The 57671-nt window shown below is 45.7% G+C and carries 48 protein-coding genes (2 of these 48 cut by a window edge); 16 read left to right on the top strand and 32 right to left on the bottom strand.

The window, feature by feature from the left end; all coding sequences use genetic code 11:
• The 4 genes from B5Z18_RS22490 to B5Z18_RS22475 form a co-directional block, all read left to right on the top strand.
• Positions 1-894 carry the 3' portion of a glycosyltransferase family 4 protein gene (locus B5Z18_RS22490; protein WP_079471735.1) on the top strand. 153 nt of this gene lie to the left of the window's left edge, so 894 of the gene's 1047 nt are visible here — the last part of the coding sequence; its start codon lies off the left edge, out of view; it ends in the stop codon at positions 892-894.
• A gap of 48 nt (positions 895-942) precedes the next feature.
• A complete protein-coding gene (gene meaB / locus B5Z18_RS22485) occupies positions 943-1845 on the top strand; it encodes a methylmalonyl Co-A mutase-associated GTPase MeaB (protein WP_079471734.1) in 903 nt (300 codons plus the stop codon).
• A gap of 6 nt (positions 1846-1851) precedes the next feature.
• Positions 1852-2517: a DNA alkylation repair protein gene (locus tag B5Z18_RS22480; RefSeq protein WP_079471733.1), complete on the top strand. Its 666-nt coding sequence runs from the start codon at positions 1852-1854 to the stop codon at positions 2515-2517.
• Between the two features lie 155 nt (positions 2518-2672).
• Entirely contained in the window at positions 2673-2999 is a 327-nt protein-coding gene (locus B5Z18_RS22475) for a DMT family transporter (RefSeq protein ID WP_079471732.1), read from the top strand.
• A 20-nt stretch (positions 3000-3019) separates the two neighbouring features.
• On the opposite strand, the gene B5Z18_RS22470 is transcribed toward B5Z18_RS22475, so the two are convergent.
• The gene (locus tag B5Z18_RS22470; protein WP_079471731.1) at positions 3020-4276 is read right to left on the bottom strand and encodes a chloride channel protein; all 1257 of its coding nucleotides are present in this window, start codon (positions 4274-4276) and stop codon (positions 3020-3022) included.
• A gap of 196 nt (positions 4277-4472) precedes the next feature.
• Here B5Z18_RS22470 and B5Z18_RS22465 point away from each other — a divergent pair, with 196 nt between their 5' ends.
• From B5Z18_RS22465 to B5Z18_RS22455, 3 genes are all read left to right on the top strand, one after another.
• Entirely contained in the window at positions 4473-5039 is a 567-nt protein-coding gene (locus tag B5Z18_RS22465) for a protoglobin domain-containing protein (protein ID WP_159454391.1), read from the top strand.
• 34 nt (positions 5040-5073) lie between these two features.
• The gene (locus B5Z18_RS22460; RefSeq protein ID WP_079471729.1) at positions 5074-5334 is read left to right on the top strand and encodes a DUF2024 family protein; all 261 of its coding nucleotides are present in this window, start codon (positions 5074-5076) and stop codon (positions 5332-5334) included.
• A gap of 99 nt (positions 5335-5433) precedes the next feature.
• A complete protein-coding gene (locus B5Z18_RS22455; RefSeq protein WP_079471728.1) occupies positions 5434-6042 on the top strand; it encodes a MarR family winged helix-turn-helix transcriptional regulator in 609 nt (202 codons plus the stop codon).
• 7 nt (positions 6043-6049) lie between these two features.
• On the opposite strand, the gene B5Z18_RS22450 is transcribed toward B5Z18_RS22455, so the two are convergent.
• From B5Z18_RS22450 to B5Z18_RS22375, 16 genes are all read right to left on the bottom strand, one after another.
• Positions 6050-6523, bottom strand: a complete 474-nt coding sequence (locus B5Z18_RS22450) for a GNAT family N-acetyltransferase (protein WP_079471727.1) — start codon at positions 6521-6523, stop codon at positions 6050-6052.
• A 26-nt stretch (positions 6524-6549) separates the two neighbouring features.
• Positions 6550-6765, bottom strand: coding sequence for a hypothetical protein (locus B5Z18_RS22445; RefSeq protein WP_079471726.1), 216 nt, complete (start codon positions 6763-6765; stop codon positions 6550-6552).
• A 62-nt stretch (positions 6766-6827) separates the two neighbouring features.
• Positions 6828-7400, bottom strand: a complete 573-nt coding sequence (locus B5Z18_RS22440) for a DUF420 domain-containing protein (protein WP_079471725.1) — start codon at positions 7398-7400, stop codon at positions 6828-6830.
• A 78-nt stretch (positions 7401-7478) separates the two neighbouring features.
• Entirely contained in the window at positions 7479-8171 is a 693-nt protein-coding gene (locus B5Z18_RS22435) for an SCO family protein (RefSeq protein ID WP_235015989.1), read from the bottom strand.
• Between the two features lie 53 nt (positions 8172-8224).
• A complete protein-coding gene (locus B5Z18_RS22430) occupies positions 8225-8629 on the bottom strand; it encodes a cytochrome C oxidase subunit IV family protein (protein WP_079471723.1) in 405 nt (134 codons plus the stop codon).
• 82 nt (positions 8630-8711) lie between these two features.
• Positions 8712-9386, bottom strand: a complete 675-nt coding sequence (locus B5Z18_RS22425) for a cytochrome c oxidase subunit 3 (protein WP_079471722.1) — start codon at positions 9384-9386, stop codon at positions 8712-8714.
• Between the two features lie 27 nt (positions 9387-9413).
• Complete coding sequence (locus tag B5Z18_RS22420; protein ID WP_235015988.1) at positions 9414-9971, bottom strand: cytochrome c oxidase subunit 3; 558 nt, start codon at positions 9969-9971, stop codon at positions 9414-9416.
• Positions 9972-9996: 25 nt separating this feature from the next.
• Complete coding sequence (cyoE, locus tag B5Z18_RS22415) at positions 9997-10896, bottom strand: heme o synthase (protein ID WP_079471720.1); 900 nt, start codon at positions 10894-10896, stop codon at positions 9997-9999.
• Between the two features lie 125 nt (positions 10897-11021).
• Positions 11022-12833, bottom strand: a complete 1812-nt coding sequence (locus tag B5Z18_RS22410; protein ID WP_079471719.1) for a cytochrome c oxidase subunit I — start codon at positions 12831-12833, stop codon at positions 11022-11024.
• 112 nt (positions 12834-12945) lie between these two features.
• Positions 12946-13998: a cytochrome c oxidase subunit II gene (locus B5Z18_RS22405; protein ID WP_079471718.1), complete on the bottom strand. Its 1053-nt coding sequence runs from the start codon at positions 13996-13998 to the stop codon at positions 12946-12948.
• A gap of 63 nt (positions 13999-14061) precedes the next feature.
• Complete coding sequence (locus B5Z18_RS22400) at positions 14062-15267, bottom strand: quinol:cytochrome C oxidoreductase (RefSeq protein WP_079471717.1); 1206 nt, start codon at positions 15265-15267, stop codon at positions 14062-14064.
• Between the two features lie 43 nt (positions 15268-15310).
• Entirely contained in the window at positions 15311-15910 is a 600-nt protein-coding gene (locus tag B5Z18_RS22395) for a c-type cytochrome (protein ID WP_079471716.1), read from the bottom strand.
• A gap of 83 nt (positions 15911-15993) precedes the next feature.
• A complete protein-coding gene (locus B5Z18_RS22390) occupies positions 15994-16587 on the bottom strand; it encodes a DUF3341 domain-containing protein (protein ID WP_079471715.1) in 594 nt (197 codons plus the stop codon).
• 48 nt (positions 16588-16635) lie between these two features.
• Positions 16636-18072 carry an NrfD/PsrC family molybdoenzyme membrane anchor subunit gene (gene nrfD / locus B5Z18_RS22385; RefSeq protein ID WP_079471714.1) on the bottom strand — a complete coding sequence of 479 codons (1437 nt, stop codon included), beginning with the start codon at positions 18070-18072 and terminating at the stop codon, positions 16636-16638.
• Positions 18073-18181: 109 nt separating this feature from the next.
• Entirely contained in the window at positions 18182-21250 is a 3069-nt protein-coding gene (locus B5Z18_RS22380; RefSeq protein WP_079471713.1) for a TAT-variant-translocated molybdopterin oxidoreductase, read from the bottom strand.
• Positions 21251-21320: 70 nt separating this feature from the next.
• Positions 21321-22595 (bottom strand): c-type cytochrome, encoded by a 1275-nt coding sequence (locus tag B5Z18_RS22375; protein WP_235015986.1) that lies wholly within the window; start codon positions 22593-22595, stop codon positions 21321-21323.
• 449 nt (positions 22596-23044) lie between these two features.
• Here B5Z18_RS22375 and B5Z18_RS22370 point away from each other — a divergent pair, with 449 nt between their 5' ends.
• From B5Z18_RS22370 to B5Z18_RS22360, 3 genes are read left to right on the top strand one after another with little or no spacing between them, the layout of a single operon-like run.
• Positions 23045-23794 carry a copper resistance protein NlpE N-terminal domain-containing protein gene (locus B5Z18_RS22370; RefSeq protein ID WP_079471712.1) on the top strand — a complete coding sequence of 250 codons (750 nt, stop codon included), beginning with the start codon at positions 23045-23047 and terminating at the stop codon, positions 23792-23794.
• A gap of 56 nt (positions 23795-23850) precedes the next feature.
• Positions 23851-24426, top strand: coding sequence for a phosphoribosylglycinamide formyltransferase (purN, locus tag B5Z18_RS22365; RefSeq protein WP_079471711.1), 576 nt, complete (start codon positions 23851-23853; stop codon positions 24424-24426).
• A 48-nt stretch (positions 24427-24474) separates the two neighbouring features.
• A complete protein-coding gene (locus tag B5Z18_RS22360; protein WP_079471710.1) occupies positions 24475-25143 on the top strand; it encodes a hypothetical protein in 669 nt (222 codons plus the stop codon).
• Between the two features lie 6 nt (positions 25144-25149).
• Here B5Z18_RS22360 and B5Z18_RS22355 read toward each other — a convergent pair whose 3' ends face one another.
• The 3 genes from B5Z18_RS22355 to B5Z18_RS22345 all read right to left on the bottom strand — a co-directional run bounded on the left by B5Z18_RS22355 (position 25150) and on the right by B5Z18_RS22345 (position 29440).
• The gene (locus B5Z18_RS22355; RefSeq protein ID WP_079471709.1) at positions 25150-27615 is read right to left on the bottom strand and encodes a TonB-dependent receptor; all 2466 of its coding nucleotides are present in this window, start codon (positions 27613-27615) and stop codon (positions 25150-25152) included.
• A 134-nt stretch (positions 27616-27749) separates the two neighbouring features.
• Positions 27750-28934 (bottom strand): GTP-binding protein, encoded by a 1185-nt coding sequence (locus B5Z18_RS22350; protein WP_079471708.1) that lies wholly within the window; start codon positions 28932-28934, stop codon positions 27750-27752.
• A gap of 62 nt (positions 28935-28996) precedes the next feature.
• Entirely contained in the window at positions 28997-29440 is a 444-nt protein-coding gene (locus tag B5Z18_RS22345) for a MerC domain-containing protein (RefSeq protein ID WP_079471707.1), read from the bottom strand.
• A 202-nt stretch (positions 29441-29642) separates the two neighbouring features.
• Between B5Z18_RS22345 and B5Z18_RS22340 the strand changes: the two genes are divergently transcribed.
• Entirely contained in the window at positions 29643-30269 is a 627-nt protein-coding gene (locus B5Z18_RS22340; protein ID WP_079471706.1) for an SCO family protein, read from the top strand.
• Between the two features lie 13 nt (positions 30270-30282).
• Positions 30283-30717: a Fur family transcriptional regulator gene (locus tag B5Z18_RS22335; RefSeq protein ID WP_079471705.1), complete on the top strand. Its 435-nt coding sequence runs from the start codon at positions 30283-30285 to the stop codon at positions 30715-30717.
• A gap of 52 nt (positions 30718-30769) precedes the next feature.
• Here the strand turns inward: B5Z18_RS22335 and B5Z18_RS22330 are convergent, their stop codons facing one another.
• The 3 genes from B5Z18_RS22330 to B5Z18_RS22320 form a co-directional block, all read right to left on the bottom strand.
• The gene (locus tag B5Z18_RS22330; protein ID WP_079471704.1) at positions 30770-32491 is read right to left on the bottom strand and encodes a M3 family oligoendopeptidase; all 1722 of its coding nucleotides are present in this window, start codon (positions 32489-32491) and stop codon (positions 30770-30772) included.
• Positions 32492-32698: 207 nt separating this feature from the next.
• Positions 32699-33373, bottom strand: coding sequence for a DUF5606 family protein (locus B5Z18_RS22325; protein WP_079471703.1), 675 nt, complete (start codon positions 33371-33373; stop codon positions 32699-32701).
• A 93-nt stretch (positions 33374-33466) separates the two neighbouring features.
• Positions 33467-35176: a lamin tail domain-containing protein gene (locus tag B5Z18_RS22320; RefSeq protein ID WP_079471702.1), complete on the bottom strand. Its 1710-nt coding sequence runs from the start codon at positions 35174-35176 to the stop codon at positions 33467-33469.
• A 148-nt stretch (positions 35177-35324) separates the two neighbouring features.
• Here B5Z18_RS22320 and B5Z18_RS22315 point away from each other — a divergent pair, with 148 nt between their 5' ends.
• Positions 35325-36314: an aspartate-semialdehyde dehydrogenase gene (locus B5Z18_RS22315; RefSeq protein WP_079471701.1), complete on the top strand. Its 990-nt coding sequence runs from the start codon at positions 35325-35327 to the stop codon at positions 36312-36314.
• Between the two features lie 315 nt (positions 36315-36629).
• The gene (locus tag B5Z18_RS22310) at positions 36630-36881 is read left to right on the top strand and encodes a hypothetical protein (RefSeq protein WP_079471700.1); all 252 of its coding nucleotides are present in this window, start codon (positions 36630-36632) and stop codon (positions 36879-36881) included.
• Between the two features lie 85 nt (positions 36882-36966).
• On the opposite strand, the gene B5Z18_RS22305 is transcribed toward B5Z18_RS22310, so the two are convergent.
• The 4 genes from B5Z18_RS22305 to uvrB all read right to left on the bottom strand — a co-directional run bounded on the left by B5Z18_RS22305 (position 36967) and on the right by uvrB (position 43008).
• Positions 36967-37626, bottom strand: coding sequence for a DUF2461 domain-containing protein (locus B5Z18_RS22305; RefSeq protein WP_079471699.1), 660 nt, complete (start codon positions 37624-37626; stop codon positions 36967-36969).
• 154 nt (positions 37627-37780) lie between these two features.
• Positions 37781-38866, bottom strand: coding sequence for a porin (locus tag B5Z18_RS22300; protein ID WP_079471698.1), 1086 nt, complete (start codon positions 38864-38866; stop codon positions 37781-37783).
• A 286-nt stretch (positions 38867-39152) separates the two neighbouring features.
• Entirely contained in the window at positions 39153-40544 is a 1392-nt protein-coding gene (locus B5Z18_RS22295; protein ID WP_079471697.1) for an ammonium transporter, read from the bottom strand.
• Between the two features lie 409 nt (positions 40545-40953).
• On the bottom strand, positions 40954-43008 hold the full coding sequence (gene uvrB, locus B5Z18_RS22290) for an excinuclease ABC subunit UvrB (protein ID WP_079471696.1): 2055 nt from the start codon (positions 43006-43008) through the stop codon (positions 40954-40956).
• Positions 43009-43113: 105 nt separating this feature from the next.
• Between uvrB and B5Z18_RS22285 the strand changes: the two genes are divergently transcribed.
• On the top strand, positions 43114-43905 hold the full coding sequence (locus B5Z18_RS22285) for a S1/P1 nuclease (protein ID WP_079471695.1): 792 nt from the start codon (positions 43114-43116) through the stop codon (positions 43903-43905).
• 120 nt (positions 43906-44025) lie between these two features.
• Here B5Z18_RS22285 and B5Z18_RS22280 read toward each other — a convergent pair whose 3' ends face one another.
• Both B5Z18_RS22280 and B5Z18_RS22275 read right to left on the bottom strand, forming a co-directional pair.
• Positions 44026-44949, bottom strand: coding sequence for a PfkB family carbohydrate kinase (locus B5Z18_RS22280; RefSeq protein ID WP_079471694.1), 924 nt, complete (start codon positions 44947-44949; stop codon positions 44026-44028).
• A 78-nt stretch (positions 44950-45027) separates the two neighbouring features.
• A complete protein-coding gene (locus B5Z18_RS22275; RefSeq protein ID WP_079471693.1) occupies positions 45028-46443 on the bottom strand; it encodes an MATE family efflux transporter in 1416 nt (471 codons plus the stop codon).
• 449 nt (positions 46444-46892) lie between these two features.
• Between B5Z18_RS22275 and B5Z18_RS22270 the strand changes: the two genes are divergently transcribed.
• Positions 46893-47402 carry a hypothetical protein gene (locus tag B5Z18_RS22270; protein ID WP_079471692.1) on the top strand — a complete coding sequence of 170 codons (510 nt, stop codon included), beginning with the start codon at positions 46893-46895 and terminating at the stop codon, positions 47400-47402.
• A gap of 220 nt (positions 47403-47622) precedes the next feature.
• On the opposite strand, the gene B5Z18_RS32845 is transcribed toward B5Z18_RS22270, so the two are convergent.
• The 3 genes from B5Z18_RS32845 to B5Z18_RS22255 form a co-directional block, all read right to left on the bottom strand.
• Complete coding sequence (locus tag B5Z18_RS32845) at positions 47623-49680, bottom strand: OmpA family protein (protein WP_227024434.1); 2058 nt, start codon at positions 49678-49680, stop codon at positions 47623-47625.
• A 63-nt stretch (positions 49681-49743) separates the two neighbouring features.
• Entirely contained in the window at positions 49744-50751 is a 1008-nt protein-coding gene (locus B5Z18_RS22260; protein ID WP_079471798.1) for a PorP/SprF family type IX secretion system membrane protein, read from the bottom strand.
• 89 nt (positions 50752-50840) lie between these two features.
• Positions 50841-57671 carry the 3' portion of an Ig-like domain-containing protein gene (locus tag B5Z18_RS22255; protein WP_143313658.1) on the bottom strand. Its footprint extends 6159 nt past the window's final position, so only the last 6831 of its 12990 coding nucleotides appear in the window; its start codon lies beyond the right edge, outside the window; the stop codon is at positions 50841-50843.

Genomic DNA, 57671 nt, shown 5'->3' with positions numbered 1-57671 from the left:
TCAAACCACCCACATTACAAACAAAAAGCATGGCATAAACTGTGGATGCCCTATTCAAAAGACATTCAGCTCTGGCATACCACCTACCAGTTATCCGACTATATCCCTGCTTCACCTGATATCAAACGGGTATTAACTATACATGATCTCAATTTCTTATACAAGCCTAATTACAAACATAAAATATCGGGCCAGCTGGCAAAAGTACAGCGGATGATCAACAAAGCCGATCATCTTATTACTATTTCAAATTATGTAAAAGAAGATGTTTTGCAGCATCTTGAAATAGGAGACACCCCCCTGAGCGTTATTTATAATGGCTGTGATGTAAAATCATTCCCATCATTTAATGAACCGCTTTACCGCCCTTCCCGGCCGTTTCTTTTTACAATTGGTACCATCTTACCAAAGAAAAATTTTCATGTCATTCCGCGGTTGTTAAAAGACACTGATTATGAATTGATTATAGCCGGGAATGCGAATACCACCTATCAAAAACAGATCCTGCAGGAAGCAGCCGCCTATGGCGTTCTGGACCGGGTTAAAATCATCGGCCCCATAGATGAAAAAAGCAAATACTGGTATTTCAGTAATTGCGCCGCTTTTGTTTTCCCGTCTATCGCAGAAGGCTTTGGCATTCCTGTAATAGAGGCCATGCACTACGGGAAACCGGTATTTCTTTCAGACAAAACCAGCCTACCCGAAATTGGCGGCGACCTTGCCTATTACTTCGAAAATTTTGACCCTGCCTACATGCAGGATGTTTTCAATAAAGGGATGGCCCATTACGAAGCCACCCAACCAATGGCTGCCCTTAAAAAGCACGCCGACAGCTTCAGATGGGAGGAAATAGGGGAACAATACCTCAATATTTACCGGTCATTGATCGCGTAAACAGGGAATACCGCTTATTTTTGTTCTTTAAATTCTGTAAACAGTAAAATGTACCAGCAGCATATACCCGGACTCTTAAACGGAAATATCAAATCACTGGCCCGTTGCATTTCCCTTGTTGAAAACGAAGCAACAGGATATGAACAGCTGCTGGAACAAATACCTGTGAATGACCATACCAAGGTGGTGGGCATCACCGGTCCACCCGGTGCAGGTAAAAGCACCCTTGTAAATGCACTCATCACTCAATTACTGGAACAGGATAAAAGCGTGGCTATCATAGCCGTGGATCCTTCTTCTCCTTTCAACTTCGGCGCCCTGCTGGGCGACCGGATCAGGATGAGCCAACACTTCAACCACCCGCGCGTGTTTATCCGCTCTATGGCCAGCAGAGGTGCCCTCGGCGGATTAAGCCCTAAAATTATAGAAGTAAGCGACCTGATTAAAGCAGCCGCATTCGACTACCTCTTTATAGAAACCGTAGGCGTGGGCCAAAGTGAAGTGGAAATAGCCGGCGTGGCAGATACAACGGTTGTGGTAGTAGTTCCGGAAGCCGGCGACGAAATACAAACCATGAAAGCCGGGTTAATGGAAATCGCAGATATTTTTATTGTGAACAAAGCAGACCGGGATAATGCAGATGCCTTTGTGAAAAATTTACGGCTGCTTGCGCATAGTAAGCATCGTGGCGACTGGGAAATACCAGTGATCAAATCGGTGGCTACCCAACAGTCAGGCATACACGAAGTTATTGAAGCCATTGAAAAACATCATGCCATCATCTCCCATCAGCAACAAAAACATGTTCTGCTACTGGCAGAAAAAGCCTGGCAACTGATACAGCACAGGCGTATGAAAGATATCTCCAAGCAAATTCTTCAACAGGAAATACAGCAACTGCTGCAACAAAAAACGTTTAACCTTTACCGTTATATCGGCACTAAAAGCTAAGGATACATGCGCTATCTTAACCTGATCACGGATGCATATCTGGTGGCGGCCAATCCGGCCAATGCCGTTGCTATGAAAGCATACATGCGCGACCAGTTTGAATACCTGGGCATTACTGCGCCGGAGCGCCGCCTTATCAACAAAGGATTAAAAGCAGAATATGGATTGCCTGCCATTGGCGAAATGCCGACCCTGGTAAAAGCATTATGGAAAAAACCGGAACGTGAATATCAGTATGCTGCTATAGATTTTATGCAACTGTTAAACAAAGAATGGAGAGCAGAAGATATCCATCTCTTTGAATACATGATTGTTCATAAATCGTGGTGGGACAGCGTGGACGCTATAGTATCATGCCTCGCGGGTCCGTGGCTGAAAAAGTTTCACGAAGCATCGCCGGCTATTACCAACCAATGGGTCAGCAGTGAAAATATGTGGTTGCAACGTGCAGCCATTATACACCAGAACGCATACAAGCAACATACCAACGAGCAGCTGTTATACCATTATGTAAAACAATGCGCCCACTCCAAAGAATTTTTTATCCAGAAAGCCATTGGCTGGGCTTTGCGGGAATATGCTAAAACAAATCCCAACAGTGTACGCAAATTTGTTGATGGCCATACACTCGCACCACTCAGCAGGCGTGAGGCGCTTCGCAGAATTGTTTAGATAATTTTTTGCTACCTTTGCCGCATGCGTTTTACTTCTTTCGGCATATCTATCGCTTACGCAGTGTTTAATTACGGTCTCTGATCCACAGGGAGCGGGCGTTTTATACCCATTCATTTCCAATATTTTTTTCTTACTTTCTAAATTCAGTAATTATGCCTTGGTTATTCCTTGTCATTGGCGGGCTGTTTGAAATAGGCTTTACTATTTCATTAAAGTATTCCGAAAATTTTTCCAGGTTGTGGCCTTCCGTCAGCTTTGCGGTGTGTATCTGTCTGAGCTTTTTCTTTTTGAATAAAGCCATTAATGGCGGTCTTCCTATAGGTACTTCTTATGCAGTATGGACGGGCATTGGCGCTGCCGGTACTGCTATTGCCGGTATGATCTTTTTTAAAGAACCTGCCGCTATGTTGCGTATCTTTTTCCTGATGCTACTAATAGGATCTATTGTAGGGTTGAAGTTTGTTTCGGGACACGAATAAAATAAAAAAGCGCAGAGCGGTTAATCGTTTTGCGCTTTTTTACTTTTGAAGATGGCAATGCCATAAGCCAGTATGCAGGCCAATATTGCAGGAAGAGCCACATTGATATCATGGGTCATTTCCAGCAGTAATATAATAGCCGTTAACACCGCACGGGTTGTACCCGCCAGCATGGCGCCCATGCCCACTATTACCACTACTCCGGCGTTGATCATTAAAGAAGGAAAAGCCATTTGCAGCGGTGCGCCAATCAACAAACCCATAGCGCCTCCTATGACCAGCAATGGAATAATGCCGCTGCCGGTTTTATTGGCGCCCGAAAAGAAAAGCCAGGCGATCCATTTCAGAAAGGCCAGCGCAAAAAGGATGGCTAACGTAACATGTGCCTCCAGCAGGTCACGGATATAACCTTCGCCGGTACCCAGTATCCGCGGGGAAATATAGCCGATGATGCCTGTCAGCAATGCCGCCAGTAAAAGATACCATGTATTGTATTTAGTTAGTTTTCCGAACCATTTCTCAACAAGACGATACAATACTATACTTAGTCTCGCCCATAACCCCACCAGTAAAGCTACTATCATATAACCTGCTACTGCTTTTGCATTCATAGCCGGCAGGGGGGTGAAGCTCAGTACAGGGCTGGTACCACGATACAGATAACTCCCTGCAGCAGCGGTGGCGGCCGCCGCTGCAACCGGTAATATATTGCCAGGCGTCCATTCCGCCAGAAACACTTCCAGGGCAAGGAATACCGCCGCTACCGGCGCGCCAAAGAGACTGCCTAATGTGCTGCACACGCCGGCTGTAAAAAGGATCCGGCATTCGTCGTTTGTACAACGGAATAGTTTACCGATCCAAGCTCCTAAGCCTCCGTTAAATAACATCGCGGCATTTTCTATCCCCAGCGGATTACCGGCGCCAATGGCCACGGTTAATCCCATTGCGCGAAGCAGGGGAGAGGTGTAACGGGCAATGGCAACGAGTAACAGTGCGCCTGCTACCGGAATACCAATGATCCACCATCCCTGTTCTGTATTTTCAATACCGGTGGAAGCAGTGCTCATTTCTCCATAATAAGCCAGTGAAGTAACTGCATGGATGATAACGCTAATGGCCCATGCGGCAACAGTGCCTGCTGCCGCCGCCAGTATGGCTGCAACGGAAAGATACAACGTGCGCGATGCCCGTTTGCCGGGTACATCCGCAGGTATATGTACAGCTGCCGCTACCGGCGGCCAACCGTTTTTTGTTATTGCGTATAGCTTATTAATCATGAAAGGATATTATCAACCAGATTATCAAAGCTATATAGTTCATTGTAGAATCACAAATAATTTTTTAATAATATATTTAATAGCTAACGTATAGGAATATACGTCATTATATTATTGTTTTAGTTAGGTAACCTTATTATATTTGTAATAACCAATCCGTGAAGGAAACCAAAATTTAAACTGTATGAATGACGCTATGCATCAAGGCACAGCTGGCGCTGATAACCCCCAACCCTCACTGGATGCGCAAACACTGGTCAGACTAAAAAGGATGTTGTTGTTTACCCATGAGGACGAGCAATACCTGGTGATGGCAGGAAACATCCTGGCCCCACATACAGAAGACATTCTGACCAGCTGGTATGATACCATTTTAAAGAATAACTATCTCGCTACCTATTTCACCAGGGATGGCGCTCCCGATATGCAATACCTGCTATCGCTCCGCCCGCAATTCCGTAAATGGATAGCTGATTTATGCAGCCGCCAGGAAGGAAATCCGTGGTGGCAGTTTGAAGAACGGATTGCGGCACAGCTGCAACTCAGGCCCGCGGCGGAGCATGATATGGACCCGTTGCCCATGATATACTTACGCTACCTGTCTTCTTTTATATATCCTGTTTCAGAAGCCGGCAGACCCTATTTAAGCAAACACGGGCACTCTGCCGCGGAGGTAGAGCGCATGCAGCAGGCATGGTTCAAAGCAATTAGTTTTAGTGTATTGTTATGGGTATACCCTCAACCCCGACAACTCCCTTTTTAGTATAACCATTTACGTTAGCATCAAAAGTATTCCAATGCAAGTTGCTGTCTTCGACACTTATGTTAAGAAAAAAGATGGAGGATATCTGCATTTCGACATCATAGTTACAAAGGAGACCTCATTTGATGATGTACTGATTTATGGGAATACTTATCTCCAATCCAAAAGGGGGGAGGGGTTAATTGTTTCCCGGAAAGACTGCCGTTTTTGTCATATCACCGAAATTATACCCCGCTGGGAAACCCATATCCGGCAAAAAGGGTATTATATCCATGAATTGGAGGGATGTCACTAAAAAAAGCCGGATTCACGCAGGAATGTCACTAATATGCTATTTCACGCCATATATTTATATTGTACCTTGCCACATTAACTATAAGGACAGCAAGAATATATGGGGAAAGTTTCCACATTCAGCCCTGCACAGCAGGCAGAAAACACACCTAGTAAAGTAGTGGCCTCCCTGGAGCGATTATCAGAAGCCTTCCGCGTATTATTATGGCAGGAAGCAACTCAGTATGGACTTAGTCCCATACAAATCCAGGTACTTACCTTTTTACTGCACTACCCGGAAGAAAAACGTACTGTAACAACATTGGCATCGTACTTCAACATGACCAAAGCCACCATCAGCGATGCAGTAAAATCACTGGAACAGAAGAACTACCTGACGCGTAAGGCAAGCCCTACAGACACCCGCAGCCACACCTTACACCTGGTAAAAGAGGGAAAGGCAGTTGCCAGAAAAGTAGAGCAATTTGCGGATCCTTTACAGGCAACGGTAGCACAACTGCCATTGAAAGATCAGGCCGGACTGCTGGAACAGCTGATGCAGCTGATTTACCAGCTTAATCAACAGGAAATTATTTCCACGCAGCCCATGTGCTTTAACTGTGAGCACCTCAACGAAAAGAAAGGTTATCACTGTAACAAACTGAAGATCTCTTTGAACAACGGTGGCTTAAGAATGGAATGTCCCGTTTTTCAGCTCCGCGAAGAGTAGCTGCTATTTATTGAATACGGGGCAACTGGCAGGTCATTTCATTATCACCGGCCACAAACCCGAACTGTTCATATAATAAACGGCCTTCTTTACTGGTATGTAAGCTCACCTTTCCGGTATTACGCTCTCTGGCTTCGTCGAGGATCTTTTGCATCAACGTTTTTGCAATACCTTTCCGGCGGAAGGCAGGAAGCGTGTATACGTTCAGAATATAGGCCACTTTGCCTTCGAGGTTGTGGTACAGTGGAGGCTGGTTGTAAAAAACGATGCCTGCGCTGGCCACTACCTCGCCTTCTGCGTCAGCAAACCAGTTTACAAAATTATCTTTAGAGAGATGTTCTGTTAAGTAGACCCTGAGCTGATCCTTCAACACGGCATCCTGGGAGTTATCAGACTTAGGGTAAATTTCTTTCAGAAACTGCAGCCGCAAATGCACTAACTGCGGGATATCCGTTATATCCGCCTTTCTGTAGGTAATCATAGTTATTTTGGGTTATACGAAAATTGTCAGGCTTCTTTATTACTTCTCCACCACCGGAAAGCCAGGAAACCAATAATGGCCAGGGGCGTTAAAGCCAGCATCAGAATACCATTGTTCAAACCTTTTGCCGGGCCTTCGCCCAGCTGCTGAGCCGTTTTAGTACACAGGGAACATTGCGCCATTACTGATCCGCTCATCACCGTCAAAAACACTGTCAGTAAAAACAAACCTGTCTTCTTCATAGTATTATTGTTTGATCTCACAAAATTAGGCTATCTGTCTTAAAAAAATCTCCTTAATTCTATCAATGGTAATAAGGGGAAATCATAATATAAACAATCACACCCGTTACCGCTACATAAAACCAGATAGGCCATGTAATACGGGCAATTTTGCGGTGGCGTGGAATATCATTCTGAAATCCGCGTAGCAGCGTGAAAAGCACCAACGGCACTATAATGGCGGCCAGTACAATATGTGTCAGTAACAGGAAGTAGTAAATATAACGGATGCCACCCAGCATCGCTTTTTCGCCGGCATCCAGGATACCGTTATGATCCAGGTCGCCAAAACGGGTTTCTGTAGCCAGTGCATGGTACGTAACATACGAAAGCAGGAACACTGCCGACAAACCCACTGCAATTAAATTGGTGATCTTATGGGCTTTTACATGCCCGTTCTTTATAAAATACAAGCTGGCCAGTAGTAAAACAGCGGTACTGGTATTGAGGATGGCATGGAACAGCGGCAGTATCCTGATATCAAAACCAGGATGCATTTCCGGCTTGGGCAACACAAACAATAACGCAACCAGCGCGGGTATAGCTATCGACACGATGGTAATAGGCGTATTGAGATTTCTGTTCTTGAATTCCATATCCACTAAAATGTAAAAGGTGAATAAAGAAAGGTGAACAACCTTTCCTTATTCACCTTTCCTTTATAATTATTTTTATTACTTCTCTCCGGAGAACAGTTTTTTTAGGAAGGCCGCAAAACCCGGTCGGTGTCTGTCTTTCGCCAGATGCAATATGGCGATATCGCCTGCGCATCTTTTTACATCATTGGAATCAAGACCGTTATAATATCCACGGATATTCCTGTTTTTGTCGATTAATACCAGCTTCTCGGTATGTATAAAGTCGTCCGGACCGCCATCTCCCTGTGTTACAGAAACAAAGAAATCATTTCTGGCGAGATCATAGATCTCCTTTTTACTCCCTGTGAGCAGCCACCAGTTGTCGGGATTGATCTGGTAGTCGTATGCGTACTTACGCAGCTTATCTACCGTATCCCTTTCCGGGTCTACTGAAAAGGAGAGGATCTGCAGCAAAGAATCGTTCTTTACGTAGGCGCTCTGTACCTTTTTCAGGTTTTTTGTTAATGTAGGACAGATACTTGGGCAGGAGGTGAAAAAGAAATCAACCAGTAACACTTTTCCTTCCATGTCTTTCAAACTCACCTTTTCTCCAAGTTGGTTGGTCAGTTTAAAATCCCTGATCTTATGAAAAACGGTATCGTACGAAACTTTACCATTTTCTGAGATCGTATCTACTCTTTCCGGGATGAAGTATCCTGGTACAGGCACCACATTTTTTCCATAGTGATCTACAATGAGATAACCCAAAAGTGGCACCAGTATAGCCAACGACACTCCTAATAAAGCCCTGCGAGAGATGATCCTGATAGTTTATGATGAAATTAATAATGATGTCCTTCTTTTGCAGGAGCCTTTGGCGTTTCAATTGGAGTACCTGGTTTCAGGTCTTTCCGCATGTTTTTCCAGGAATCACCTTCGTACAGGAATGCAATGATAAACCATACAAATAACAGTAACGGAATCAATATGGTAAGGATCAGGTTTTTGATTTCATGACCCAGGTGCATGAATTCAGCAACGATATAGAAGGCTTTCACTACAGTGAGGCCAACGAAGATCGCATTCAGGAATACCCTGCTGGGGAAACCTGTTTCCAGATGTAAAAAGGCCAGACCTACTTCCACCATTGTGATACACAACAGGATCCAGAACGTTCTCCAGATTGTTTTGGTAGATGAATCGACATGTGCAGCTTCATGCCCAGCCTCAGTATGTGTATGCTCCATTACTATTTAAATTAAATAAATTCTAAAAATCAGATTCCAAATAATCAACAACAAACCTTGTACTATTCTGCTTGCCTTTGGCTCAGAGCAGGTAGAAGCAGGTGAATACGAATACCCAAACCAGATCTACAAAGTGCCAGTATAAACCTACTTTTTCTACCATTTCGTAGTGACCTCTGTGCTCATAAGTACCTTTCAGTACGTTGGCCAGGATAACGATATTCAGGATCACACCGGAAGTTACGTGTAAACCGTGGAAACCGGTAATGGTAAAGAAGAAGTTGGTAAAGTTGGTAGATGCCAGTGTACCGTCAACGTTCAGGAAAGGATTACGACCCCACCATGCGCCTTCGTGATACAGATGTGTCCATTCCCATGCCTGACAGCTCAGGAACGCGATACCACCAACGATGGTCCAGAGCATCCATTTGGCCACTGCTTTTTTATCTCTCATGTGACCGGCATGTACCGCCAGTACCATGGTTACAGAACTCATGATGAGAATGAAGGTCATCAAACTCACAAATACCAACGGCAAGTTGGCATGGCCCATGCCAGGGAAGGAGCGGAACACCTCATTCGGATCAGGCCAGGATGGGCTGGAAAACCGGATGGTACCATATGAAATCAACAATGCGCCGAATGTGAACGCATCTGACATCAGGAAGTACCACATCATCAACTTACCATAGCTCACATTAAAGGGAGAATATCCTCCGGCCCACCATTTTTTCTTCGCTGTAACTGCTGTATCCATTGTTTGTTTTATAAAATTTTACAAAGTTTATCTGGCGATACTTAAAAAAATTAACAGGTAAATCCACAGTACGTCCACGAAATGCCAGTATGTTGCGGCTACTTCAATGGGAACTGCGCTATAGGTCCGTACACGGGTTCTGTAAGCCCTGCCAAACATAATGAGCAGTGCTACTACACCACCCAAAACGTGCAGCATGTGCACTCCTACGATAACATAAATAAAAGAAGCGGAAACAGGCCCGTTGAGGGGTAGTCCTACCGACTTCAATTGTGAAAATCCTATCCACTGGCAGGCTGCAAACGCCACACCCAAAAATGCTGTAAGGGTGATCAGTTGCTTGTAACGCTGCATATTCCTTTCCCTGAACTGCTTTAAAGCCAGGTGTATAGTTAAGCTGCTGGTTAAAATTACGGCAGTGGATATCCAGAAAATGTGCGGCAGTTCAAATGCCAGCCAGTTTGCCTGGGATCTTTTAACAATATAAGCACTCGTAAACCCGATAAACATCATGGTAATACTACCCATGGCGATCCATAAGGAATATTTATGCGGATGTATTTTCTTACGTTGTTCTAATGTCATAGTATCCATCACTCCTCTTTTCATTTTACGCTTTGTCCAGCAGTTGTACCAGCTGAACAATTGTCAGATAAATATAAGATCCGAACATGAGCTTTCTTGCTGCAGGAACATCATTCTTTCTGTACAGGTTAATTGCCCTGTAAAGGAAGAAAATACCCGCCAGAATAGCCACTATAGCAGAAATGCTTCCAGTGATCTTCAGGAGGTACGGTGCTACGCCGGCGGGGATCAGCAACAATGTGTACATAGCAGCCTGTATGGCGGTGTACTTGTTGGGCTCTCCGCTGCCCGGCAGCATTTTGAAGCCTGCCCTGGTATAGTCTTTATACGCAATCCAGGCAATTGCCCAGAAATGCGGAAACTGCCACAGGAACTGGATAGCAAACAACGACCAGCCACCTTCGCTCAGGTTGTTGGCGCCGGCTGCCCAACCGATCAGGGGAGGCATGGCACCTGGAACAGCCCCTACCAGTACGGCAAGAGAATTCCATTTTTTCCAGGGTGTGTACACAAACCCGTATAACACCAAAGACACTCCGCTCAATGCAGCACTCAACCAGTTAAAGCAGTACCCCATTACCAGGAGACCCGCAATACCCGTTATCACAGCCAGTGCAATCGCCTCGTTGTCGTGCATACGCCCGGAAGGCAATGGACGAACAGCGGTGCGCGCCATCAGTTTATCTGTATTCTTCTCCCAGATCTGGTTAATGGTATTGGCTGATCCGGAAACCAGCAAACCACCTGCAAATAATAAAAGAACTTTTACTAAGTTAAACTCCACGCCGGGCACCAGCAGGTAACCAACCACAGATGAAAATACCACCATAAAGGTGAGATTAAACTTCATTAGCTGAGAGTAATCTTTCACCTTGCTTGCTACCGCATATGATGACGACAATTTTATGGAGTTTTCTTGCAACATTTTTTTTCTAGCCACATTCCGGGTTTAAGTCCGGAACAAATTTACAAACATCACAGTGAACAAAATCCCGGAAGGAAGATTTTTCATGCGAAAGGTATCTTCCTGCCGGAATTCCGAACTATATTTTAGTGCGCTGATTCATTAGGTCCGATAGGCTCAGTTTGCGGAATGAAATCTCTTCCATCCTTGCTATAGTCATAAGCCCAGCGATATACTTCCGGAATTTCACCAGGCCAGTTACCGTGACCGGCATGGATAGGTGTAGTCCATTCCAGGGTAGTTGCATTCCACGGATTCTGGGTGGTCAGCTTTCTACCTTTGAAAATGCTGTAGAAGAAGTTGAACACAAACAGCAGCTGTACCGCAAATACGAGGATTACCACGATGGTGATGAACTCGTTCAGGCCACCAAACTGTTTGAAGGAAGCCCAGCCGGATACATCATAATACCTTCTTGGCATACCCGCCATACCTTCGTAGTGCATAGGCCAGAAGATCAGGTAAGCGCCGATCATGGTTACCCAGAAGTGGATATAACCAATGGTCTGGTTCATGAAACGGCCATACATTTTAGGGAACCAGTGGTAGATACCGGCAAACATACCAAAGAACGCAGATACACCCATTACAATATGGAAGTGGGCGATCACAAACATGGTATCATGCAGGTGAATATCGATAGAAGAGTTACCTAACCAGATACCTGTTAAACCACCGGAGATGAAAGTGCTCACAAAACCGATAGAGAACAGGGAAGCAGGTGTAAAGTTGATATTACCCTTCCAGATAGTAGTGATCCAGTTAAATACCTTGATGGCAGATGGTACTGCAATCAATAAGGTTAAGAGTACGAAGAATGCACCCAGGAACGGATTCAAACCTGTTACGAACATATGGTGCGCCCAAACCAGGAAGGCCAGGATACAGATAGCGAACAGGGAACCGATCATCGCCAGGTAACCAAAGATAGGCTTGCGGGAACTTACCGCCAGTACTTCAGAAACCATACCCATCGCAGGGAGGATGATGATATATACCTCAGGGTGACCTAAGAACCAGAATAAATGTTGATAGAGAATAGCGCTACCACCTTCATTTGCCAGTGCTTTACCGGCGATAAAGATATCAGACAGGTAGAAGCTGGTACCAGCGTGACGATCCATGAGCAGCAGGATGAAACCTGACAGCAATACAGGGAAAGACAATACGCCCAATACGGCAGTGAAGAAGAATGACCAGATAGTCAAAGGCATTTTGGTCATCGCCATACCTTTGGTACGCATATTCAATAAGGTAGAGATATAGTTCAAACCACCGAGCAGCTGCGAAACAACAAACAGCGCCATGCTGGTTAACCAAAGATCCACACCTATTTTAGAACCGATAGAAGCGTCTCCCAGTGCACTCAGCGGCGGATACATTGTCCAACCTCCGGAAGCAGGGCCTGTTTGAACAAACAGGGAAGCCATCATTACCAGGCTGGCCAAAAAGAAGAACCAGTAGCTCAAACAGTTCATAAAAGGGGAGGCCATATCACGTGCACCTACCTGCAAAGGAATCAGCAGGTTGGAGAAGGTACCGCTCAGGCCGGCCGTTAATACAAAGAATACCAGGATGGTACCGTGCATTGTTACCAATGCATAGTAAGCTTCCGCTGTAATGCGGCCACCTTTAGCCCAATGACCCAGGATACTTTCCAGCCAGGGGAAAGTGGCATCAGGAAAACCAAGTTGCAAACGGAACAGTACAGAGAAGAAAGCACCAATGATAGCCCAAACGATACCAGTAATCAGGAATTGTTTGGCGATCATTTTGTGATCCATGCTGAACACATATTTCGAAATGAAACTGTCTTCATGGTGGTGCTCATGATCATGATGATCATGCGCTCCGTGCATTACCTCCTGTTGACTGTGCAATGTTGCTTCGTTACTCATAATCGGTTCGGTTTATTATAAACTAACGCCCGGGAAGTATCGTCGTTTGTCAGTTTGTCTTTATTGTTTTTAATTGTACTCCGTCAAAAATTCTTCTACGCAAAATTACAGCTTACTGAATATTGGCAGCTACTGCTTTTTGTGTGCTATCTGCTTTCGCTTCGCCGGCAGGCGCAGCCGGAGCTGCAGTGTCAGCGTGTGTCAGGCTATACGTTGATTTCTGGGAAGCTACCCATTTATCATATTCTTCCTGAGTTTCCACAACTATCACGCCCCTCATGGAGTAGTGACCGCTACCACACATCTGATCGCAGGAAATTTCAAATGTAAAGTCCGGGTTACCGGTTTTTTCCTTCATCTGTTTGGTAGTGAACTTAGGAGTAAACCACAGGGTGGTAGGGATACCGGGAACCGCATCCATTTTCATGCGGAAGTGAGGTAAACCCACATCATGGATTACGTCGCGGGAACCGATGATGAACTTTACCGGTTTACCAACTACGAGGTGCAGTTCGGTAGGCATAAAGTCATCCTTGTTCAAAGGATCGTTCCAGTCCAGACCCAGTTCATTACCGGCGGAAGGATCGATGTTTTTAATATCACGACGACCCAGTGCGCCATCCTTACCAGGATAACGGAAGATCCAGTTAAACTGTTTACCGGTTACTTCTACCACAGCAGCGTCTTTTGGCGCTTCTGAAGTGAGCTGGAACCAGTGTTTCAAACCGAAAGCCACCAGTATGGTTAAGGCGATAGCCGGGATAACGGTCCAGATAACTTCCAGTTTATTATTATGCGGAAAGTAAAATGCTTTACGGCCTTCTTTCTCCTGGTACTTAAATGCAAACCAGAATAAAGCAATTTGGGTAATCACGAACACCACACCAGTGATGGCAAGTGTTACATAAATAAGGGTATCAACGCCTTCTCCCTGTTCTGATGCAGATTCGCCCAGGATTTTGCCTTTCAGCAAATCGTTACACCAGTACACTCCTATAAGCCCCAGCACCAGGAATGCAATCAGCAGGAAACCATTTATACGGTTGCTTTGCTCGCGCGCTTTCTTTTCTCCCTTCAATATGGACACATATTCGCTCGCCTTCGCAATCTGGAAGATGACTATGAATATGAGAACAACAACTAAGACTGCTAAAAATCCTGACATTGCTATATGAAATAATTAAGTTATCTAATGCTTTTCTTTTGCCTAATCTCCTTGATCACCCAATCAGGTGTGGTGAATGATACTTTCTTTCAGGTAAGGATGATTCTTCGGAACCAGTGCAGCTTTAGTCAGCTGGTTAGATACCAGGAAGATGATCAGTCCTACGAAACCAAGTCCGAGTCCGAATTCATACCAAGGGAATACCAGGGTTTTAACGGTGCCTGGGTAAACCATTTGCCAGAAATCCAGCCAGTGACCGAAGATGATCACGATAGCGATGAAAACAATGGCAGTATAGTTACGTTTGGTGTCCCTTTTCATCAGAAACAACAACGGAGTAACAAAGTTGATCAGGAGGTTCAGGAAGAAGATTGGTCTCCACTGGCCCCAAACACGCGGCTGGAAGTATTCAGTTTCTTCCGGCATGTTGGCGTACCAGATCAGCATGTACTGGGAGAACCAGAGGTAAGTCCAGAAGATGCTGAATGCAAACATGAATTTACCCAGATCGTGCAGGTGTTCTTCAGTTACATAAGTGAGATAACCGTGTTTTTTCAGATATACTACGAACAGTGCTATCAGCGACAGACCGGATACCCAGGTGCTGGCGAAAGTGTACCAGCTGTACATGGTAGAGAACCAGTGTGCATCGATACTCATTAACCAAACCCATGGCGTGGTAGATCCAACGCTCAGGGTAAATACTACCAGGAAGCCACCGCATACAACGGTATTTCTCCAGAGTAATTTACGGCCTGTTTCAGGACGCAGATCCCATCCATCTTCTTCGATAGACATTCTGCGGAGCTTCAGGGTAAAGAAGATCCAGAGGCCCAGTGTCAGGATAGTTGCTACGGTAAAGAATCCTTTGTTCAGGAAAGCAGATTTCCAGGTCAGGATCTTATCCTCTGCCACATGGTGTGCGTTTACCCAGTGGTAGATATCCTCTTTTCCACCAAAAACAAGGATCATTACAATCACAAATAAAATGGCGGACAAAACGGGAACGGCCATTGAAATAGCTTCAGGTACACGGCGGAAAGCAATCTGCCAGCCACCATGTGCCAGGGTAGTAGCAGCTATAAAGAAGGTGCTCGCCAATGTAATCAGCAAAAAGAAGCTGCTGTTTTGCAACAGACCGGCCCAAAACCGTGTCGCGTTCTCACCTTGAAACGCAATTAATCCGATCAATAACGTCAGCAAGCCCACGCCCATTAACACGAAGCTGGTCTTTTTTAATCTTGCCGGTACTACAAATTGGTCTTTCATTACTGTATATTAAAATACTTGATTGAAATTCAGTTTAACTCATTTATTTAGCTGCAGTGCTATCGTTAGCAGGAGCGGCAGACGGGGCGGCAGCACCTGGCTGTTTACTCTTGATATAAGCAGCAATCTTCCAGCGCTGGTCTCTGTCGAGCTGACTGGCATAACTACCCATCATGTTATAACCATAAGTCATTACATGGAACAGGCGGCCTTCTGTGTAACCGGATTTTGCACCGGCAACCAGGTTGGCAGGAGCTGCAGGATAAGGTCCATCTCCACCTTTGTACAGCGGACCATTACCATCTAATGCAGTACCATGACAGATACCACAGTAGATATTAAATAAACGTTCGCCTTCTTTAAGATCAGACGGCGTAATAGTTAATGGATTTTTCACCAGATTAGCCAGTGCCGTATCTGATTCTTTCAGATGGTATGGCAAAAGTTCTCCTCTTTTTACTGTTCCTTCCACTGGCTTCAGGCCTGACAAACGAGCACTGTAAAATTCATACGCACGGGATTCATACATGTCTGGCATATAAATCCTGCCGGGCTTTCTGTTATGCTCCCCCCTGTTACAGGCTGCCAGGAAAGCTCCAGTTGCCAATGCGGCTACAATCAATATGTTGGAAGTCCTTTTCATCAGAAATTATTTATCTAGCTTTCATTAGTTCTTGCTTGCTCAAATCCTAATGTCGCAACGGTATGTTTTAGCTGTTATTTTAATTAAGCGTTTGCGGTCTGAATCTTACGGAGATAAGGCTCATCATCCTTATCATATCTTCCGAACCACCATCCTGCCTCAGCCTTCTGCTCATTGATATCCTGCGCACCTGCAGCAGCGAGGAAGCTCTTTACTTCTTCTGCATTGGTTTTCTCTGTCAGCTCTATTACCATCACAAACTTATCGTCTGTTTGTCTTGGATGGAAGATGTGTTTCTTCACACCCGGCATTAACTGGCACAGATAACAGAAAGTCATCACCATACCTACCGCCGCAAATAATACGGTCAGCTCAAAGGTGATCGGAATAAAAGCAGGCAGCGGGAAATGTGGTTTACCACCAATGTTCAGCGGCCAGTCTACATTAAATACCCAACTCATGAAGGATAATGCTGTAGTAGTACCAGTGATACCATATATGAAACCGGCTGTGTGCAGACTGGTTTCTCTTAAACCCATTGCATGATCGAGGCCGTGAACAGGAAAAGGAGTGTATACATCGTGCAATTTGTATCCTGCAGTGCGTACTTTCTTTACTGCCGGAAACAACACTGCCTCATCGTCAAACAAGCCTACAACAAATTTTTTAACAGCCATATATTTAAAAATTCAAATTCCAGGTAATTAGTTCTCTTAATTCGTCTTTTAGTGTGCATGTGCCACGTCGTGCGCAAATTTCTCAGCACTCTCTTCTTCGTAAACTTCCATTTTCTCTTTGTAGTTCTCACCGGAAGTTTTCAGGACAGCCTTGATTTCAGCTACCGCAATTACCGGGAAGTATTTAGCAAACAGGAAGAAGCAGGTGAAGAACAAACCGAAAGTACCCATGTAGAAACCTACTTCAGGCCAGGACGGACGATAGTAAGCCCAGCTGGATGGCAGGTAATCGCGGTACAGTGAAGTACAGATGATTACAAAACGCTCAAACCACATACCGATGTTCACAATGATAGACATTACGAAAGTCACCATTACATTTCTTCTCATTTTGCGGAACCAGAACACCTGCGGAGTAATTACGTTACAGGTCATCATGATCCAGTAAGACCAACCCAGCGGACCGGCAGCACGGTATTTGAAGAAAGTGGCGAACTCGTAAGGGTTAGCGCCGTACCATGCCATGAATAACTCAGTCAGGTAAGCACAACCTACTACGGAACCCGTTAACACAATTACCTTGTTCATGGCTTCCATGTGACCCAGGGTAATATATTCTTCGAGATGTAATACTTTACGGGTAATGATCAGCAACGTTTGTACCATCGCAAATCCGGAGAAGATCGCACCCGCTACGAAGTAGGGAGGGAAGATGGTAGTGTGCCAACCGGGAATTACAGAAGTCGCAAAGTCAAAAGATACGATCGTGTGTACAGACAGTACCAGTGGAGTGGATAAACCTGCCAGTACCAGCGACAGCGCTTCATGACGTTGCCAGTGTTTGGTAGAACCGGTCCAGCCAAAAGCAGCTACACCATATAATAACTTGCGTAATTTAGTTTTAGCCCTGTCACGAACGGTAGCGAAATCCGGAAGTAAACCAGAGTACCAGAACAGGAGGGATACGGTAAAGTAAGTAGAGATCGCAAATACGTCCCAGAGAAGCGGAGAGTTAAAGTTAACCCATACCGGACCGCGGGTATTTGGATAAGGCAGAATGAAAAACGCCATCCATACACGACCCATGTGAATGATCGGGAACTGACCGGCGCACATTACCGCGAAGATCGTCATCGCTTCCGCCGCACGGTTCACCCCCGTACGCCAACCCTGGCGGAACAGGAGGAGGATCGCGGAAATCAGGGTACCGGCGTGACCAATACCTACCCACCATACGAAGTTGGTAATGTCCCAACCCCAACCGATGGTTTTATTCAGATTCCATACTCCGACACCGAAATAGATCTGCCAGAACACGGAAAAGGCACCAAAGCCCAACAGTGTCAGGGAGATGAAAAAGCCTACATACCACAGTTTTCCAGGCTTCCCTTCAATGGGACTAATGATATCTTCCGTTACCTGGTGATAATCCTTAACCCCGTCTACCAAAGGTTCTCTCAGTGTGGATTCGTATTTTAAATGCATATTCTATAAGCTTTTAGCTGCTAGCTTCTAGCTACTAGCCCTTGTCTTTTGTTATGATCTCAGATTCTGTTCTTTCTGTCTTTTTCTTAACGATTACCGGTTAAGATCATTACGCGTGGTGCGCTTCTTCCTTGTGAGCAGACTCTTTTTCTGCTTTAGGAGCGGCATCCTTGTTTCTGATCTTCGCCAGGTAGCTGATAGATGGCAGTACGTGTGTTTCTTCCAACACATAGTACATCCTGTCTACCTGCTGCTCGTTACGAATCTTATAGATTTCGCTGTTCTTGTCGTTGATGTTACCAAATACGATCGCATCAGCGCCACAAGCTTGCTGGCAGGCGGTTTTAGCGGCTCCATCTTTCAATGGGTGACCAGCTTTCTTCGCATCCAGTTTCGCTTCCTGTAAACGTTGTACGCAGAAAGAACATTTTTCCATCACACCACGGCTACGAACCACTACATCCGGGTTCAGTACCATGCGGGTCAGGTTATCGTTCATATCAGCCACATCGTACAGGTTGTTTTCAAAGCTGTCAGCACCATTCCAGTCTCTCCAGTTCAGGCGACGTACTTTGTAAGGACAGTTGTTAGCGCAGTAACGGGTACCGATGCAACGGTTGTAAGCCATCTGGTTAATACCTTCAGAGCTGTGGTTGGTTGCTCCAACCGGACAAACGTTTTCGCAAGGTGCGTTATCGCAATGCTGACACAGCATCGGCTGGAACACTACTTCCGGATTTTCTTCATCACCGCTGAAGTAACGGTCGATGCGGATCCAGTGCATTTCATGCGCTTTCGCCACTTCTTCTTTACCTACAACAGAAACGTTGTTCTCTGCCTGGCAGGCAATTGTACAGGCACCGCAACCAAAACAGGTGTTCAGGTCGATAGACATGCCCCATTTGATACCAGGGTAGCTGTAGTTAGGATAGAGGGTAGCATCCTTACGGAAGTCAGGACCAAATTTCTTCAGTTCCAGTCTGTCTTCGTTTACCTCTTTAGGGTTCTTGATGAACTCTTCCAGGGTAGTTTCTTTAACGATCGGACGACCTTCGTAACTATTATGTGTTTGTGTTAAAGCAACAATTTCTTTCTGACCGGTAGCTTCTACAGATGCGTCAGTAGTGAAGTAGTCAAAGTTCTGACCGTTGAAGCTAACAAAAGGATAAACATTTTTACCGATACCGGCAGCAGCTCTTCCTACGTTATTACCACGGCCGTAACCTACTGCGATAGCGATTACTTCAGGGTGCATACCCGGAACAATCAGCAGCGGCAGTTCGATTTCTTTACCGTTGGATTTAACTTTCAGTACTTTCTTCTCTGCATTGATTTCGTAATCATCTCCTAACTGGGTAGAGAAAGTTTTAGCCAGTTTGTTGGAGATACAGGCGTAGTTACCCCAGGTAGAACGGGTAATCGGGTCAGGCATTTCCTGTAACCACGGGTTGTTGGCAGATCTGCCGGTACCGATAGCTACTTTTTCATACAACACCAGTTCCAGTTTACCACCTTTTTTGGCGCTGCTGATTTTGGATGCAGCACCGGCAATATCACCGGCAAATGCAGCACCACCTAATGCAGGCGCAGTAGCTGGTTCAACAATACCATCCTGTAATGCTTTATCCCATGCTTCCTGTCCGCCCAGTTTGCTGATCCACTCATTTTTCAGGTAGTCAGCCCAGGTAGTGGTAGTGTTACCAGACCAGGTGAGGAGCGTATCCTGGATAGCACGTGTTTTAAACAGCGGCAGGATAGTAGGCTGGGCGAAGCTGTAGTAACCTGCTCTTCCTTCAGCATCATTCCATGATTCCAGGAAGTGATGATCAGGAGCTACATATTTACACAGTTCAGTTGTTTCGTCGTTTCTGTCGTTGAAGGATACCGCGATCTTCACTTTCTTCAGACCTTCTGCGAATTTCTGGGATTCGAAGTAGTCGTAAGCTGGGTTAGCGCCATAAACCAGTACAGCACCGATGCTGCCTGCGTTCATATCGCTTACCAGTTTGGTCATATCGCTGTCGATACCCTGACGGTAGTTGGAAGGAGAAGCGAAGTCGATGGTAGTACCATTGGCGCCAACGATGTTGTTGATGGCGTTTACAATGATCTGTACGTTTACATCGTTAGAACCGCTTACTACCAGTGCTTTACCAGCGTTTGCTTTCAGTGATTCTGCCGCTTTCTTGATACCATCTGCTACACGTTTGTCAGCAATAGCCGGAGCGGTTACGCTGCCGCCAACTGCTGCCAGCAGTGCCAGTGCTACTGCACCGGTTTCAGAAGGTTTGTGTGTATATCTTTCGTCCGCATTTGCACCGGTAAGGCTCATATGGCTTTCGAACGCGAAAAGTTTGGACATTTCGGGTTTCTGTGCATTGATCTTACGGGTAGAAGCAAATTGGCGGGCATATTCAACCGGGTTCAGCCAGGTTCCGATAAAGTCTGCTCCTAAACTCACTATCGCTTTGGCATTTTCAAAGTGGTAGGAAGGAACAACTCTTTTACCGTAAGAGGCTTCGTTTGCCTGCAGCATACCTGAGTAGGAAACTGCATCGTATACTACGTGGCGGGAGTTTGGATATTTTGCCAGGAACTCGCCGATCACTTTTTTAGTAGTGGGGCTGAGTAAAGTGGCGCTTAATAAAACAACAGGAGCACCGCCTAATCCGGCCAGTGCTGCACCTATTTGTTTATCCAGTTCTGCCCAGGTTGTTTCCGTACCACCGATAGATGGGAAACGGAGACGGGCAGTATCATACAGGCTTAATACAGCGCCCTGTACTTTGGCGGATGTAGCGCCCTGTGTGATAGCTGATAAAGTATTCCCTTCCAGTTTGATGGGACGACCTTCGCGGGTTTTCACCACAACCGGTACATATTCGCCATCAATGGCATAAGAAGAAGCATAATAATTGGCTACACCCGGGGTGATCTCTTCCGGTTTGTTTACATACGGAATCGCTTTCTTAACCGGTGTTTCACAGCTGGCAGCAATAGCGGCAGCAGCGGTGGTGAACCCCAGATATTTCAGAAAATCCCTGCGGGGGGTAGTAGCATTCAACAGGCCTTCACTCTCGAACGGAAGTTCTTCACTGAATTCGTTCTTCACAATTTCCTGATGCGCATCGGTATTGTGCAACTCCTCCAAGCCTTTCCAATACTTTTTTTGCTCCATGTTATATTAACGAGTTACGTTTATAAATTTTGATATCTTCTGATTAAGAGAAAATCTCTCTAAATCCTTCCTAGTAGTGACATTTTTGACATTCAGTACCACCTACCATCTCAACTGTTACGCTATCGATCTTCTTATCTTTAATATCCTGATGAAGCTTTTCGAAGATGCTGTAATAGTTGTTGTCAGCAAACTGCACTTTGGTAGTACGGTGACAGTTGATACACCATCCCATAGAGAGATCGGAAAACTGATGTACTTCATCCATTTCGGTGATGGCACCGTGGCAGGTTTGACATTGTTGCTGACCGGCAACCACGTGTTGAGAGTGGTTAAAGTAAACGTGGTCAGGCAGGTTGTGGATTTTAGTCCATTCGATTGGTCTGCCTGGCTTGGTATATTTACCAGCTTCAGGATCCCATCCTACGTAATCGTATAATTTTGCAATTTCAGCAGTACCATCTACCTTCTTACCTTCTGCAGTTGTCAGCTCAGGACCGGAGTATTCCTTAATGGCCTTGTGACAGTTCATACAGATATTTTCAGAAGGGATCATTGCGTGTTTACTCTTCTCAGCACCGGCGTGGCAGTACAAACAGTTGATCTGGTTGATACCCGCGTGCACCTTATGGCTGTAGAAGATAGGTTGCTCCGGCATATAGTCTTTCTGGCGACCCAGGCCGATTGCACCCTGAATAGTGAAGTAACCGCCTACCATGAACAGCACCAGGATGATCAGCGCCAGGTAAGCTTTATTTTTGTAGAAAGGAACAGGGTCCGGAGTAGGAACTCCTTCTTTATCACCAGCCAGCTTATTCAGGTTGCTGTTGATCTGCATGAGGATCAGCGCTACTACTGCGAGGATCAGTGTGATGATACCAAACAGTAAACTGTTGTCATTGCCTTTGTCTTCAGCACCTTCAGGGGCTCCCGCTTCAGTAGGTTTAACTCCACCCGGAGTTTTCGCTTGCTCAACTTTTACATAAGCCAGGATGTCGTCAATCTCCTCATTTGATAACTGAGGGAAAGCTGTCATCGCTGTCTTGTTGTACTGATTGAAGAGGTCATTGGCATATTTGTCCCCTGTAGCCAGTACAGAAGCAGAGTTGTGGATCCACTGGTGCAATAATTTCTTATCGGGCCAGCGATCTTCTACCCCCGCTAATGCAGGACCTGTCAGCTTCTTATGGACATTATGGCAGGAAGCGCAGTTTGTTTGGAATAATGCTTTACCCTTCGCTGGATCCGCTGCCTTAACAGAAGAAAACGGAATTACTATACTAGCGCATAGAATAAGCACACTCACAAAATGCTTGCGCAAAAGAATGGAAACACGACGATACACAGCCTATATAGTTTAGATTTGACCTAAAGTTTCTTAAAAGTGCCAGCAAAAATAAGACAGAATGTTGACAATTTACCAACAATTAAAAAAAATTATTGTCTTATAGAATGCTGTTTTCAACCTCTTTTTTGAGCAACGATTGAGCTGGAAGTCTTTCTGCTGGCCTATTTAAACGCTTCACCTATTATTTCCTTTCAAAACTTATTATTTTGATTGAAAGTTTAATTCCTCTGTGGGCGCACGTCTACATCATAACGTGGGGCAAGGTTTGCGGGGATATAATTATAATATATGCAGATGAAAATCAAATAGTGGTCCCCTATATCCTTTAACACACAATATAATATATTATCTGTCAGCGCAGTTAATTTCTGTGAGAGTTGTTATTTTTACCTTAATAACCTGCCGGCGGACCAGAATGTTCAATCTGCCATCAAAAAATCGCTCCCATGAAAAATAGTATCATACTCCCCGTTTTGCTTACCGCCTTCACGGCCTGTAACAATAATACCGCCACCACCCAAAACGATAGCACCTCACAACATACCACGCCGGGTACAGCTACCCCCACCGTTATCACCGGCACCTTCCAGGGTACCCTTCCGTGCGCCGACTGCCCCGGTATGGACTACCAGATCAGTTTGTTTGATGATCATACCTTTCATGAACTGGTGGCCTACCAGGGAAGAGGACAGGGGATAGCCTCCGTGGAAACCGGCACCTGGAAACAAACCTCCGACTCCACCGTAATGCTTCAGAAGAAAACCGACAGCAGCTCCTTCCTCGCCTCCGAAGGGAAACTCCTCCTCCTCGATACCAAAGGCAAACGGATCGAAGGAGTACTGGCCAGCAATTATATCCTCAAGCCGGTAGAGGGCGGCGACCGCAGGCAACTGCTCGCCGAAAAGTCGAAAGCCGGCATCCGGTTCACCGCCAGTGGCAACGAACCCTTCTGGAGCCTCGACCTTGATAACAAAAAAATACGTTTCAACAACGTTAATGGCGACAGCCTCCAGGTTACCCTCCCCCCGGCCAGGCCTAATACCGATACTTTAAAGGTATACACCACCCCGGATATCACGATAAGTATCCGCAATACCGTTTGTACCGACGATATGAGCGGTCTGATGAAACCCAATACCGTACAGATACAGGTGAAAGACAAAACATACCAGGGCTGCGGGGAATATCTCAAATAACTTTAAATCCCTGCTAAATTGTCTATTTTTGTACCCTACTCAAACAGTAAGAGACTTTGAAAAATATTGCCATATTCGCATCGGGTGCAGGAAGCAACGCGCAGAAAATTATAGATCATTTCAAACAGTCAGATAAGGCCAGGGTTACCGTAATCGTTTGTAACAAACCCGGAGCCGGTGTTTTACAGATTGCCGAACGCGAAGGTATTACCAGTATACTCATTGAAAAGGAGGCGTTCCTCCATTCAGATAAATATATCCAATTATTAAAAGAACAAAAGATCGACCTGGTAGTGCTGGCCGGTTTCCTATGGAAAATCCCCGCCAACCTGGTACAGGCTTTTCCTAACCGCATTATCAATATCCACCCGGCCCTGTTACCAAAATTTGGCGGAAAAGGGATGTATGGACATTTTGTGCACGAAGCGGTTATAGCTGCCGGAGAAAAAGAAAGTGGCATCACCATCCACTTTGTGAACGAGAAATACGACGACGGAGAAACGATCCTGCAGGAACGAATTATCATCACACCGGAAGATACGCCCGAGTCAGTAGCACGCAAAGTGCAGGCGCTGGAACATCAATGGTTTCCGGTAATTGTGGAACGATTATTGACCAGTTCTGAAAGCTGACACACGCCCGGATTGAGGTTCTGAAGCCAGTCTAACCCTTACAACTGTATGAAAAAGACACTGCTGTTAATATGGTTATCCTGTTCATTTATTTTATCATCCTCTGCCCAGGATGGCAAAACACAATTGAGCAAAAACACCTTTCTTAAAGTAAATCCTACCACCTTAATTAATGAACTCGATATTTACCTGGAACAGGAAATAACTGATAAATTCAGCCTGGAGGTAGGTATCAGCGGTATCTATACAGATTACCCCGATTATGTGCTGGCAAAAAAGATTGATATCGGACAGAAAAAACCGGATATCAGTACTGAACAGTTTGTAGATGGCCGGGGACTGGGCTTCCGCGTAGGTGCACGCCTGTACCTTATTTCACAGGAAATGTCGCCCTCCCGCGCAGCCGGCACCTACTTCGAACCCGTGTTATTCGTAAAAAAGGTTTTCTACCCTAATGAAGACAATACCTTCAGTAACATTACCTACACCAACTCAGGAGACAAAACCGTTATCGGCCTGCAACTTCTGGTAGGACGGCAGTTCAAAAAAGACCGCTTTATCCTTGATCCCTTTATCGGTGTAGGTATCCGCAGTAAAATCTATAAATACAATACCTATCATTTCGACGACGACAAAGTATCCCTGAACGATGGTAAAATGGTCAGCATACTGCCCAGCCTCCAGATAGGTATTAAAATGGGGCTCAAACTGTGGTAATCTTCCCTAAAACGGTACAATCACTTTAGCACTGAAATTTCTACCCATATTATAGATGCCCAGCCGCCCGTTAGGGGAGGAGCTGTAGTATTCAAAATATTTCAACCGGTTCATATTGGCCTGGTAAGCCACGTTGGCCACATTATCCAGCTGCAGGAACACTTCACATACCGTTTTTCCTTTCTTATTGAGAATACCGGTACCGGCGCCTATATTGAAAAGGGTATATCCCGGCGTAAATGTTTCGGTATCATCCACCCCGTAAAAATGCGGCTGGTCTGCAATAATATCAGCCTCCACGCGGGCATAGGCTTTGGTAAAGATCCCGTAATTGCGTTGAGTGGTTGCCTTTAGCTCGCTGCGTATATGCGTGGGGGGTATAAAGGGCAGGTACCGTGCTTCGTCGCCATGCGTGCTGATCAGTTCCATGTTCCGGTTACGTCCCTGCGTGTAGGCAACACTGTTATTCATGGTAAGCCAGGCTATACTCTGCGGATGGAGATTTACACTCACCTCCGCTCCAAATAGCCTCGCGGCAGATTGCTGGTACTTATAGGTGGCGTTACCCGGTACTATTACCACGGGGTTGCCGGTATTATCGTATAGCTTTGCCTGGTAGATATAGTTCTCAATATTATTATTAAACAATTCCACACTGATATCCGCATCCGGTAACCATGCCTGTATACCGATGTCTTCCTGCAAACTGAACTCCGGCTTAAATCCACGGTTCCCCAGGTATACAATATGCGCGCCCGGATCAAGACCATTGGAGCCTATCTCTGTAATATTCGGCGCACGGTAGCCCCGTGCAATGTTAGCCTTTACCAGCACCCGCTCGCTGATATTCCAGGTAGCGCCCAGGCTCCCGGAAATACCGGTATACCGGTGATTGAAAGAAGGGAACTGCAGATGGGCCCCTGCCGTATCAGGCAACTGCGCATGTTGCTCAAAGCCATTCTCTTTATTGGGTCCTACGTAGAAGTCGTTCCAGCGGATAGAACGGTTGTCGTAACGGATACCACCCGATACATCTACCTTACCAAAAGATTTCCTGGCAAAAATAAATCCGCCTATGTCAAACAGGTTATAGTCCGGAATGGGAAAATCGGTACCATTCTTACTCTTATTCGACTGGTACATACCATTCACACCTACGGTTGTTTCCAATCCGTTCATCACGGGTAAATTATAGCGCACATCATAGTTCAATGTATTCAGCACTACGTACAGGCCAGGCTGCTCAATCATCTCCGGGTGATTGTACTCCCGCCGGATGCTTTGTTGCACCCCAATCATGGTATTAATATCGCCGGTACCCACATTCCATTTGGAATGGTTGTATACCCGGTAATGCTGGATATGCTGATGTAACGGGTTAATGGTGTAGGTACGCAGCTCATTGTCCGGTACCAGTGGCCGGTCTTTTATATTGTCATCGGCATCCTTCACCTGCCTGGTAAATTTACGGGTCAGGGAATCACGGCTACCATCGGGGATTTCCTGGGTGTTGTCATAAAGCGTAGCACCAAATTGGGAGTGCCCCCATGATTTATCCACCCTTGCCAATGCGGTGAGATTGTATTCCCGGAAGGCGGTGCCATATACAAATCCATCCACACTGTTGCGGTAGTTATGCGCCGCCTTGGCGGTGCCCCTCAATACATATTTCCAGTCGTTTTGCCGGTAAGCCAATCCCAGTGAGGATCCTATCATTCCATTATTACTATGGTAATCAGTAAGAAAGCTGCCCTGTAGTTTTCCTGGTGTCAGTTCCGGGATGTCGGGGATCATGTTAATTACACCGGCCAGCGCATCAGAGCCATAAGTAAGACTGGCAGGTCCTTTCACCACTTCCGCCCGTGAAATACCATACTGGTCTATTTCAATGCCATGCTCATCGCCCCATTGCTGTCCTTCCTGCCGCACACCGTCGAACAGCGTCAGTACGCGGTTATAGCCCAGTCCCCGGATAAATGGTTTTGAAATATTGGGGCCGGTTGTTACCGCGCTTACGCCCGGCACTCCTTTAATAATAGCATCAATAATGTTATTATTTACGTTCATGTTCATTTCCCTTTTACCGATAACGGCAATAGGTATGGGGTTTTTCCGGACAGCGGTGGCGCGGGAAACACCGGTTACCACTACTTCATCCAGCTTAGATAAATCTTCTTCCAGGGAAACGTTCAATACCGTTGTTTGGCCCGCTGTAATTTGTTTCTTCAGCTTAACGGTTTGGTATCCTACCATTGATATTTTGATATCATAAGTACCTGCTGCCAGGTTTTTAATATTGAAAAGCCCCTGCTGATCGGCAGTAGCACCGGTATGCAGGGCGGGGATAGCAATGTTGGCAAACTGCACCGGCTTCCCGTCTTTGTTCACAACTGCCCCTTTCACTACGCCTTGCTGGGCATATGCCGTAGTAATGAATAATAATAAGAATAGTAATGTAGATAGTTGTTTCATGCGTATAAGTAATCTTGGTTTTAAACTCAGTACAGTGTTTTCACGGATAGTAACAATGGATTACACTTCCAATTTAATTTTCAACAAAACTATCTTCTATTTTTATACTTGTCTTAATTATTTTTTAGATTAGTCTAAATATCTGGAAAAGGATCTTTAAAAAGATGACCATCCCGGAAGTTTTTGATTTCCAATTCGGTGCACAGGCAGCTGTCGAGATCAATGATGATACCATGTGAATCCAGTTCCTGTCCTATGATTACCAGTTCATTATACCTGTCGGCAAAGCGGGTATCCCAGCGGCTGGTAATGAGTTCATAGGTTTCGGGATCCATTTGCCATTGCTTGCGGGGGATGGCACACCACCAGTAACCGGCCTTCTCGGCACGCAGTGATCCGCCCGCCTGGCTCCAGTTTACAGCGATGTCCGGGCGGGAGGCCAGCCAAAATAATCCTTTACTGCGGATAATATTGCCGGGCCAGCGTTCATTGATATACTGCCAGAAGCGTTCCGGATGAAAGGGTTTGCGGCTACGGTATACAAAGGAAGAGATGCCGTATTCTTCCGTTTCGGGGGTGTGTTCATTTTCCAGTTCGGCCTGCCAGCCGGCGCTTTGGGAGGTGGTGTCGAAATCGAAAAGGCCGGTATGCAGTATTTCTTTCAATGGTACCTGGCCCTTGATGGATTCCACGATGCGGGCCGTGGCGTTTAATTTACGCAGCACTGCCTTCAGGTTACCCAGCTGTTCTTTTGATACCAGGTCGCATTTATTCAACACAATCACATTGGCAAATTCTACCTGGTCTGTCAGCAGGTTCACGATGGTGCGCCGGTCTGCCGCATCATCCGTTAAGCCCCTGTCCTGCAGGAACGACATACTGCTGTAATCGTTGATAAAATTATACGCATCCACTACCGTCACCATTGTATCCAGCTGGCTTACCGTGCTGAGATCAACGTTGTTCACTTCATCCTGGTAACAGAAAGTTTGCGCCACCGGTATAGGCTCCGAGATGCCGGTAGATTCAATCAACAGGTAATCAAACCGTTTCTCTGCGGCCAGTGCAGCTACTTCCTTCAGCAGATCTTCCCGGAGAGTACAGCAAATGCAGCCATTGCTCATTTCCACCAGGCGCTCTTCCGTTTTGTGCAGCGTATTTTCATTCTTCACCAGTTGCGCATCGATATTCACTTCACTCATATCGTTAACAATAACGGCTACACGAAGATTTTCGCGGTTGTGCAGCACGTGATTAAGCAGCGTAGTTTTCCCCGCGCCGAGAAAGCCACTCAGCACCGTAACAGGTAATTTTTCCATATGTGATAAGTTATATTGCTATGTGTGTGCGTATTTTAATTACAGCAATTGTTTCAGCAGTTTTACAGCCCGCCAGCCGGCAGATGCCGCCGGCTATGTTCATGGGGGTGGCCTTTAACCGTAGCGCATTGTTTACAACGTTTCAGGTTTAGTATATGCGCGCCCGTTACTCCTGCCGCACCGGCAAAGATGACAACAGGTTCCCAGAAACCGCCGGCAATCCCGAAATGCCCTCCCAGTAACCAGGCAAACCCCACGGTAAAGATCAGCAGGGGCGCTATGCGCCGGTGATGCCTGAAATATCCCCGTCCCAGCGACAAACAGCCTACCCCAAAGGAGAAAGACAATAAGCCATACTCCAGCATTTCATTTTCCAATACGTGCGATCCCACCAATGGCAATACCGTGAGCAGCAAAGGGAGTAAGGCGCAGTGCACGGCACACAACAGGGAAGCCCCTATTCCAATAGTGTCCAAACTCATCTTCTTTAAAATATTCACTTCCATGTTCCCATTTTTCTATCCGGACAAAACTACGTAAATTTGCAACAATGTTGCAAATTAAAATATCTCTTATCTTCAGATAATTTATTTTTTCAACTATAAAATGTTGCAGGCGTGTTAAAAAAATAAGAGATGCATTGCACTGATGGGCATCTGTTAACTATGTGCTACCTTTGTATATCGAATAAAACAAGGAATCATACCTATGTCGAAGAAAGCAATTATACTGATTTCGTTTTTTGTGTTGTTGAGCGCAGGTTTCCTGACCTATGCCGGTTATATTATTAAAGGAGAAACAGGTACCTTCTTTGGAAAAGACAAGTTACCTCACCTGGGGGCGCCGGGACATACTATCCCCGGATTTTCCTTTACAGACCAGGAAGGCCGCACGAAAACGAAGACAGACGTTGAAGGCAAAATTTATGTATCTGAGTTCTTTTTTACCACCTGCACCGGTATTTGTCCGAAGATGAATGCCAATATGGACAAGGTATATGCGAAGTATAAAGACAATCCCAGCTTCCTGATCCTTTCCCATACGGTAGATCCCGAACACGACAGCGTGCCGGTACTAAAGGCATATGCCGCCAAACATGGCGCTGATTCTAAAAACTGGTGGTTCCTTACCGGCGACAAGAAACAGCTCTACCGGTTGGCCAGGCAAGGTTACCTGGTAGACGATGGCGTATATACCGGGGAAGAAGATTTTGTACACACCCAATGGTTTGCATTGGTTGATAAAGCAGGACAGATCCGCGGTTTGTATGAAGGCACTAAAAAACAGGACGTAGATAAATTGATTGAAGACATAGACCGTTTAATGGAAGAATAAAGTTTTTTTCATCATGGGCACCAAACAACAAATAACAGAACGAATTGGCAGTATACTACGCGAAAGCAAGCTGAGTGTAACAGAAACCCGGACAAGGATCCTGGAACTGTTCATGAAAAGCAACGGTGCGCTGGAACATAGCGATTTTGAAAAGCTGGCTGGTCAGTCGTTCGACCGTGTAACCGTATACCGTACCTTACAAACATTCCTCGACAAAGGAATCATTCATAAAATACCTACTACAGATACCTCTGTACGCTACGCTTTATGTAAGTCGGAGTGTTCGGAGCATCACCACCACGATCATCATATTCATTTCAAGTGTGAAGAATGTGGTAATACCATTTGTTTAGATGAAACAGATGTTCCGCAAATACAGCTTCCCAAAGGTTATGCAGCACATAATGTGGAAGTAGTGGTGAGTGGGGTTTGTAAATCCTGTAAATAAAAAAATGCCTTTGTTAATGCCGCCATGCGGAACATTAACAAAGGCATCCTTACTATATCTTTTCTATTTCCGCTTTCACGAAATCGGCCAGTTCCTTCACATAAGCCGGAGAAAAATCAAATTTAATTCCTGCCGCTTTATACAACTCAGGCAACGTTTTGGTATTACCTAAACTTAACGCCTGTACGTAGTTATCCAAAGCCTGTGTTTTGTTTTCCTTGAATTGCTTCCACATGGCAATAGCTCCCAGTTGCGCAATACCGTATTCTATGTAATAGAAAGGCACTTCAAACAGGTGCAGTTGCTTTTGCCAGGTGATAGCACGGTAATCTTCGTGGCCGCTCCAGTCAACCACTGCAGGGGAAAATTCATTCAGTATTTCCAGCCATTTGGCGGTACGTTCTTCTATGGTGTGCTGCGGATGTTCATAGATCCAGTGCTGGAATTTATCGATGGTGGCAATCCACGGGAAAATGGTGATGGCCCTTTCCAATTGCTGTAACCGTGCGCGGCGCAGCTGTGTTTCGTCATCAAAGAAAATGTTCCAGTAGTCCATAGTAAATAACTCCATGCTCATGCTGGCTACTTCAGCTATCTCCATCGGGTATTCCTTGAAGGCGCTGAGTGCCAGGTGATGGCTGAGGAAAGAGTGTACCGCGTGGCCACCTTCGTGTACCATTGTGGTAAGATCTTTCATTTGTCCGGCGGCATTCATAAAAATGAAAGGCACGCCTGTTTCCGCCAGCGGGCAGTTATAGCCACCCGGCGCTTTACCATTACGGCTTTCCAGGTCGAAGCGGCCCATTTGTTTCATCACCCGGAGGCAATTGCCAAAGAAGGGACCCAGTTCATCAAAGGTGGCGATGGCTTTATTCACCAGCTCTTCACCTGTGTGGAACGGCTCCAGTGGCTTCACACCCGCTGGTTCTGCTTCTGTGTCCCAGGGACGCAGGGTATCCAGCTGCAGTTTGGCTTTCTGCTTTTCCAGGATCTGTTGTACCAGGGGAACAATATGCGCTTTGATGGCTTCATGAAACTGGAAGGCGTCTTCTTTTGTATAGTCGAAGCGACCCAGTTCTTCAAATTTATAGTCGCGGTAATTAGCGAAGCCCGCATTTTTTGCTACCTGGTCACGTTTTAAAATCAGCCCCGTGTACAGGTCATCCAGTGCTTTCCTGTCTTCCAGGCGACGGGCGCCGGTTTTGGTGAACACTTCTTCCCGCAGGGAACGGTCGCTGTTCTCCAGGAATTTAGCTGCCTGTTGCAGGGTATATTCCTGGTCTTTTACTTTGATGGTCATTTTACCTGCAATGGCACCATATTGTTGTGCCATTACACTCAGTTCCGCCTGGATAGGAATATTTTCCTCGCGGAACAGTTTCACCTGTTTCTCTACATTGCGGAGATACGTTTTATACAGGTCGGCATCCAGTTCTTTTACAAACGGGCTTTCCAGCAATTTTTTATTGAGCGCATCTGCATAGGGTTGCAGTTTGGGCTGAATTTCCATACAGAAGTAAGCGAAGGCTTCCTCAAGTGATTTATCGGTGATGTCGCAGGTCATTCGGATCTGGCGCCAGCAGGCATCTTCACTGATCACTGCTTCCAGTTCGCTCATATCTTTCAGCCATTTTTCCAGGTCTGATACGCTATTGATCTTTCTTTCCTTCAGCGCTTCAAAGTAAGGCTGCAGGGTATCCCAGGTAGTTACTTTAAAATCTTCCGGGAGAAATGTACGCGGTAGTTTCTTTATATCTGCACTTAGTTTATCCATGCTATCTGTTATTTTTAAATTTTCGGATGTAGAAATTTAGGCAATTTTACGCTAATGCCGGGTGTTTCCGGCTAAAAGAATCGTTAAATATCGGGAATGCTAAAACGATTCAGGCTTCTATTTACAGAAAAAGATCTCTGTAAATAGAAGCCTGAAATATTTTGCCGGCTGATGTTTGCTTCAATCATCAGACAACCCGGATCCTTACTATTCTTCTGTTTTCTTCTTGCGTGGCTTAGCAACTTTTTTAGGCTCTTCGCCTTCTGCTGCCGGTGCATCATCTTTCTTAGCTTTGGCTTTCTTAGGTGCTTTTTCTTCAGCGCCTGTTTCGCCTTCTTCTTTTTCAGCGGCCTTTTTAGCGCGTGGCTTCTTAGGCTTTTCTTCTGTAGCTGCTTCTTCAGTAGCTTCAGGAGCTGCTTTCTTCTTTTTCTCCGGAGCAGCGGTTTCTTCTACTGCCACTTCTTCCGCTTCACCATCACCTTCGGCGAGGATCTCATCAAATTTCAACAGATCGTTTGCTTTGAGGATACCAAACCATTTTACCATCTTCTTCATATCACTCACATACACTCTGTCTTCATCGAATTCAGGGAATACGCTTTTGAAATAAGCTTTGATAGCATTGTTGTCTGCTTTACCAGCTACAGGCGGGTGTGCCGCTGCTTTTTCCTCCATGGCCTTGAATACCTCAGCCAGGTTTACATTTTCGCCGGTAGTGAATACTTCAATACTTTCCAGTGGAGTAAAATTATGCACGCGGGAAGATACAAACCTTGTACTTTTATCTTCCAGTGACCTTACGATGGCGCCATCTTGTTTACTGGCTACTAACTGAAACAAACCGCCCAATCCGGTTACTGCAACAATTTCTCTGTACTGCATGTTCAAATTTTTAGGAAGCGCAAATATAAATAATTATAATAGATTGCCCACGGCTATTTTTGGCTTGGAAAAAGCCGGCAACGGGGTCGTGCGTCAATTCAACTTTCGTGCCATGACCACCGTGCGTTTACAGCGTTTCACGTACCCCTGAAGATTAAATATCTCTATAAAAAATATATAAATCCCTGGTGGCAAAACTACTGCATTTTCTCCAGTTCCATCCCACGGCAAATATCCGGTATTTCCCATCAATATATTGCGGGCCAGGTACCGCACCGGTTTACCCTGCAGGTCATACACAGTAACATTGCCCACAAAGCCAGGAGCGGGCAGTTGCCAGGAAAGCTGCGTTACATCAGCGGTTCCGTCGTGATCAGGGGAAAACACTTCCGGCAACAATGCAATATTCAGCGAATCGCCTGCATCGCCGCGGCGCTGGGAATTGAGCCACCCGGGGGTGGCATATCCCGCTGTGGCAGCAGCAGAATGCCAGTTGGCAGCGTCAGAAGCCGGAAGCTGGTACTGCAACCGCTCCAGCGAAATGCCCTGCAATTCACTCGCCAGCGGAAAGTGTTGTCCGCTGGTATAGGGTAGTTCATCTATAATCGTACTATCAACCCGCAGCAGCACCACATCGCCTCCGTCCAACGGCATAGACGGCAGGCTGCTTACTTCCTGGATATTTTCCGGCGACCGGCAATGGTAGTAGCTGCAAAGCAAATCTTTGTTGGTAGTCAATGCCAGCAATTGCCCGGGCATCAGCAAACGGCCGCTGGTGGTTATCTTTTTAAAAACGCCTAACCCGCCACCGGCGGTACGGGCGCAAGCACGCAGCTCATTTAAGTTCACCACCTTCCCGCTGGCGTTATACAGTTCAATAAATTCAGGGATGCCGGCAGGCGGATAAAACAGTACTTCATTGATTAATATATCGTTGCCAACCGGTTGTTGCGGTATGCCCAGCGTAACACTGTTATAGGTATTACTGGTAGCGCCGTTGCAATCTGCCACCCCGTTGCTGGTGATGGTGTATACCTCCTGTGGCCGGATAGCCGCATCAAGCTGCAGTTCTACGCTGCTGAATACCGGAGGCAGTACCCGGCAGGAGGTTACACGCAATCCACCACTGATTTCATAATGTGCAGGATTGGCTGCCAGTGCGCTATCCAGCGTTCTACTGAAGTGCAATAATACATGTATGCTGTCTGCAATGGCGGCAAATAACAGGTCCGGTTTGGAAACGTCGGGGGTATTTGCTGCCACGGCATTAATGAAACCGGGTGTGCCGCCAGCAGCAGCGGTGCTGGCTGTCCAGTTTACTTTTCCGCTGCACGGAAATGCCGTATTGATCATTTCCAGGCTGATGCCGCCCCTGCCGGCCTTTCCACCTGCATACCACCCTTGATGGTAATCTACCGCATGTATCACCCTTCTGAATGCATCATATAAAACAATCAGTGCACTGTCGTCTGCTATTGCCGGGAAACGGTCTATTCCCCTGATATTGGGAATGTTATAACTGCTTACTGCGCCCGGAGTGCATAGCACCAGCAAGCTGTCGGGCTGCAGCAAACAGGCCGGCAGCGCTACTTCCCGCCTGTTTACCGCGAGGCGCCAGTTGCTCAGCTGCACGGGTGTGGTGCTGATGTTCCGCAGTTCTATATATTCATAAGGCGGCAAGCCTGCTACAGGAGAGGGTTTCGGCATTACTTCATGAATAACCACGTCATAAATGGCCGGTGTTTGGGTGAAACCGGGGAGGGCCTGCAGCAGCAGGCAGAAACAAACAATGGGTAACCGCATGAACAATTATTTTATAGCTTTCAAACTTAGCATTCTGTTGATCACCTGGTGTTAATGCCATGTAAATGGTAAAAAAAAATCTTAATGTTATGAAAAGCGGGGGCTATATGTTAATTTTGGGCTTCCAAAATTAAAAATGTAAAACAAAATGAAAGTTGCCGTAGTTGGAGCGACCGGACTGGTTGGCTCAAAAATGTTACAGGTGTTAACGGAAAGAAATTTTCCCGTTACTGAATTGATTCCCGTGGCTTCCGAGAAGTCCGTTGGTAAGGAAGTAACATTTAAGGGCAAGACCTGGAAGGTGGTAAGTGCTGATACGGCGATTTCCATGCAACCAAATGTGGCTATCTTTTCTGCCGGTGGCAGTACCTCCCTGGAGTGGGCGCCTAAATTTGCAGCCGCAGGTATTACGGTAATTGATAATTCCAGCGCCTGGAGAATGGACCCTACCAAGAAACTGGTAGTGCCGGAAGTAAATGGCGATGCCATTACGCAGGAAGATAAAATTATTGCCAATCCTAACTGTTCTACTATCCAGATGGTGCTGGTGCTGAAACCCCTGCACGAAAAATATAAAATCAAAAGGGTAGTAGTATCTACCTACCAGTCGGTAACCGGTACCGGTGTAAAGGCAGTAACCCAATTGATGAATGAAAGACAAGGCATCACCGGTGAAATGGCATATGCTTATCCGATAGATCTGAATGTTATTCCGCAGATAGACGTGTTTCTCGATAACGGCTATACGAAAGAAGAGATGAAGATGGTAAATGAAACCAAGAAGATTATGAGAGATGACAGCATCCTGGTAACGGCTACGACTGTACGTATTCCGGTGATGGGTGGTCATAGTGAAGCGGTGAACATAGAGTTTGAAAATGAATACGATGTGGCAGAACTGAGAGCATTGCTTGAAAAAACGCCAGGAGTAATAGTTGTAGACGATCCGTCTAAGGCTTTATACCCGATGCCAAAGGATGCACACGATAAAGATGAAGTGTTTGTAGGCCGTATCCGCAGGGATGAAACACAGCCTAAAACAGTGAATATGTGGATAGTAGCAGACAACCTTCGCAAGGGAGCAGCTACCAATGCCGTACAGATAGCAGAATACCTTAGCAGTAAAAACTGGCTGTAATCATACTGTTGTGCTATGTAATTAAGGGGTATACCACTCTTAATAGCACCTCCCGTATATGACTATACGAAAATATATTTATAACTCGTTAAGAGCAAGCATTTTACCGCTTGCTCTTTTTTGCGCGTTTTACAAAAGCATAACACATAAAACTTAAAAATTACACGGAAGTAGTATTGATTTGTGCAGGATAAAATCCAATTTTGGTAGTAATAATCCTATGCCAACTTAACTCTTTGAAAAAGAAGAGAAGTCCAATTTTAGAGATGCCGGTATTTTTCGTTATTTTCTAATCAGAAAACACCCTTAAGTCCTATGAAAACCAACACCAATCGAGAGCTTCTGTTAATGCACAAGTTCACCGAAGAGTGGAGCACTAATTTCTCTTCACAAGTATCCAGGATCATGAACATCGTTGATCAGCAGGATACGCTTGACGGAATTATACCTATTATAGAGGTGGCCAATGTTTACAATCAACGTTTTGCTCACGCGCGTACGGACAAGGAAAATCTTTTAAAGAATCGCAAAGCGCGGCCGTTCGAATTCCTGATTCACAAGAATTAATCCTGGAGTAACCAGGGGGAAGTGGTTTATTGGTTTAAGAGAGGTATGAAATCCTTATGTAAACCAATAAACCACTTTTTTAGCTTTAGTCCATTGCGCGATTGATAAATTGCAGCAGGGGTTGCATCAGGGCGAAAGTTTTCAGAATTTCTCTTACTATTGCGGGTTGTGTACTGCTTTCATCTGTAAAGGGATGGGAAACGATCACGCTTTTCAGTTTCAGATAGGCTATAGCGGGATTGTCCGGCTGGTAGCCCTGCGGAGCTGTTTTCAGTGCGTCGCCCTCAATTTTCCCGAAATGTTTGATGAATTCTTTATTGGAGATCAGTTGTTCAAATTCCTGGAAGTTATAGTCGATTTCCTGTCGTAATTTTTTTAGCTGGGGTGCAGCAGGCATCCAGATACCGCCGCCGGCAAAACTGTTTCCTCCCGGTTCCAGGTGAAAATAATACCCCGCAAGGGTAGATTTTTTTCCACCGGCCTGGAAAGAAGCGGCCATATTTACTTTATAAGGGGTTTTATCCTTCGAAAATCTCACATCTTTATAAATACGGAAAACACAATCTTTCAGCTGGAGGCCCTGCATGGTGGCATCCTGTCTTGCCAAACCATCTATCAGCTGCTGTACCATACTTTCAAAATCGGCCTTGGCGGCCATGTATTCGGTTTTGTGCTCGTCGAACCAGACTTTATTATTATTCAGCCTGAGTGACTTAAGAAATTTTAACGTGGACGGCTGCAACATTACTTCTTTTTGCCAACAAGATAATACAAATCATTTATGGTTTTTTGAATTTTGAGGGGCCATCCGGAGGGGTTCTAAAAAAACAGATACAGGATATTTGCCGGAAGGCGATCTCTTCCCGTGGCAAACTCCTGCATCTGTTTGAATGCAACTTTTAGAAGTGATAGGTGGCGGCTAATAAAACATTGGATGTTATATCAGCAGGTTTACCGTCCGACTTGCTGAAAATATCTGCAGAAGCCTTATCCAGCCTAAACTCTGGCATAATAGTAAGGTTTCCTACCTTATAATTAAAGGTGAGTGTACCGGCAACTACATTACCGCCATCCGGTACGGCTCCAAAAACTTTAAGCCCGTCTTTATCACTGAAATATTCTCCACGAACCGTTAAACCAAATTTTTCAGTGAAATCAAGGTTTACGTACAGTGCATTGCCCCACCATTTTGCGTTTTCGCGGGTGCTTTTGGGTGCACGTGTGTCGGTATAGGTGCTGTAGGTAGCGTTATAACCCAAACCGAATACAGTATTGATCTGGTAAGTGGCTACCAGGTCTACCTGGTGGTTCTGAATACCGAAGGTATCTTTTCCTTCCAGGTAATTCAGGTATAATTTAACAGGTGTTTCTGCCGGAGCAAAGCCCAGCTGAGCACCAATATATTTGTGGCTGTTAAGGCTAACTGATTTCAGATCTGTAGGGTTAAACACGCCTACCATAGCGCTTAAAGAGGAAGTGAGTGCAATGTCTGCCTTCACACCTGTATTAAAGAAAGGGCCATAGCTAAACATATAGCTCATGCTATAGTTCCTGTTGGCGTAAGCATCTACCAGTTCGTAGCCAATATGTGTAGCGAAGCTACCGAGGCTTAGTTTTATTTTTTCAGCTACCTGGTAAGAAACATACAATTGTTTGATAGCCATAGACAGGCCATTGGAAGAACCGGGTACATCGTTATAGGAAAACTCACCGGCTCTTTTACCGAAGCCGAGGTCGGCTACGATGCTACCATTTTTGAATCCGTGTTCTACTTTTAGTGATACCATTCCCAATTCAAAGGAGTTGTGGGAATTGGTAAAACTGGTTTTATTATCAGTGTAATTTCCGTTGAGATTGTACTTGTAATACACATCTGCAGATCCTGATAATTTGAAAGCGGGAGCAGATGTACTATCTGTCGTGGATTGTGACATGGCAACCAGAGTGCTGCCCATGGCAAACAAGGTCGTTAACATTCTTTTCATACTTATAAATTTGGTTGATAAAATGGTAAGTACTAATGCGGCCTTTTCTCACGGATTGTTTCGGGGGGTGCGTGCTAATATTCCTGATGCTACATTCAGAAAATAGAAGGAATGGATAATCAGTAATTAATGATTGGTGCGAGTTTCACTTATTTACAGCAAGTTTAACTACCAATTATCCATTCCAGGTTCTTACAACGTAAAGTATATGCGTTTAATAAAGTTGATAAAGATCGTACTCAAAGAACTGTAACTCTTTTCTGATACCTGTGAAAGGTGTCCTGTCTCAGGAGTGAATCAGTTCATCTTCTTCTTTCAGGGAACCGTTGTCGGATACGCTGATCATAGAAGGGTGATAGTTTTCGTTGTGCTGAGTAACATCCAGTCCCAGTTCTTCTTCTTCTTCAGATACACGCAGTGGGTGAATCAGGTTGATGAGTTTGAAGATACCGTAAGATACTGCGAAGCTGTAACCTACTACCAGCAACAGACCCAGTACCTGGTTTTTGAACAGCTCGAAGTTACCATAGAACCATCCGTTGGTACCAGCTTCGTTTACTGCTTTGGTAGCGAAGATACCGGTGAGCAGCATACCTACCATACCACCTAAACCGTGGCAAGGGAATACATCGAGTGTATCATCAATGCTGGTTTTAGATTTCCAGTGTACTGCGATGTTAGAAATGATAGCGGCAATGAAACCGATGAATATACTTTGCGGGATAGCAACAAAACCAGCAGCAGGAGTGATGGCCACCAGACCAACTACCGCACCGATGCAGAAGCCGAGTGCAGATGGTTTCCGTCCGCGGATTACATCAAAAAATACCCATGATAAACCGGCAGCAGCAGTAGCTGTGTTAGTAGTAGCGAAAGCTGAAGCAGCGAGGGCGTTGGCGCTCAAAGCAGAACCTGCGTTGAAACCGAACCAGCCGAACCAGAGTAAACCGGTACCCAGTAATACAAAGGGAATATTTGCAGGTTGTAATTCTTTCTTTTCGATATGATCCTTTCTTCTTTTCAGTACCAGGGCACCTGCCAGGGCAGCGCAACCTGCAGAAATATGTACTACAGTACCGCCGGCAAAATCCAGTACACCTAATTTAAACAGGATGCCATCAGGATGCCAGGTCCAGTGTGCAATTGGTGCGTACACCAGCAAACTGAATAATACCATGAACAATACATATGAAGTGAAACGGATCCTTTCCGCTACTGCTCCTACCACCAACGCAGGAGTAATGATTGCAAACTTCATCTGGAAGAGTGCAAACAGTAACAGCGGAATAGTGGGGGCCAGGCTCCAGGGGGCTCCTGACCCTACATTTTGAAACATAAAAAATGTGCGGGGATCTCCAATGATACCATTTACAGATTTACCAAACGCCAGGCTAAATCCAACTACTAACCAAACGATACTGATTAAACCGGTAGCAATGAAACTTTGCATCATGGTAGAAATCACGTTCTTCTTATTTACCATGCCTCCATAAAAGAAGGATAAACCGGGAGTCATCAAAAATACCAGGGACGATGCTACAAGAATCCAGGCGATATCAGCGGAATTATATTTGCTGGCATCAGCAAAATTCGGGAGGGCAGGCATAAAAATTCCAACTATTGCGATAAGCGCAAGGAAAATGAAGGGGAGATAGTCCTGAAAAGATATTTTCTTCATAGCGTTTGATTTTTAAATTTCTTAAATAAAAGTAGGTCCGAAATTTAAAACATCAAATAGAAGGGTCTAAAAATAGAAATATTTGAATAAGAGGTGCGATAATTAGGATTAAATCAATGATATTATAATTTATAATAATATTAATTATTATTTTTTAAGATATCTGGGTTTTTATAGAGCTGAAATACTAACGTAAATAGTTGAATATCAATATCATTAGAAGAATATTAAGGAAAGGTTAACAATTTTCAAAATTACCAGGTGCACGCGCTACTGTAATAAGGGAGGAAGCTACGTAATCACCTGATAAATAAATATATACAAATTATTAATTTATTACTTTAATTGCTGGAACAACTAATTTATATTATAAATAATTACATGTGATGTTCTGAATTTGCAAAGCCGATTATTGTTTCATTTCAAGTAATTCGCGCTCCATTGCAAACATCTGATCCCTCAAACGGGCGGCTTCCATAAAATCAAGATCGCGGGCTGCCTTCTCCATATCCCTCTTCACTTTGGCAATGGATTTCTCCATCTGCGGGATAGTTTTTACACTGGCCGCAGAGGATTTCGCATACGCCATCGCATCTTCTGCCACCAACTGCACCTCATCATGGATAGCCATTGGCGAATTTTCATCGAAGTGCTTGATTTCCAGTACAGAAGTTTGCCCCATGATCTGCTCCTTGCTTTTACGGACGGTGCGGGGAGTAATATTATGCTCTATATTAAATGCTACCTGCTTCTCGCGGCGGCGATCCGTTTCATCAATAGTACGCTGCATGCTCTCCGTTATCTTATCAGCATAAAAGATCACCAGCCCGTCCACATTACGCGCCGCACGACCTGCCGTTTGCGTGAGAGAGCGCTCATCGCGCAGAAATCCTTCCTTATCCGCGTCCAGAATAGCTACCAGCGACACTTCCGGCAAATCCAATCCCTCCCTCAGCAGGTTCACGCCTACCAATACATCTATATTACCTAACCGCAGGTCACGTAATATCTCAATACGTTCCAGGGTGTCCACCTCGGAGTGGATATAACGCGACTTAATATTAATACGTCCTAGATATTTGTCCATTTCTTCGGCCATGCGCTTTGTCAGCGTGGTTACCAGCACACGGTCGCCCTTCTGCACCCGCTTGTCTATTTCCTCCAGCAGGTCATCCACCTGGTTCACACTGGGCCTCACTTCAATAGGCGGCTCCAGCAAGCCTGTAGGACGCACCACCTGTTCCACTACCACGCCCTCTGTTTTCTTCAACTCATAATCGCCGGGGGTGGCACTCACAAATATGGCCTGGTTCACCAGATTCTCAAATTCATAAAAATTCAGCGGACGGTTATCCAGCGCAGAAGGCAAACGGAAGCCAAATTCCACCAGGTTCAGTTTACGGGACCTGTCCCCTCCGTACATGGCGCCAATCTGCGGGATGGTCACATGGCTTTCATCCACCACCAGCAGAAAATCTTTCGGGAAATAATCCAACAGGCAGAAGGGCCGGGCGCCAGGCTTACGACGGTCCAGGAACCTGGAATAGTTTTCAATACCACTGCAATAACCCAGCTCACGGATCATTTCCACATCATAGTTTACCCTGTCGGATAAACGCTGTGCCTCTATCAGCTTTCCATTAGCCTTAAAATATTCCACCTGCGCCTTCAGTTCATCCTGTATTTCATATATGATCTGTTGCATCATGTCCTTTGGAGCCAGGTACATGTTTGCAGGAAAAATGGCCGCGTTGTCTACCACCGTGATCCGCTTACTGTTCTGTACATCAATGGTTTCTATCTCTTCTATCTCATCTCCAAAAAAAGTAATCCGGTAACCATAATCCACATAGGGCAGGTTAATATCCAGGGTATCGCCCTTTACACGGAAGTTACCCCGGTTAAAATCGCCGGTAGTACGGCTGTACAGGGAGTTTACCAGGCTATGCAGCAAGGTGTTGCGGCTTACGGTTTGTCCTTTCTGGATACGGATGATACCATTTTCATAGTCGGTAGGGTTACCGATACCATAAATACAGGAAACACTGGCTACCACTATAATATCCCTTCTGCCGGAAAGCAGGTTGGAAGTGGCTTTCAGCCTGAGCTTATCCAGCTCCTCGTTAATGGCCAGGTCCTTTTCTATATAGGTATCACTCACCGGCATATAAGCTTCCGGCTGGTAATAATCATAATAGGAAACATAATATTCTACCGCATTGTCCGGGAAAAACTGCCTGAGTTCGCCGTAAAGCTGTGCTACGAGTGTTTTGTTATGGGTCAGCACCAGGGTAGGGCGTTGCACCTGCTGGATAACATTAGCCACGGTAAAAGTTTTACCGGAGCCGGTTACCCCCAGCAGCGTCTGAAACGGTTCGCCTTCCTCTATTCCTTTTGTTAATTGTTTGATCGCTTCCGGCTGGTCACCAGCTGGAGCGTATGGAGCATGTATATTAAAAGACATATTGAAATTTCTGTTTGAGAAGTATCTGTAAAAATACTAAGAATATGGAAGTGAAAGTGTTAAAAAAGAAGCTTTAATTTTGCTGCCACAATCAAGAAAGGACTTATGAGAAAAAAAATTTTAACGGGGCTGATACTGGCCTTCCTGTTACCCCTTGCCACTTTTGCCTGGGGCCCTAACGGCCACCGTATTACCGCCGAAATAGCCTGGCTTCACCTTACCCCCCAAGCCCGCAAAGCAATTACCAACATCCTGGGCCGCGAAAGCCTGGCCATGATCGCCAACTGGCCCGATTTCATCAAATCAGACACCACCCACCAGTACGATCACACCAGTAAATGGCACTACCTCGATTTTCCCGGCAATATCGACCGGGCAAAGTTTGATGAGCTGCTGAATGCAGCTAACGATGAAAACCTGTACACGCAAACACAGGCCATGATAAAGGAGCTGAAAAACCGTAACCTGCCGAAAGACAAACAACGGTTTGCACTCACTTTCCTGGTTCATATGATGGGGGATATGCATCAGCCCCTGCACGTAGGCCGTGACGAAGACATGGGCGGCAACAAAATTGCAGTAATGTGGTTCGATAAACCTTCCAATCTGCATAAGGTATGGGATGAACAACTGATCGATTTCCAGCAGTTGAGTTATACAGAATACACCAAAGCGCTGGACATCGCATCTGCAGCGGAAATTAAGACCATACAGCAGGGCTCCATCGCCGATTGGATGTTTGACTCGCACCAGCTCTCCGACAAGGTATATGCCTATACGCAGCCCGATGCCAAGCTCAGCTACCGGTATAATTATGTTTTTGTGAAGGACCTGAATCAGCAGTTGCTGAAAGGTGGGTTGCGTTTGGCAGCTATCCTCAATAATATTTATAAATAAGCAGGGGATCCCTTTGGGATTCTTATAAAAGATTAAGGGAGATATATGCGGGCTTCGCTTATATCTCCCTTAATCTTTTATAAAAATCAATATAATCAGTCGCCGGAGGCGATACATTCACTATACCAGGTCAATATCAAAATTCACCAGCTGAACAAACTGCTCCAGGCGGGCCGCAATATCTTCGTGCGTAATTTCGCGGATGCGTTCAGTTCCAAACTTTTCCACACAGAAAGAAGCCATAGCAGAACCTACGATGATAGCGGTTTTCATGTTTTCAAAGGAAATATCCTTTGTTTTAGCCAGGTGGCCTATGAAACCTCCTGCAAAAGTATCGCCAGCGCCGGTTGGATCATATACATCATCCAGTGGCATAGCAGGAGCGAAGAATACATGATTTCCGGAGAATAATAATGCGCCATGTTCTCCCTTCTTGATGATCAGGTAACGGGGACCCATAGACATAATTTTACGGGCAGCTTTCACCAAAGAGTATTCACCGCTCAGCTGACGGGCTTCTCCATCGTTTACCATCAGCACATCCACTCTTTTTAATACCTTCAGCAAATCGTCCAGTGCTACTTCCATCCAGAAGTTCATGGTATCCATCACTATCAGCTTAGGGCGTTCTTTCAACTGATCCAGTACACTCATCTGCACCTGTGGGGTAAGGTTACCGAGAATGAGGAACTCACTTCCCTGGTAGCTTTCCGGGATAACAGGCTGGAAATCGGCCAGTACATTCAGTTCTGTTGCCAGTGAATCACGGGTATTCATATCCATGTGATACTTGCCTGACCAGTAGAACGATTTTTCACCTTTCTTCACCTGCACACCATCCAATACCACTCCTTTAGCAGTCAACGCATCCAGTTCTGAAGCCGGGAAGTCCTCACCTATTACAGACACCTGGTTAATAGGCTGAACAAAGTTAGACGCTGCCCATGCGATGTAGGTGGCGGAACCACCAATGATTTTACCTGACTTTCCAAAGGGGGTTTCGATTTCATCGAACGCCATAGTACCTACGACTGTGAGTGACATGCTTATTGAGTTATTTTTATTATGTTAAAATTTAATGCAAACCTCGCAAAGGTAACTACTTATACAGAAAGCAGGAAGCTAAATCTTCACCTGCTTCCAGGTACCCCGGCGAAACAGCCATATAGCCACCAAAGCGGAGGTAGACTCAGATATAGCCATCGCCCAGAAAACCCCTACCGGTCCCATTTTTAGCAGGATAGCCAGCGTATAGGCCAACGGCATCTGGAATAGCCACATAATAAACATGTTGATCAACATAGGCGTACGCGTATCGCCGGCGCCATTGAAAGATTGGGTAAGTACCATGCCATAGGCAAAAAACACGTAACCAGCGCTCATTAACCGGATACATTGCACGCCATAGGTGATTACAACCGGATCGGTTGTAAAGAAGCCAATAATGGCGGGCGCCCACACCATAAATACAACCGCTACCACACCCAGGAAGATCATATTAAAGAAGGCCGCCCTCCAGGCCGATTTTTCGGCCCGCCCGGGTTGTTGCGCACCAAGGTTTTGCCCTACCAGTGCTGCTGCTGCATTAGCCATTCCCCAGGCGGGTAATATAGTAAAGATCACCACCCTGATGGCAATGGTATATCCTGCTACGGCATCTTTTCCAAAATGAGAAATAATGCGCACCAGGAAAATCCAACTGGCAGAAGCTATCAGCATTTGCGCAGTAGCGCCGGCTGCAATTTTAAGAATGGCGCCAATCAATGGAAACGCCGGAGCCAGATGCTTTTTCGTAATGCGGATCAGGTCCTTTCCTTTTACCAGGTGATACAACTGGTATATCACGCCCGTGCCTCTTCCGATAAAAGTGGCAATAGCAGCGCCTTTCAGACCTAAGGCAGGAATTGGTCCCCATCCCGAAATTAACAGCGGGCACAATATAATATTCAGTCCGTTCGCAATCCATAACGACCGCATGGCCAGGGCCGCATCGCCAGCCCCGCGGAAGATGCCGTTGATCAGGAATAATAAAATGATCACGATGTTGCCGCCAAGTATTATCTGCGTATATACGTAACCGTAGTCGGCTACTTCTTTGGCGGCGCCCATTACCAGTAAGATATCTTTCGCAAAAAATATTCCCGCCAAACTTATCAGCACAGAAATAACCAATCCCGGGTATAAGGATTGCATGGCTGCATGCGCTGCGGCATCAGGATCCTTTTCGCCGGTTCTGCGGGCAATCATAGCGGTGGCCGCCATGCTTAACCCCATAGCGCCGGTATATACCAGCGTGAGCACGGATTCTGTAAGCCCTACTGCAGTGATGGCGTTTACACCCAAATGACTCACAAAATAAATATCGACTACCGCAAACAGTGACTCCATCGCCATTTCAAGGATCATGGGAATGGAAAGCAGGAATATAGCCCGGTCGATACTTCCTGTTGTAAACTCTTTTTCACTACCGGTAACGGCTATCTTAAATAATTGAAAAAAACGACGTGTACGCTGTGGCGCGTTCGTTAAAAGAGGCATAATTTACTTTTGAAAATAATAACGAGGAACAGTGCATTATCCGCACTGCAAACTAAAACAGGAAAAGTGGAAGGGCGACAAGCGGAACTACCGTGGTCTTAATAAATTTTCATATGCTGTCAGTTCTGGCATCTCATGATGCTCCGCAAATGTAATTTAATTTTTCAATCATCAAAAACCATCTTTAAAAATGCGCAGGTTAACATCAGTTATAACAGATATTTCTTCATGAAAAGAAAATACGATCGCTACGATCCATGATACGTAAAGGTTACAGGCAGGTGAAAAAAAATATTTAAAAAATACTTTACCTATAGCTGTAACTTTTCATTTTCACTTCCGTTTAACATTCCAAGTAAGCGCTGAAAACCTATATTAAAACAACATCACAATCACAAACATTACAATTACAAAATTACAATTGTAAAACCTTTATAAAAACTGAAATCATGCTTATGTTCAACAAAAACACACTCCTGACGGGAGTAGTGATCGCTACTGTATTGGGTATTACTGTAAGCTCCTGCAAAGATGATGATAATCCAACACCACCTCCTCCAACACCACGTTCCAAGTCGTTTGAACTGAAAGGATCCGGTGCTGATAAAGATAAAAAGGTAGGTGATATTACCATCACCGAGAACACTGATAGTAGTGTGAACGTTGTATTGAATCTTACTAAAAACATTAAAGACGCGGATCATGGCGTTTACCTGATTGCTGGCACTGCTGCGGCTCCCAAAACAGATACCCTGCTTAAAGGAACGTTTAAAGGAACCGGTGCTGCACTGAAGATAGATCTCTTAACGAAAGTAAAATCTATCAAGGTTTCAAAACCAGGCGGTATTCAGAAAGATACTGCATTCAAGTATAACAATGCGATAGAACTCAGTTCCCATCTGAAAGTAATGAAAGCCGCTGATACCATTGCTATTGGCCTCTTTGGTAAAAGCAACTAATTCTAAAGTCTGAAAATTTACATTAGAACTATTGAAAGCATGTTCATAGTAATGAACATGCTTTCTCCTGTATTTTATTTAAGAAGGATTCCTAATTAAATAAATTCTTTCAGATATCGAAAATCATTAAATAAAAAAGCCGACCAGGAGGCCGGCTTTCTAAATGGTTATTACAGGATATGGAAGGATCCGGCCAAACAGCCGGTTTAAGGGAAAATTTTTATTGACTACTGCTGTTACCATCATCTTCCACCTTTACCTGAACCTGTCTTTTTAATACCTTGAATTCAGTTCTGCGGTTAAGCTGACGTCCTTCTGGATTGTCTTTATGATTAGGCAGTGAGTTTGGTGCAATTGGTTTGGATTTACCGTAACCTTTAGCGATGAGCCTTTCCGAAGCAATACCCCTGCTGATCAGGTAATCCACGCAGGATTGAGCCCTGGCCTGGGACAGCTTGTCGTTGAATTTCACGGAGCCTACGCTATCGGTATGTGCGCTCATCTCGATCGTTAACTTCGGATTATCGTTCAGCATATCAACCACTGTATCCAATACTGCTTTAGATTCCGGACGGAGCGTTGCCTTTCCGAAATCGTAGTAGATATTATTAAGTACAATTGGTTTTTCTATTTCGTAATGCTTGAGACAAAGGGTGGGATTGTCCATAGAATCTATCCTCACCAATGAATCTGTATTAAAATAGAGTGTTTTGGTGAAGTAGTTGTCTTTTTCAGCAATCACTTTGTAAAAGCGTTGTGGATCCACTTCAAAGGTATACCTTCCGGTGGCGTCCAGTGTAACTTTGCGGATTGTTTTTCTTCTCACTGTATCCAATAAGGTAACGGTAGCGCCTTCCAGCGGCAGATGGGTATCGCAGTCGATGATCAACCCACTTGCTATTTTGCGGATGCGGTTAATGCTGAATACTTCCAGGCAGCAGATAGATTCCCTGTCGGAACTGATGAAGCCTGCTGCAAAGGGATGTGTATTATCCAGTGCCGTATAATAGATATCATCTTTAGGAGAATTCAATGGTTTACCCATATTAACCGGGGCCGACCAGGTACCGAAGTCGCCCTCGCTCTGGAAGAAATCGAGCCCACCCAAACCTACGCGACCATCGGTGCTGAATACGAGCAGATTTTTCTCTGCATCATAGAATGGCGCCTGTTCCTCATCTTTTGTGTTGATGGCTGTACCCATATTGCGGGCGCCACCGGGCGTGCCGTTGGTCATGATGCAATACCACAAATCATTTTTGCCCATACCTCCGGGTCTGTTGGATGCAAACAGCAGGTATTTTCCATCGGCAGTGATATAGGGCTGCATAGAGTTATACCCTGTAACGTTTACATTGTCGCCTAATATTTTTGGTTCAGACCACACCCCATTCTGGCGACTGCTGAAATAGATAGCGGATTGTTTCACGCCATCTTTCATCGACCAGCGGGTGATATACAGAGAGTTACCATCCGGGGTGATGGCAGATACTCCCTGGTCGAATCCTTTAGTGGTAGGGATTTTCAGCTTCTGGCTGTTATCGAAGGTATTGCCGCTGCCGGTAGCAGTGTAAAGATCATTTACATATGGGGTTCCTTTTTTTGCTTGTTTTTTTGTGGTGGGCTGCTTAACAGTGGTAGGCAGCGGTGGATTTTCCGCACGGGAAGAGGTAAACATTAAAGTGCCCGGATCCAGGATCACCGGCGCATAGTTTGCACCGCCTTCATTAACATTACCGGCAGTTTTTACGATCGTAAATCTTGGTTCCTTATTGGCTTCAGAGAGTGCGAATTCACAGCAGGCAATTTCGAGCGGGGTTCTTACAGACAGTTCATCGGCGGCGGTATAGCTTTGTTTGAATTTTTTAAATTCATCCAGTGCCTCCTGGTATTTTCCATTGTTCCTGAGGCAGATGGCGTACCAGTACCGGGCCTGGGGATATGCCGGATTATTAAAGCCAACCAGTTGCGCATACCAGGTTTCTGCATTACCATAGTCGTAGAAGAGCCGGTAAGATTCAGCCAGCCTGGCTACCACCTGTTGATAATCCTTCAGTTTACCACTGGGAGGAGCGCCGGCAACTGTATAGGGTAATACCTGCTCTGGCTTGATTTTGAAAGTGCCCAGTGCTTTATTGTAGTACTGTGCCGCGGAATAATAATCCCGTGAGCCGTAAAAAACGTCTGCAGTATGTTTAAAATCATAAACATACTGCGCTTGTAGGGAGCCAATTATTCCTGTAAAAACCACCAGCCAACAGAGTGTAATTTTTTTCATGAGGGTTCCATTTCTTTTTTCTGTATATGTTTTTGCCTCCATTCTGATCCGGTTTTTGATAAATTATAACCTGGGACAAATAAAGTATTCTTCGTTAAGCATTCTTCTTTTGCGGCTGATAAAAGAGAGTGATATTTCAAAGCTCTGGCTGCCATTTACCAGGCGGCGCATGTTGGAGGTATTGGCATCGTAGCTTAATCCCAGTACAAAGCTTTTGAAATGGAAACCGGCAAAAGGAATTACGGCATCATTGAAGCGATAGTTACCTCCCACCAGGAAATCGAATTCAGGATTTACCATCAGCTGGGCATACATACCCGCCACAATTTCTTCGGCATTTCCTTGTCTCATGTAAAGTCCGGTAGGAGTAAGGGTTACGGCATCATTCAGCCTGATTTTGGTACCACCGTGTACCAGGTATCTTACCGGCAGCTTTCTTTCAGTGCCATCGGAGGAAAACGGATCCTTTGGTTGTGTAAGATGCTGTGCTGCAAATCCAGCAAATGGATTTAATGTATGATTTGGATTACCATCAAAAAATACTACACCTGCTCCTGCGTCAAACTGGTTGGACGTGGTATTGCTTACATTCTCCCCGTTAAATATGCTGGGATCAAAACCGGTTACCGGCTGATACTGGCTGCCGGTCTGGAATTTAGCAGGATCCAGCCTTCTGTTGATCAACCCTGCGTTGATCCCGAACACCAGCTGGCTGGTTTTGGTACGGCCAAATTTCACACCGGTGTAAGAAACGCTGGCCATTGCATTGAAGAAATTATAGCCTGCATCACCTGCCGACATGTTCATTACATTAATACCTACGCCTATATTCTTATCCGTAGCGGCATCTGCAGAAATACCCACAGTGGAGAATGGTTTCCCGTAATTGGCCCACTGATTACGATAGTCGGCACTAATGCGGTAATCACCGTCTATCACGCCTGTAAGAGCAGGGTTAAGCCATAACGGGTACGCATAGTATTGCGAAAAGTGCGGATCAACCTGGGCAACAGAAGTGCGGGGCAATAAGCTGCTCCATAAAATCATTGCAACTATAAAAATCCTTTTCATAGGAACATTTTTAAGTATTTCTGGATAAACCGGGATGCTTTGCAGCACCCCGGTTTTATTTTTGATTTGATCTTGCTGATGAATCATCATTATCTCATGAGGGTTACGTTACCTTTCTTCGTGATCACCGTACCATCCTGCATGGTAGCCTTCACTATCCATACATATACGCCTACCGGTTGTTTCTGTCCGCTCATGGTACCATCCCATCCCTGACGTTGATCTTTCGATGTGAATACCAATTGACCCCACTGGTTGTAGATCCTGAATTCAAGCTGTGCAATGGCGGTTCCATATACATACTCGATATCATTTATACCATCGCCGTTCGGGCTGAAGAGGTTCGGTATATAGATGTTATTGCCTTGCGGGTTCTTCGTTTTATCCGTTACTGCGGCAGACAGTGCACTGTTCTGACAGGTGGATGCCCCGATGGCACGTACCTGGATCGTAGCACTCTGATTTGGCTGCAGACCGGAGATAGTATGTGTGGTACCAGTTGCACCTGAGCTTGGCGCTATGAATGTGACGCCGTTGTCTACTGTTACTTCGTAACGTTGTGCTCCTGTAACCGGTGACCAGCGGAAGGTAATAGATGTAGCCGTAGTGTTGTCCACTGTTACAACCGGTGCAGGCAGTGGTTGTGCCAGGCTGATATCTACCCTTGTTCTGGCGGAGCTGGTGCAACCACCTGCTGTAAATGCTTCTACATAGTAAGTAGTATTGGCATTCAGCGCTGGTGTAACAAATGTTGCACCTGTGGTTATCGGCGTACCGTTAGTTGCTACGGAGTACCAGCGGAAATCAACATCCGGAGTGGTGGAAGTAGCCATCAGTATTGCTGTGCTGCCCGGACATATCGGATCGTTTCCGGTTACACGTGGTCCGGCTGGTGGAAGTATTACTTCAACGCTCACCGCAGTACGTGTTGGACTTGTACAACCATTGCTGCTGGATGCTTCCAGGTAATACATCTGGTTAGCTGTTACCGCCGGTGTTGTATAAGAAGCACCTGTGGAGATAGCAGTACCACCTGTTGCGGTAGTATACCATTTGTAAGTGAGGGCGCCATTCGGACCCTGTACACCGAGCGTAGCTGTTTGACCGGTGCAAACCTTGATGACTGCATTGGTTACTATAGGAGCAGCCGGCGACGGATTCACGGTTACTTCTACCCTTGTTCTGCTTGCACTGATGCAACCGCCGCTGGTAGATGCTTCCAGGAAGTATACAGTACTTACGCTTGGTGTGATAGTGAAATCTGCACCGGTAAATACGGCTGTTCCTCCGGTTGATGCGCTGAACCATTTGTAGATGATACCTGGTTGTCTGCCTTTCACAGAAAGTACCGCTGTGTGTCCGCTACATACTGTCAACGGATCTGCCAATGGCGCATCTATATCGTTTCTCACATTTGCTGTTACTGCTTTGCGACCGCTGCTGCAACCCTGACTGTTCAGTGCTTCTACATAGAATGTAGTGTTTGCTGCCAGTGGTTTCGTTGCGTATGAAGTACCGCTTGCGAGGAATACGCCGTTATTCTGCGCATCATACCAGCGATAAGTCAATGAAGCGTCTGCACCCTTGATACTGAATGTTACGGTACCACCTATGCAGGTTGTGAGGTTATCAGCATTTACTTCCGGTATTGGCGGAGTTGGGTCAACGGTTACTGTCACCGCTGTTCTGCTGCTGGAGCAACTTCCCAGATTTGCCTGTACATAGAAGGTAGTATTCTGAGTAACCACCGGTACGCTGTACACTGCGTCAGAAGAGAGCAGGTTGCCGCCCGTTGCAGCGTCGTACCACTGATAGGTAACTCCAGGTTTGATTGTTTTCACCGATACGGTAACACCAGTGCCGGCACATGTTTTAAGTGCAGAGGCTACTACATCCGGAGCTGTTTGTGGTGCCACTACTGTTACAGTAGCTTTCACTCTTGCGGATGGACTACCGCATTGACCTGTAGTTCCTGTTGCACCCACATAATAATCCATGCTGGCATTGAGCGGTCCTGTCTGGAATACCGGTCCTACACCTACAGAATCATTACCTGCGGCAGAAGTATACCATTTGTAGATTACTCCGTTGGTAGCTGAAGTTACACGGAGTGTAGCGGAAGTTCCCATACAGATAGTGAGTGCATTGCTTTCCAGGATTGGTGTTGGTGCTTGTCCTACACCTATTGAAACTTTCGCTCTTACACTATTACTGCAATTACCATTGTTAGCTTCTGCATAGAAATCGGTACTTGTATTTAATGCACCGGTTGTGTAGCTATTGCCTGTGGCAAGCAGCGTACCACCAGATGCCGCGTTGTACCAACGGTAGGTTACACCTGCTACTGGATTCTGAATAGAAAGTGTTACACTGCCTCCCTGACAAATGAACAGGGAAGTGGATGAAATTGCAGGTATTGCCGGTACGCTCTTCACGGTGATGGTGGCCTTCGTTCTGCTTGCGCTTGGGCAGCCTCCATTTACCAATGCCTGTACGTAGTAGCTCACTGTAGAATCCAGTGCCGTGATATTAAACGTTGATCCTTCGTTTACTTTGTTGCCGCCTGTTGCTGCATCAAACCATTCGTAAGTAACACCGGCTGCAGGACTTTGTATCTGCAATGTTACATTCTGACCTTTACAAACTTCCGCACTGTTGCTTACCAGTACAGGAGCCGGTGGTACAGGTACCACGTTGATCTTCGCGGCAGCTCTTACAGAAGGTTTACCACAATTTGAAGTATCACCGGTAGCTTCCACATAATAGGTTGTATTAGCTGTCACATTATTCACGGTGAAGATTGGTCCTGTAAATACAGCCACTCCGCCGGTTAATGTAGTATACCATCTGTATGTGATATTATTCACAGAAGACGTTACTTTCAGTACCGCTGTTCCACCCTGACATGCTGTTACATTATTGTTTTCGAGTATCGGGGTTGGAGCAACACCTACGCCTATTGACACTTTCGTTCTGGCAGCACTACTACATCCACCCAGAGAAGCTTCTGCATAGAAGTCTTTCGAAGCAGTGAGGCCCGTTACCTTGTACACCGGACCGGTGAACAGTAATGTACCGCCTGTTGCCGCACTATACCAGCGGTAGGTCAGCGTATTATCCACGTTCTGAATGCTCAGTGTTGCGGTATCGCCTACACAAATGCTGATCGCTGATGCGCTAATAATCGGAGCCGGTATATCACTCACTGTCACTTTCACTTCTTTGGCGCTGCCGGCTGCATTTGCGCATCTGTTGCTTCCTTCTACAGTTACATAGTAAGAAGAGGTTGCGCTCAGGGCACTGGTAGTATATGTTGCGCCTGAAGCAAGGAATGTTGTCAGGGCTGCATCTGCATACCATTTGAATATTGGGTTTGTTACGGTTGTTGAAGCAGCCGTGAGTTTAACCGTAGTATTTGCACAGATAGTTGTATCTGCCGCTACGATGTCTGTTGGAGTGGCGGTGTTATTCACCGTTACTTTTACTGCTTTCAAGTCACCTGCTTTATTTTCACACTTGCCGGCGTTGCTTACACTTACATAGTAGGTGTATGTTCCCGGCGTCAGTCCTGTGATAGTTAATACGCCCGCGCTGCTTACACCTTGTGTAATCGGACCGGTTCTGTCGGCATTAGCATACCATTTGAATACAGGATTCTGTACTGTAGTGGTAGTTGGTGTTAATACCGCTGTATCGCCTGCACAAATTACTTTATCAGTGATTTGAATATCGGCAGCTGTTGATGCACTGTCTACAGTGAGGGTAATCCTGGTGCGTCCGCTGTCGTTAGCGCAGCCACCCGCGTTCACCGCTTCCACATAGAAGTTATAGGTACCTGCCTGCAGACTGGCTGGGGTAGTATATTCATTACTGTTAGTTACCAGTGTTGCACCACCTGTTGCTGCGTCGTACCAGTTGTACCGAACCCCTGCTACTGCTTTTACCCTGAGGGTAGTTGGTGTATTCAGACAGGTAGATACATTATTGGCTTCCGCAACCGGAGCCGATGGAGATCCCTGAACAGTTACTGTGATGGCCGCTGATGCTGCACCCGGACAACCATTTCTGCTTGGTACTACTGTATAAGTATGTACTCCGGAATCGAGTGTGGTTGGTGTTACATAAGCAATGCTATCCAGTAAGTGGTTACCCTGGCTGTTGTACCAGCTGTAAGTGATACCTGCTGCAGGATTTATTACGCTGAGGGTAGCTTGTTTACCCTTACAGATAGTAGCGTTGTTCACCTGTACTTTCGGCTGAGCAATGGCACGTTGTGCGTAATTGAAATCAACATCGAGTAAGGCTCCCAATATACCTGACCTGAGTTTCACTTCCACACCATCAAACTGTTTGGTTGGTACAAACCACAGAATAGCACTTCTGTTGCCGCTCAGCAGATCCAGGTGCAGAATTGGATTAGACGTCAGCACTGAATCACCTGGTGTATTGCCATTGTATGTAGTGAGTTGTATACTGCCGAGCACCGCTGCAGAAAGGATCTGGCTTGGGTTGGACAGTTTCACTCTTACGGTATCACCCGGAGTAGATAATCCGTTGAAGGTTGCTTTCTGGAATACCGTTGCATTGATTGCTCCGAGGTTGATTACCAGGGAAGATCCGGTGCTTGTAAAGGCATCCACTGCAAGTTGCGGGTTGTAAACATTACCCAGCACCAGCAAACCAGATCCACCTATTGTTTGTCCGGTTGCGGCTTCGCATGGTACCTGACCTGACGGAGTTACAGTAATAGCATTCACTGCTACTCTTGCAGACTTACAGGTAGCTGCACCCGGCAGGGCTGCTTCCACCCAGTAGGTAACGGTTCCCAGGGCAGTAGATGCAGGACCTTCGAAAGATGCACCTTTAAATAAGGTGTCTGTTGCTGTTTGTGTTCTGAACCAGTAGAATTCTGCATTCGCTGCATCTGCTTTTGCAATGAACAGCGGACGCTGACCAATCACAACGGTATCATTTACAGGTGTTACTGTTGGCGGAGCCAATGAGGTACCTGTTTTAACGGTAACCGCCGTTCTGGTGGCAGATATTGTATTACAGCTGTCGTTGATAGCTTCTACATAATAGGTTGCCTGTGCGGTTACGTTGGTCACAGTAAATGTTAAGCCGCTGTCCGGAACCGGATTCAGTCTGGTTCCACCGGTAGCAACATTGTACCATGCGTAGCTATAGCCACTCACAGGGTTGTTGATAGCAAGTTGTGCATCAGATCCTGCGCACACTTCCACATTTGCAGAACGTACTACAGGAGGTGCAGGCGCTGCCACCACTTTCACATCCACTCTTGTGCGAACGCTGCTGGCGCAATTGTTCCTGAACGCTTCTACCAGGAAGGCGGTGTCTGTAGTCAGGGTACCGGTGGTGAAGGATACACCATCTTTACCTGTGAGATAAACACCTTTACTGTTGTACCAGCGATATGTAACGCCAGCCACAGGATTCTGTACATCCAGTTTAGCAGTGTTGCCGGCACATACCGTTACCTGCGTTGCCTGAACTTTCGGAGCCGCCAGTGCGCGTTGCGCGTAGTTGAAGTCTACTGTTGTTAATGCACCGAGTATGCCTGATTTCAGTTTTACTTCTACTGCATCAAATGCTTTAGTCGGTACAAATTCGAGAATAGCTTGTCTCTTGCTGCTCAGTATAGTGAGTTTAATGAGCGGATTATTTACCAGGAGAGAGTCTCCAGGAGTGGTACCGTTGTAAGTTGTTAACTGTACGCCACCCAACAGTGCTGCAGAAAGCACCTGGCTTGGGTTCGACAACCATACCCTTACAGTATCTCCAGGAGCAGATACTCCGTTGAATTTAGTTCTTTGCCATACCTGTGCGTTCAATGCACCCAGGTTGATTACCAGGGAAGATCCGGTGCTCAGGCTACCGTCTACCGCCAGGGCAGGATTGTACACATTACCCAGTATGAGTAATCCGCTGCCGCCGATTGTTTGCGTAGAAGCGCCTTCACATGGGCCAGGATCCGGACCTGGTTCAGGGCCATATATTACTACAGCAGGTACCCTGATAGATTTGCAGGAAGCGCCACCTGTTAACCTGGCTTCTACCCAGTAGGTAACGGTTCCCTGTACATTGGATACAGGAGGCGTATATACTGGTCCTGTAAACAGGCTATCATTACCTGCCTGACTTGCATACCATACAAACTGAACATTAGCTGTATTGGAAGTAGCTGTCAGTGCAGTTTGTCTGCCTACTACCGTTGAATCCGGGTTTGGTGTTACCACCGGCGCACTTAATGAAGCAGATAATACAATGCTGATGGCTTGTCTGCCTGATGCAGCACCACAACTGCTAACAGCTTCTACATAGAAGGTAGTATCCCTGTTAACTGCTGTTACATTAAATACAAAGCCACTGTCGGTATTCAGCTTCGTACCTCCGGTTGGTACATTGTACCAGTTGTAGGTCAGTTGATGATCCGGGTTAGTTACCTGCAGTGAAGCATTTGAACCAGGACAAATATTCACGGTAGCAGGAGCGCCTGGTACCGGAGGAGCGGGTGTAACAGTAACGGTTACAGGTATACGATCCGGGTTAGGACAGTTGTCTGGTCCGCCCAGTACCGCTACATAGTAGGTTACTTTACCTGCTACTTTCAGCGTATCAGTAGTATAAGTATTCTGTGTGCTTAATACAGTACTGCTGGTTGAATCAGCATACCAGCGTACAGATGTACCGGCCGCTGGTGTTACAGAAAGCGTAGCCTTGCTGTTGATACAAGCGGTGGCATTTGTAGTATTTACAGTTGCCTTAGGATATATGATCCTTGCACCATAGATATCAATTGAATTCAGGAGGTTCAGTACACCAGTCATTCTTACTTCTACCCGGTCGTAAGCAGCAGGAGCTACTACAGTAGCCTGGAACTGCTGACCGTTGAGTAAACG

The sequence above is a fragment of the Chitinophaga ginsengisegetis genome, from assembly GCF_900168065.1.
Classification (GTDB): domain Bacteria; phylum Bacteroidota; class Bacteroidia; order Chitinophagales; family Chitinophagaceae; genus Chitinophaga; species Chitinophaga ginsengisegetis.
Note: the sequence above shows the minus strand (reverse complement) of the source record. Positions and strands in the feature narration are given on the sequence as shown.

Coding starts and splice junctions, on each gene's coding strand:
- B5Z18_RS22455 (WP_079471728.1), top strand. CDS start 5,434: ATGGGGAAAGTTTCCACATTCAGCCCTGCACAGCAGGCAGAAAACACA.
- uvrB (WP_079471696.1), bottom strand. CDS start 43,008: ATGTCTTTTAATATACATGCTCCATACGCTCCAGCTGGTGACCAGCCG.
- B5Z18_RS22305 (WP_079471699.1), bottom strand. CDS start 37,626: ATGTTGCAGCCGTCCACGTTAAAATTTCTTAAGTCACTCAGGCTGAAT.
- B5Z18_RS22285 (WP_079471695.1), top strand. CDS start 43,114: ATGAGAAAAAAAATTTTAACGGGGCTGATACTGGCCTTCCTGTTACCC.
- B5Z18_RS22340 (WP_079471706.1), top strand. CDS start 29,643: ATGTCGAAGAAAGCAATTATACTGATTTCGTTTTTTGTGTTGTTGAGC.
- B5Z18_RS22275 (WP_079471693.1), bottom strand. CDS start 46,443: ATGCCTCTTTTAACGAACGCGCCACAGCGTACACGTCGTTTTTTTCAA.
- B5Z18_RS22480 (WP_079471733.1), top strand. CDS start 1,852: ATGCGCTATCTTAACCTGATCACGGATGCATATCTGGTGGCGGCCAAT.
- B5Z18_RS22450 (WP_079471727.1), bottom strand. CDS start 6,523: ATGATTACCTACAGAAAGGCGGATATAACGGATATCCCGCAGTTAGTG.
- B5Z18_RS22335 (WP_079471705.1), top strand. CDS start 30,283: ATGGGCACCAAACAACAAATAACAGAACGAATTGGCAGTATACTACGC.
- B5Z18_RS22370 (WP_079471712.1), top strand. CDS start 23,045: ATGAAAAATAGTATCATACTCCCCGTTTTGCTTACCGCCTTCACGGCC.
- B5Z18_RS22390 (WP_079471715.1), bottom strand. CDS start 16,587: ATGGCTGTTAAAAAATTTGTTGTAGGCTTGTTTGACGATGAGGCAGTG.
- B5Z18_RS22270 (WP_079471692.1), top strand. CDS start 46,893: ATGCTTATGTTCAACAAAAACACACTCCTGACGGGAGTAGTGATCGCT.
- B5Z18_RS22350 (WP_079471708.1), bottom strand. CDS start 28,934: ATGGAAAAATTACCTGTTACGGTGCTGAGTGGCTTTCTCGGCGCGGGG.
- B5Z18_RS22465 (WP_159454391.1), top strand. CDS start 4,473: ATGCATCAAGGCACAGCTGGCGCTGATAACCCCCAACCCTCACTGGAT.
- B5Z18_RS22295 (WP_079471697.1), bottom strand. CDS start 40,544: ATGAAGAAAATATCTTTTCAGGACTATCTCCCCTTCATTTTCCTTGCG.
- B5Z18_RS22475 (WP_079471732.1), top strand. CDS start 2,673: ATGCCTTGGTTATTCCTTGTCATTGGCGGGCTGTTTGAAATAGGCTTT.
- meaB (WP_079471734.1), top strand. CDS start 943: ATGTACCAGCAGCATATACCCGGACTCTTAAACGGAAATATCAAATCA.
- B5Z18_RS22445 (WP_079471726.1), bottom strand. CDS start 6,765: ATGAAGAAGACAGGTTTGTTTTTACTGACAGTGTTTTTGACGGTGATG.
- nrfD (WP_079471714.1), bottom strand. CDS start 18,072: ATGCATTTAAAATACGAATCCACACTGAGAGAACCTTTGGTAGACGGG.
- B5Z18_RS22325 (WP_079471703.1), bottom strand. CDS start 33,373: ATGCAGTACAGAGAAATTGTTGCAGTAACCGGATTGGGCGGTTTGTTT.
- B5Z18_RS22425 (WP_079471722.1), bottom strand. CDS start 9,386: ATGGATACAGCAGTTACAGCGAAGAAAAAATGGTGGGCCGGAGGATAT.
- B5Z18_RS22400 (WP_079471717.1), bottom strand. CDS start 15,267: ATGAAAGACCAATTTGTAGTACCGGCAAGATTAAAAAAGACCAGCTTC.
- B5Z18_RS22470 (WP_079471731.1), bottom strand. CDS start 4,276: ATGATTAATAAGCTATACGCAATAACAAAAAACGGTTGGCCGCCGGTA.
- B5Z18_RS22410 (WP_079471719.1), bottom strand. CDS start 12,833: ATGAGTAACGAAGCAACATTGCACAGTCAACAGGAGGTAATGCACGGA.
- B5Z18_RS22460 (WP_079471729.1), top strand. CDS start 5,074: ATGCAAGTTGCTGTCTTCGACACTTATGTTAAGAAAAAAGATGGAGGA.
- B5Z18_RS22310 (WP_079471700.1), top strand. CDS start 36,630: ATGAAAACCAACACCAATCGAGAGCTTCTGTTAATGCACAAGTTCACC.
- B5Z18_RS22430 (WP_079471723.1), bottom strand. CDS start 8,629: ATGGAGCATACACATACTGAGGCTGGGCATGAAGCTGCACATGTCGAT.
- B5Z18_RS22405 (WP_079471718.1), bottom strand. CDS start 13,998: ATGTCAGGATTTTTAGCAGTCTTAGTTGTTGTTCTCATATTCATAGTC.
- B5Z18_RS22355 (WP_079471709.1), bottom strand. CDS start 27,615: ATGAAACAACTATCTACATTACTATTCTTATTATTATTCATTACTACG.
- cyoE (WP_079471720.1), bottom strand. CDS start 10,896: ATGTTGCAAGAAAACTCCATAAAATTGTCGTCATCATATGCGGTAGCA.
- B5Z18_RS22260 (WP_079471798.1), bottom strand. CDS start 50,751: ATGAAAAGGATTTTTATAGTTGCAATGATTTTATGGAGCAGCTTATTG.
- B5Z18_RS22395 (WP_079471716.1), bottom strand. CDS start 15,910: ATGAAAAGGACTTCCAACATATTGATTGTAGCCGCATTGGCAACTGGA.
- B5Z18_RS22440 (WP_079471725.1), bottom strand. CDS start 7,400: ATGGAATTCAAGAACAGAAATCTCAATACGCCTATTACCATCGTGTCG.
- B5Z18_RS22345 (WP_079471707.1), bottom strand. CDS start 29,440: ATGGAAGTGAATATTTTAAAGAAGATGAGTTTGGACACTATTGGAATA.
- B5Z18_RS32845 (WP_227024434.1), bottom strand. CDS start 49,680: ATGAAAAAAATTACACTCTGTTGGCTGGTGGTTTTTACAGGAATAATT.
- B5Z18_RS22315 (WP_079471701.1), top strand. CDS start 35,325: ATGAAAGTTGCCGTAGTTGGAGCGACCGGACTGGTTGGCTCAAAAATG.
- B5Z18_RS22320 (WP_079471702.1), bottom strand. CDS start 35,176: ATGCGGTTACCCATTGTTTGTTTCTGCCTGCTGCTGCAGGCCCTCCCC.
- B5Z18_RS22330 (WP_079471704.1), bottom strand. CDS start 32,491: ATGGATAAACTAAGTGCAGATATAAAGAAACTACCGCGTACATTTCTC.
- B5Z18_RS22280 (WP_079471694.1), bottom strand. CDS start 44,949: ATGTCACTCACAGTCGTAGGTACTATGGCGTTCGATGAAATCGAAACC.
- B5Z18_RS22380 (WP_079471713.1), bottom strand. CDS start 21,250: ATGGAGCAAAAAAAGTATTGGAAAGGCTTGGAGGAGTTGCACAATACC.
- B5Z18_RS22360 (WP_079471710.1), top strand. CDS start 24,475: ATGAAAAAGACACTGCTGTTAATATGGTTATCCTGTTCATTTATTTTA.
- B5Z18_RS22300 (WP_079471698.1), bottom strand. CDS start 38,866: ATGAAAAGAATGTTAACGACCTTGTTTGCCATGGGCAGCACTCTGGTT.
- B5Z18_RS22420 (WP_235015988.1), bottom strand. CDS start 9,971: ATGACATTAGAACAACGTAAGAAAATACATCCGCATAAATATTCCTTA.